General features: G+C 61.5%; 59 protein-coding genes and 1 pseudogene (1 of these 60 running past the window's edge). 20 read left to right on the forward strand and 40 right to left on the reverse strand.

Annotated elements, in window-relative coordinates; all coding sequences use genetic code 11:
- From I6E52_RS08200 to I6E52_RS08265, 14 genes are all read right to left on the reverse strand, one after another.
- Positions 1-1,235, reverse strand: partial view of a sugar transferase gene (locus I6E52_RS08200; RefSeq protein WP_307842449.1) — the 5' portion only. It extends 229 nt beyond the left edge of the window; the window shows 1,235 of its 1,464 coding nt (coding positions 1-1,235); the start codon lies at positions 1,233-1,235; its stop codon lies beyond the left edge, outside the window.
- Positions 1,236-1,771: 536 nt separating this feature from the next.
- Positions 1,772-3,088: an L-fuconate dehydratase gene (locus tag I6E52_RS08205; protein WP_197156238.1), complete on the reverse strand. Its 1,317-nt coding sequence runs from the start codon at positions 3,086-3,088 to the stop codon at positions 1,772-1,774.
- A gap of 102 nt (positions 3,089-3,190) precedes the next feature.
- On the reverse strand, positions 3,191-3,514 hold the full coding sequence (locus I6E52_RS08210; RefSeq protein WP_197122571.1) for an L-rhamnose mutarotase: 324 nt from the start codon (positions 3,512-3,514) through the stop codon (positions 3,191-3,193).
- A gap of 2 nt (positions 3,515-3,516) precedes the next feature.
- Positions 3,517-4,446 (reverse strand): carbohydrate ABC transporter permease, encoded by a 930-nt coding sequence (locus I6E52_RS08215; protein WP_197109214.1) that lies wholly within the window; start codon positions 4,444-4,446, stop codon positions 3,517-3,519.
- Positions 4,443-5,423, reverse strand: a complete 981-nt coding sequence (locus tag I6E52_RS08220; protein WP_197109213.1) for a carbohydrate ABC transporter permease — start codon at positions 5,421-5,423, stop codon at positions 4,443-4,445. Before I6E52_RS08220 ends, I6E52_RS08215 begins: the two co-directional genes overlap by 4 nt.
- Before the next feature lie 92 nt (positions 5,424-5,515).
- Positions 5,516-6,841, reverse strand: coding sequence for an ABC transporter substrate-binding protein (locus I6E52_RS08225; protein WP_197156240.1), 1,326 nt, complete (start codon positions 6,839-6,841; stop codon positions 5,516-5,518).
- Positions 6,842-7,003: 162 nt separating this feature from the next.
- Positions 7,004-7,870 carry an amidohydrolase gene (locus tag I6E52_RS08230; RefSeq protein ID WP_197156242.1) on the reverse strand — a complete coding sequence of 289 codons (867 nt, stop codon included), beginning with the start codon at positions 7,868-7,870 and terminating at the stop codon, positions 7,004-7,006.
- A 27-nt stretch (positions 7,871-7,897) separates the two neighbouring features.
- The gene (locus I6E52_RS08235) at positions 7,898-8,632 is read right to left on the reverse strand and encodes an RraA family protein (RefSeq protein ID WP_231601799.1); all 735 of its coding nucleotides are present in this window, start codon (positions 8,630-8,632) and stop codon (positions 7,898-7,900) included.
- Entirely contained in the window at positions 8,619-9,788 is a 1,170-nt protein-coding gene (locus I6E52_RS08240) for a mandelate racemase/muconate lactonizing enzyme family protein (RefSeq protein ID WP_197156244.1), read from the reverse strand. The genes I6E52_RS08235 and I6E52_RS08240 overlap by 14 nt, the downstream gene beginning before the upstream one ends.
- A gap of 111 nt (positions 9,789-9,899) precedes the next feature.
- The gene (locus tag I6E52_RS08245; RefSeq protein ID WP_197156246.1) at positions 9,900-10,871 is read right to left on the reverse strand and encodes an aldo/keto reductase; all 972 of its coding nucleotides are present in this window, start codon (positions 10,869-10,871) and stop codon (positions 9,900-9,902) included.
- Between the two features lie 21 nt (positions 10,872-10,892).
- On the reverse strand, positions 10,893-11,906 hold the full coding sequence (locus I6E52_RS08250) for a LacI family DNA-binding transcriptional regulator (protein ID WP_197156248.1): 1,014 nt from the start codon (positions 11,904-11,906) through the stop codon (positions 10,893-10,895).
- Positions 11,907-11,928: 22 nt separating this feature from the next.
- Complete coding sequence (locus I6E52_RS08255) at positions 11,929-12,384, reverse strand: MaoC/PaaZ C-terminal domain-containing protein (RefSeq protein ID WP_231601800.1); 456 nt, start codon at positions 12,382-12,384, stop codon at positions 11,929-11,931.
- The gene (locus tag I6E52_RS08260) at positions 12,384-13,517 is read right to left on the reverse strand and encodes an extracellular solute-binding protein (protein ID WP_197156260.1); all 1,134 of its coding nucleotides are present in this window, start codon (positions 13,515-13,517) and stop codon (positions 12,384-12,386) included. The genes I6E52_RS08255 and I6E52_RS08260 overlap by 1 nt, the downstream gene beginning before the upstream one ends.
- On the reverse strand, positions 13,514-14,761 hold the full coding sequence (locus I6E52_RS08265) for a CaiB/BaiF CoA-transferase family protein (RefSeq protein ID WP_197156262.1): 1,248 nt from the start codon (positions 14,759-14,761) through the stop codon (positions 13,514-13,516). Before I6E52_RS08265 ends, I6E52_RS08260 begins: the two co-directional genes overlap by 4 nt.
- A 160-nt stretch (positions 14,762-14,921) precedes the next feature.
- Here I6E52_RS08265 and I6E52_RS08270 point away from each other — a divergent pair, with 160 nt between their 5' ends.
- Positions 14,922-15,944: a zinc-binding dehydrogenase gene (locus I6E52_RS08270; protein WP_197156264.1), complete on the forward strand. Its 1,023-nt coding sequence runs from the start codon at positions 14,922-14,924 to the stop codon at positions 15,942-15,944.
- 47 nt (positions 15,945-15,991) lie between these two features.
- Positions 15,992-16,741: an SDR family oxidoreductase gene (locus tag I6E52_RS08275; RefSeq protein ID WP_374059102.1), complete on the forward strand. Its 750-nt coding sequence runs from the start codon at positions 15,992-15,994 to the stop codon at positions 16,739-16,741.
- On the opposite strand, the pseudogene I6E52_RS14615 reads toward I6E52_RS08275, so the two are convergent.
- From I6E52_RS14615 to I6E52_RS08290, 3 genes and pseudogenes are all read right to left on the reverse strand, one after another.
- Positions 16,738-17,148 (reverse strand): annotated as a pseudogene (locus tag I6E52_RS14615) (recombinase family protein); the annotation flags it as partial. The gene I6E52_RS08275 and the pseudogene I6E52_RS14615 overlap by 4 nt on opposite strands.
- 25 nt (positions 17,149-17,173) lie before the next feature.
- The gene (locus tag I6E52_RS14620; protein ID WP_374059103.1) at positions 17,174-17,365 is read right to left on the reverse strand and encodes a recombinase family protein; all 192 of its coding nucleotides are present in this window, start codon (positions 17,363-17,365) and stop codon (positions 17,174-17,176) included.
- Positions 17,366-17,423: 58 nt separating this feature from the next.
- Positions 17,424-18,581, reverse strand: a complete 1,158-nt coding sequence (locus tag I6E52_RS08290; RefSeq protein ID WP_197156268.1) for a pentapeptide repeat-containing protein — start codon at positions 18,579-18,581, stop codon at positions 17,424-17,426.
- 183 nt (positions 18,582-18,764) lie between these two features.
- Between I6E52_RS08290 and I6E52_RS08295 the strand changes: the two genes are divergently transcribed.
- Both I6E52_RS08295 and I6E52_RS08300 read left to right on the forward strand, forming a co-directional pair.
- Entirely contained in the window at positions 18,765-19,124 is a 360-nt protein-coding gene (locus I6E52_RS08295; protein ID WP_197156270.1) for a hypothetical protein, read from the forward strand.
- A gap of 491 nt (positions 19,125-19,615) precedes the next feature.
- On the forward strand, positions 19,616-19,810 hold the full coding sequence (locus tag I6E52_RS08300; RefSeq protein WP_374059096.1) for an SDR family oxidoreductase: 195 nt from the start codon (positions 19,616-19,618) through the stop codon (positions 19,808-19,810).
- Positions 19,811-19,886: 76 nt separating this feature from the next.
- Here the strand turns inward: I6E52_RS08300 and I6E52_RS08305 are convergent, their stop codons facing one another.
- Complete coding sequence (locus I6E52_RS08305) at positions 19,887-21,869, reverse strand: heavy metal translocating P-type ATPase (RefSeq protein WP_197156272.1); 1,983 nt, start codon at positions 21,867-21,869, stop codon at positions 19,887-19,889.
- A 71-nt stretch (positions 21,870-21,940) separates the two neighbouring features.
- Between I6E52_RS08305 and I6E52_RS08310 the strand changes: the two genes are divergently transcribed.
- Entirely contained in the window at positions 21,941-22,240 is a 300-nt protein-coding gene (locus tag I6E52_RS08310) for a DUF2470 domain-containing protein (RefSeq protein WP_197106821.1), read from the forward strand.
- A 55-nt stretch (positions 22,241-22,295) separates the two neighbouring features.
- Here I6E52_RS08310 and I6E52_RS08315 read toward each other — a convergent pair whose 3' ends face one another.
- Together I6E52_RS08315 and I6E52_RS08320 are read right to left on the reverse strand one after the other, a co-directional pair.
- Positions 22,296-23,057, reverse strand: a complete 762-nt coding sequence (locus tag I6E52_RS08315; protein WP_197156274.1) for a FadR/GntR family transcriptional regulator — start codon at positions 23,055-23,057, stop codon at positions 22,296-22,298.
- A 65-nt stretch (positions 23,058-23,122) separates the two neighbouring features.
- Positions 23,123-24,265, reverse strand: a complete 1,143-nt coding sequence (locus I6E52_RS08320; RefSeq protein ID WP_197156276.1) for a mandelate racemase/muconate lactonizing enzyme family protein — start codon at positions 24,263-24,265, stop codon at positions 23,123-23,125.
- 186 nt (positions 24,266-24,451) lie between these two features.
- Between I6E52_RS08320 and I6E52_RS08325 the strand changes: the two genes are divergently transcribed.
- The 3 genes from I6E52_RS08325 (at position 24,452) to I6E52_RS08335 (ending at position 26,206) form a co-directional block, all read left to right on the forward strand.
- Entirely contained in the window at positions 24,452-24,859 is a 408-nt protein-coding gene (locus tag I6E52_RS08325; protein WP_197156278.1) for a DUF4383 domain-containing protein, read from the forward strand.
- A gap of 52 nt (positions 24,860-24,911) precedes the next feature.
- Positions 24,912-25,445, forward strand: coding sequence for a hypothetical protein (locus I6E52_RS08330; protein ID WP_197156280.1), 534 nt, complete (start codon positions 24,912-24,914; stop codon positions 25,443-25,445).
- A gap of 113 nt (positions 25,446-25,558) precedes the next feature.
- Positions 25,559-26,206 (forward strand): heme oxygenase (biliverdin-producing), encoded by a 648-nt coding sequence (locus I6E52_RS08335; RefSeq protein WP_197156282.1) that lies wholly within the window; start codon positions 25,559-25,561, stop codon positions 26,204-26,206.
- 79 nt (positions 26,207-26,285) lie between these two features.
- Here the strand turns inward: I6E52_RS08335 and I6E52_RS08340 are convergent, their stop codons facing one another.
- Together I6E52_RS08340 and I6E52_RS08345 are read right to left on the reverse strand one after the other, a co-directional pair.
- A complete protein-coding gene (locus I6E52_RS08340; RefSeq protein ID WP_197156284.1) occupies positions 26,286-27,299 on the reverse strand; it encodes a Gfo/Idh/MocA family protein in 1,014 nt (337 codons plus the stop codon).
- Positions 27,296-27,889, reverse strand: coding sequence for an N-acetyltransferase (locus I6E52_RS08345; RefSeq protein ID WP_197156286.1), 594 nt, complete (start codon positions 27,887-27,889; stop codon positions 27,296-27,298). Before I6E52_RS08345 ends, I6E52_RS08340 begins: the two co-directional genes overlap by 4 nt.
- 209 nt (positions 27,890-28,098) lie before the next feature.
- Between I6E52_RS08345 and I6E52_RS08350 the strand changes: the two genes are divergently transcribed.
- From I6E52_RS08350 to I6E52_RS08380, 7 genes are all read left to right on the forward strand, one after another.
- Complete coding sequence (locus tag I6E52_RS08350; protein WP_307842452.1) at positions 28,099-28,839, forward strand: GntR family transcriptional regulator; 741 nt, start codon at positions 28,099-28,101, stop codon at positions 28,837-28,839.
- On the forward strand, positions 28,839-29,762 hold the full coding sequence (locus tag I6E52_RS08355) for an N-acetylglucosamine kinase (protein WP_197156288.1): 924 nt from the start codon (positions 28,839-28,841) through the stop codon (positions 29,760-29,762). The genes I6E52_RS08350 and I6E52_RS08355 overlap by 1 nt, the downstream gene beginning before the upstream one ends.
- On the forward strand, positions 29,759-30,517 hold the full coding sequence (locus I6E52_RS08360) for a sugar isomerase domain-containing protein (RefSeq protein WP_197156290.1): 759 nt from the start codon (positions 29,759-29,761) through the stop codon (positions 30,515-30,517). Before I6E52_RS08355 ends, I6E52_RS08360 begins: the two co-directional genes overlap by 4 nt.
- Positions 30,514-31,926, forward strand: a complete 1,413-nt coding sequence (locus I6E52_RS08365) for a protein O-GlcNAcase (RefSeq protein ID WP_197156292.1) — start codon at positions 30,514-30,516, stop codon at positions 31,924-31,926. The genes I6E52_RS08360 and I6E52_RS08365 overlap by 4 nt, the downstream gene beginning before the upstream one ends.
- A 2-nt stretch (positions 31,927-31,928) precedes the next feature.
- Positions 31,929-33,197 (forward strand): ABC transporter substrate-binding protein, encoded by a 1,269-nt coding sequence (locus tag I6E52_RS08370; protein WP_197156302.1) that lies wholly within the window; start codon positions 31,929-31,931, stop codon positions 33,195-33,197.
- Positions 33,198-33,281: 84 nt separating this feature from the next.
- Positions 33,282-34,163 carry a carbohydrate ABC transporter permease gene (locus I6E52_RS08375; RefSeq protein WP_197156304.1) on the forward strand — a complete coding sequence of 294 codons (882 nt, stop codon included), beginning with the start codon at positions 33,282-33,284 and terminating at the stop codon, positions 34,161-34,163.
- Complete coding sequence (locus tag I6E52_RS08380; RefSeq protein ID WP_231601801.1) at positions 34,160-35,056, forward strand: carbohydrate ABC transporter permease; 897 nt, start codon at positions 34,160-34,162, stop codon at positions 35,054-35,056. The genes I6E52_RS08375 and I6E52_RS08380 overlap by 4 nt, the downstream gene beginning before the upstream one ends.
- Positions 35,057-35,085: 29 nt before the next feature.
- Here I6E52_RS08380 and I6E52_RS08385 read toward each other — a convergent pair whose 3' ends face one another.
- Positions 35,086-36,384, reverse strand: coding sequence for an ATP-dependent RecD-like DNA helicase (locus I6E52_RS08385; protein WP_197106838.1), 1,299 nt, complete (start codon positions 36,382-36,384; stop codon positions 35,086-35,088).
- Between the two features lie 95 nt (positions 36,385-36,479).
- On the opposite strand from I6E52_RS08385, the gene I6E52_RS08390 reads away from it, so the two are divergent.
- Both I6E52_RS08390 and thrC read left to right on the forward strand, forming a co-directional pair.
- Positions 36,480-37,520, forward strand: coding sequence for a hypothetical protein (locus tag I6E52_RS08390; RefSeq protein ID WP_197156306.1), 1,041 nt, complete (start codon positions 36,480-36,482; stop codon positions 37,518-37,520).
- Between the two features lie 51 nt (positions 37,521-37,571).
- Positions 37,572-39,005: a threonine synthase gene (gene thrC, locus I6E52_RS08395; protein WP_197156308.1), complete on the forward strand. Its 1,434-nt coding sequence runs from the start codon at positions 37,572-37,574 to the stop codon at positions 39,003-39,005.
- 50 nt (positions 39,006-39,055) lie between these two features.
- Here the strand turns inward: thrC and I6E52_RS08400 are convergent, their stop codons facing one another.
- The 10 genes from I6E52_RS08400 to I6E52_RS08445 all read right to left on the reverse strand — a co-directional run bounded on the left by I6E52_RS08400 (position 39,056) and on the right by I6E52_RS08445 (position 46,285).
- Positions 39,056-41,017, reverse strand: a complete 1,962-nt coding sequence (locus I6E52_RS08400; protein ID WP_307842453.1) for a cytochrome c oxidase assembly protein — start codon at positions 41,015-41,017, stop codon at positions 39,056-39,058.
- Positions 41,018-41,162: 145 nt separating this feature from the next.
- Complete coding sequence (locus I6E52_RS08405; protein WP_100387826.1) at positions 41,163-41,453, reverse strand: HU family DNA-binding protein; 291 nt, start codon at positions 41,451-41,453, stop codon at positions 41,163-41,165.
- 72 nt (positions 41,454-41,525) lie between these two features.
- Positions 41,526-41,831, reverse strand: coding sequence for a 30S ribosomal protein S14 (rpsN, locus tag I6E52_RS08410; protein WP_197106841.1), 306 nt, complete (start codon positions 41,829-41,831; stop codon positions 41,526-41,528).
- 2 nt (positions 41,832-41,833) lie between these two features.
- Positions 41,834-42,001, reverse strand: a complete 168-nt coding sequence (gene rpmG / locus I6E52_RS08415) for a 50S ribosomal protein L33 (protein ID WP_009773536.1) — start codon at positions 41,999-42,001, stop codon at positions 41,834-41,836.
- Positions 42,001-42,237, reverse strand: a complete 237-nt coding sequence (gene rpmB / locus I6E52_RS08420; protein WP_129072582.1) for a 50S ribosomal protein L28 — start codon at positions 42,235-42,237, stop codon at positions 42,001-42,003. The genes rpmG and rpmB overlap by 1 nt, the downstream gene beginning before the upstream one ends.
- Before the next feature lie 161 nt (positions 42,238-42,398).
- On the reverse strand, positions 42,399-42,782 hold the full coding sequence (locus I6E52_RS08425) for a Fur family transcriptional regulator (RefSeq protein ID WP_197156310.1): 384 nt from the start codon (positions 42,780-42,782) through the stop codon (positions 42,399-42,401).
- Between the two features lie 14 nt (positions 42,783-42,796).
- Entirely contained in the window at positions 42,797-43,705 is a 909-nt protein-coding gene (locus tag I6E52_RS08430; RefSeq protein ID WP_197156312.1) for a metal ABC transporter permease, read from the reverse strand.
- Positions 43,702-44,580 (reverse strand): metal ABC transporter ATP-binding protein, encoded by an 879-nt coding sequence (locus I6E52_RS08435; protein ID WP_197156314.1) that lies wholly within the window; start codon positions 44,578-44,580, stop codon positions 43,702-43,704. Before I6E52_RS08435 ends, I6E52_RS08430 begins: the two co-directional genes overlap by 4 nt.
- Positions 44,552-45,529, reverse strand: a complete 978-nt coding sequence (locus tag I6E52_RS08440; RefSeq protein ID WP_197156322.1) for a metal ABC transporter solute-binding protein, Zn/Mn family — start codon at positions 45,527-45,529, stop codon at positions 44,552-44,554. The genes I6E52_RS08435 and I6E52_RS08440 overlap by 29 nt, the downstream gene beginning before the upstream one ends.
- A 99-nt stretch (positions 45,530-45,628) precedes the next feature.
- Complete coding sequence (locus I6E52_RS08445) at positions 45,629-46,285, reverse strand: TetR/AcrR family transcriptional regulator (protein ID WP_197156324.1); 657 nt, start codon at positions 46,283-46,285, stop codon at positions 45,629-45,631.
- A gap of 82 nt (positions 46,286-46,367) precedes the next feature.
- Here I6E52_RS08445 and I6E52_RS08450 point away from each other — a divergent pair, with 82 nt between their 5' ends.
- Both I6E52_RS08450 and I6E52_RS08455 read left to right on the forward strand, forming a co-directional pair.
- The gene (locus tag I6E52_RS08450; protein WP_197156326.1) at positions 46,368-46,784 is read left to right on the forward strand and encodes a DUF6326 family protein; all 417 of its coding nucleotides are present in this window, start codon (positions 46,368-46,370) and stop codon (positions 46,782-46,784) included.
- 49 nt (positions 46,785-46,833) lie between these two features.
- On the forward strand, positions 46,834-48,090 hold the full coding sequence (locus I6E52_RS08455) for an FAD-binding protein (RefSeq protein ID WP_197156328.1): 1,257 nt from the start codon (positions 46,834-46,836) through the stop codon (positions 48,088-48,090).
- 17 nt (positions 48,091-48,107) lie between these two features.
- On the opposite strand, the gene I6E52_RS08460 is transcribed toward I6E52_RS08455, so the two are convergent.
- The 5 genes from I6E52_RS08460 to I6E52_RS08480 are packed head-to-tail and all read right to left on the reverse strand — an operon-like array spanning position 48,108 to position 53,871.
- Positions 48,108-49,235: an AI-2E family transporter gene (locus I6E52_RS08460; RefSeq protein WP_197156330.1), complete on the reverse strand. Its 1,128-nt coding sequence runs from the start codon at positions 49,233-49,235 to the stop codon at positions 48,108-48,110.
- A gap of 48 nt (positions 49,236-49,283) precedes the next feature.
- On the reverse strand, positions 49,284-50,669 hold the full coding sequence (locus tag I6E52_RS08465) for a dihydrolipoamide acetyltransferase family protein (protein ID WP_197156332.1): 1,386 nt from the start codon (positions 50,667-50,669) through the stop codon (positions 49,284-49,286).
- Between the two features lie 14 nt (positions 50,670-50,683).
- A complete protein-coding gene (locus tag I6E52_RS08470; RefSeq protein ID WP_197156334.1) occupies positions 50,684-51,661 on the reverse strand; it encodes an alpha-ketoacid dehydrogenase subunit beta in 978 nt (325 codons plus the stop codon).
- A complete protein-coding gene (locus I6E52_RS08475) occupies positions 51,661-52,776 on the reverse strand; it encodes a thiamine pyrophosphate-dependent dehydrogenase E1 component subunit alpha (RefSeq protein ID WP_197156336.1) in 1,116 nt (371 codons plus the stop codon). Before I6E52_RS08475 ends, I6E52_RS08470 begins: the two co-directional genes overlap by 1 nt.
- A gap of 24 nt (positions 52,777-52,800) precedes the next feature.
- A complete protein-coding gene (locus I6E52_RS08480; RefSeq protein WP_197156338.1) occupies positions 52,801-53,871 on the reverse strand; it encodes a histidinol-phosphate transaminase in 1,071 nt (356 codons plus the stop codon).
- 138 nt (positions 53,872-54,009) lie between these two features.
- Here I6E52_RS08480 and I6E52_RS08485 point away from each other — a divergent pair, with 138 nt between their 5' ends.
- Complete coding sequence (locus I6E52_RS08485) at positions 54,010-54,405, forward strand: phage holin family protein (protein ID WP_197122349.1); 396 nt, start codon at positions 54,010-54,012, stop codon at positions 54,403-54,405.
- Here the strand turns inward: I6E52_RS08485 and I6E52_RS08490 are convergent.
- Positions 54,402-55,829, reverse strand: coding sequence for a hypothetical protein (locus I6E52_RS08490; protein ID WP_197156340.1), 1,428 nt, complete (start codon positions 55,827-55,829; stop codon positions 54,402-54,404). The two genes, I6E52_RS08485 and I6E52_RS08490, sit on opposite strands and share 4 nt — an antisense overlap.
- Positions 55,819-56,079 (reverse strand): hypothetical protein, encoded by a 261-nt coding sequence (locus I6E52_RS08495; RefSeq protein WP_197156342.1) that lies wholly within the window; start codon positions 56,077-56,079, stop codon positions 55,819-55,821. Before I6E52_RS08495 ends, I6E52_RS08490 begins: the two co-directional genes overlap by 11 nt.
- Between the last annotated feature and the right edge of the window lie 100 nt (positions 56,080-56,179).

A 56,179-nucleotide genomic window follows, 5' to 3' on the forward strand; every position in this document is an offset into this window, starting at 1 on the left:
CGGGGACCTACGAGGCTCATGTCGCCCTTGAGTACGTTCCAGATCTGCGGCAGTTCGTCGAGAGAATATTTGCGGATGAAGCGTCCGACTCTGGTTACTCGGGGGTCGTTCTTCAGCTTGAAGAGCACACCGGAGCCTTCGTTTTCCGTTTGCAGTTCAGCCAACTTGGCGTCGGCATCCGAGACCATAGAACGGAACTTGAACATGCGGAACGTTTCGAGATCTCGACCCACCCGCACTTGGCTGTAAAACGCACCACCGGGGCTTTCGGCACGGATGACGAGCGCCAAGAGTAGAAACAGCGGCGCCAGCACCAGAAGGGCAATGCTGGAGACCACGATGTCGAGCCCCCGCTTCACGACATGCTTGCCGCCCTCGAACTGCGGAATCTCAACGTGAATGAGCGGCAGGCCCTCCACTGGTCGAAAGTGGATGCGGGGTCCAGCCACATTGGCAAGGCATGACGCCAAAATCAGCTCAGCAGCGGTGCCCTCTAGCCTCCAGGCGAGGTTGCGGATGAAGTCGTTGCCAAAGCCGTGATCGCCGGCGACGATGACCGCATCAGCCCCGAGATCCGCTGCGGCCTCCACCACCTCTTCGGGAGTAAAGCTATAGGGGTGCGGAGTGCCTGCGGTTTTGGGGGCGTTGACTTCGGGGTCGGTGAGCACGCCGACGAGCTTGAAGGCCGTGCTCAGGTTTCCCTTGATGCGGGACACCACGTAGTCGATCTCCGAACGAGTGCCGACAACGACAACGCGGGAGAGCGCATGCCCGTAACGACGTTGCGTCGTAAGCCACCGACGCCACGACCACCTACTGACGAGAAGGCCAACGACGCCCAACGCCATCGTGACCACAGTTGCTTTTCCGGGAAAGCCAACCTCGACGATGAGCACTGTGACAGACAGCAGCCCAAAGGCAGTCATGCACGCGGTGATGACACGCTTGTATTCGTTGGGCCCGGAACCAATGATGCGCCAGTCGCGGGTATGGAAGGCCTCGAGCACCAGAATCCACACGAGCGCGATAGCGCCCAAACCCAGCCACACAATTGGCGGCAACTCTGACATGACGCCGGGGGTGCTATCGACGGCCGCCCGCATGAAGACCGCGGCAATCATCGTGACGACGATAATGGCGGCATCCGAAATGAGCAGTCGTGTTTGGTAGGCACGGGCCCAAGCCACCCCGGAGTCGGGGTGCGGAGTGCTCGGAGCGTGGGGCTCAAATTCCACACCATCAACTAATCGAAGGTGTGCTCGTTCTCTATCGTTGGGCTCTGATCCAGGAAGTTTTCGGAGCTGACTCATCGGTCAACTTCCGCACTGGCACGCCTGAACATGCGGGCGTTGCACAGGCGTGTGGTGCAGCTGCTGAGCGGAGGACAGGGGAGATTCGGTTATAGCCTGCATCGGGATCACGACATTTCGGGTGTCGACATTGGGGACGCTAATAGGAGCGCTGCGGGGGCGCGCTCGGAGGTGGCGCGCTGATCGGCACGCACTGCGGGGCGGGTTGGTTAAACTGCTCTGGTACTGCTGACCCCCCAAAGGGGGTAGTGGAGAACATACTCCCCTCACACCGCGACTCGTACCCCCATTTTGGGGGTCACTCGGCGTGTCGGTTTGACGAAACCCGAGGTTGATTACACCTAAGTCCCGCGCAACTACTGGGGTGCGGGGCTCAATAAGCGAGCATTAATCGCCATGAGGGAGCGCGTGCAACTTACACAACTGGTCTACCGCGAAGCGCCCCAAAGGCTTCGAGAACGCTACGACGCGACAGACGCAGCGACACCCGCCCAGTAGCTTCCTGCGGGGAACGAGAACTCGGCGACCGACGACTCGTGCATCTGCGCCGAGTAGCCCGGAGCCATCGGAACCCGGTAGGCGCCGTTCTCGACGATGCAGGGGTCAACGAAGTGTTCGTGCAGGTGGTCGACGAACTCGGTTACCCGGTTCTCGAGCGTGCCCGATACGGCGACGTAGTCGAAAATCGAGAGGTGCTGCACGAGCTCGCAGAGGCCAACGCCACCAGCGTGCGGGCACACCGGAACGCCAAACTTCTTGGCCATCAAGTACACGGCAATGATCTCGTTCGGGCCGGCGAGGCGGGCCGAGTCGAGCTGGCAGAAGTCGATCGCTTCGGCTTGGAACATCTGCTTGAAGAGCACACGGTTCATGCCGTGCTCTCCCGTGGCGACACCGATCGGGGCAACAGCCTTACGAATCGTGGCGTGACCGAGCACGTCATCCGGGCTCGTCGGCTCTTCGATCCAGAGCGGGTTGAACTCGGCGAGCGCCTTCACCCAGACAATCGCCTCATTGACATCCCACACCTGGTTGGCGTCGATCATGAGCTTCGCGTCGGCACCGATCACGTCGCGAGCGATACCGCAGCGACGGATGTCCTCCTCTAAATTCGCTCCAACCTTCAGTTTGATGTGGCGGTAGCCGGCATCCACGGCCTCCTGGCAGAGACGGCGAAGCTTCTCGTCGGAGTAACCCAACCAGCCGGCACTCGTCGTGTAGCAGGGGTAGCCCGACTCGGTGAGCTCGGCAATGCGCTGCTCCTTGGTGGGAGCGAGTTCGTGCAGCATCGCGATCGCTTCCTCTTTAGTGAGGGCGTCGGTGAGGTACTGAAAGTCAGCCGTGTCGACGAGTTGCTCGGGAGTCATGTCGGCGAGCAAACGCCAGAGTGGTTTGTTGGCGCGACGCGCAGCGAGGTCCCACACGGCATTCATCACGGCGGCCATCGCCAAGTGCTCGACACCCTTTTCTGGCCCAAGCCAGCGCAGTTGCGAGTCAGACTTCAGCTCGCGGTAAATGCCACCGAGGTCGCCCACGATCTCGTCGACATCCCGGCCCACGAGAGGTGCGGCCCGCTGTTCAGCAGTGAGCGCACAGATGTCATTGCCTCGACCAATAGTGAAGGTGAAGCCGTAGCCCGCGACGCCCTCTTCGTCGGTGCGGAGTACAACGTAGGCGGCCGAGTAGTCGCCATCTTTGTTCATGGCGTCTGAGCCGTCGGCGGTGAGCGACGTCGGAAAACGCACGTCGTAGACGTCAACGCTGGTGATAGTAGTCATGCTGAAGAGTTCTCCTTGCTCAGAACCAATAAGAGGTATGTCTGCGCGGGTGAGGCGCGTCTGGTGCGCTGCAGTGCGCGGTATAGCTAGGTGGCTGGTCAGCTAGTCAACGTGGAAGACCTCGGGCAGCTCTTTCCACCACTCGCCTTCGGCACGATCATCCAGAGGCTGCTGCAGCGGTTCTTGAAGAGCCCACCACCGCTTCGTCTCGGGGTCCGCGGCAATCGCTGCCTGATCGGCTTCGTAGTCGTCCCCCGTGTATTCGAAGTACGAGAACAGCAGGTCGCCGTGACGATAGATCGAATAGTTGTGGATGTTGCTGGCCGCGAGTCGTTCGAGAATCGTTGGCCACACGGCGGCGTGGTATCGCTCGTACTCGTCTCGGTTCTCGGGTGGGAGGCCGATGACCTGGGCTACTCGTTTCATTGTTATCCCTTCACCGCACCAACGGTTTGTCCACGCATCAGGAAACGCTGGGCCGTGAGGAACACGATCAGCAGCGGGATCATGGAGATGAACGTGGCGAGCGCGAGCTGGGGCATATAGAGCTTCACGTCGAGGCCGGCCGCCACTGTTGCGTTGAACAGTGGGCTGGCGCCGATGAGCTCTTGGATGCCGATTGAAATCGTCTTGTTTTCCTGGTTCGAGGTTAGTAGAGCCAGCGGCAGGAAGAAGTTCGTCCAGTTGGCCACGAAGGAGAAGAACGCGACGAGCGCGACGACTTGCTTCGAGATGGGCAGTGCCACGTAGAAGAAGGTGGAGATCTCGCTGAGGCCATCGATGCGGGCTGCTTCTACTAGCTCTTGCGGCATCGTCGTCATGAAGTGGATATAGACGAGGTAGGTGCCGAAGGGGAAGAAGCCCATGATGACAGCGACCGGCCAGAGCTGGCCGACAGCTCCGATCGCGTTCACTTCGAGGAACAGCGGGATGACGAGAACAGTGTTCGGCATCACCATGGCGAGCAGGGTGGCGAAGAGCAGCACCTTGCGGCCACGGAATCGCAGTCGCGCTAGCGCATACCCCGCCGGAAGCGCCGCGATAAGGGCGAGCACCCCACCAACGATGGCAATCACGAGGGAGTTTCCTACCCAGCGGGTGAAGAGGCCACCGTCACCGGGGCCGAAGCCGTTGATCTGGCTCCAACTGAACACAACGTTGTCCCATGAGACACCGCCGAGACCAAGGAATCCGTCGGTGCCGGCAAGGACACCCTCTTGGCTGCGGAAGGCCATCGCAATGAAGCCAATGATGGGAAGGATGAAGGCGGCAGCAACGATCACCATGACGGTGATGCGGGCAATTCGGCCGACGGTCCAGTGTTTGGCGCCGACGACGCCGGGAGCGCTGTTACTCATCGCTTCTTCTCCTTTTCGTCGCCGAAGAGTCCACTCTTCATCACGATGACGACTCCAATGCTGAGGGTGATTACGAGCAGAATGATGGAGAGTGCTGCTGCGGCCGGGAAGTTTCGGTTAGTGAAAGCGAAGGCGTAACCCAATTGGGTTGGTGCCCATTCGCCGGCGATCGCGCCAGACGAAATCTGTCGCAGCAGGTAGGGCTCCAAGAAGAGCTGGAATCCATAGGCAAGGTTCATGAGGGCGGCATAGCCAATCCAGGGGCGGATGAGCGGAAGCTTGATGTGCCAGGCCAGATCCCAGGCGCTCGCGCCGTCGATCTTGGCGGCTTCAAAGATTTCGTCGGGGATGCCGTTGAGACCACCGTTGACGACGATGATCCAGGTTCCGACACCTTGGAAGAACAACATTCCGGTGAGGATCATCGGCATGTTGCCGTCGGTCACGATCTCTTTCAGCGACCCGAACCCGACTTCTTGCCAGAGTGGCGCGAGCGGTGACTGGGTGGGGTGAAGGAGGTAAACCCAGAGCACGAAGTTCGCGATTCCGCTCAACGCTCCGGGGATGAAGTAGAAGAACCGCATTGTGTCGCCGAAGCGGCCGGGGCTGGCATGAACTAGCAGGGCCAAGCCGACGATGCCGACCATCATGAGCGGCAACCACACGATCATGACGGAGAAGATATTGATGAACGTTCCGGAGAACCGATAGTCGGTGATTACCGTGATGAACGAGTCAAAGCCGCCGAATCCGCTGGAGGGATCGACGAGGGTTGGTGCTTTTTGCAGGGCGATCCAGAAGGCATAGCCAATGGGGATCGCTGCGGCAACAAGAAGCAGCGCGAGGTAGGGGGCAAGCAGAATCCAGGCGCCGCGTGATTCCGCGTGGCGTGTACGGTGACGCCGGGGTGTGGTGGATGCACGGGGGCCGGTGGCCGGTGGCTCCGTGCCTTTCGTGGCTAGCGTTGAGCTGCTCATGTAGTCCTCGCCTATGAGTTCGGGAGTGGAACAGAGCGTGGGGGCCTCAAGGATCTGAAACCCCCACACCTGCTGTGCCTAGCTGGTTACTTCTATTCGGCGGTGACCGTGTAGCCGACCGAGTTGGCGCGGTTCACGAGTTCAGTACCGAAGGTGCTGAGTGCGTCGCTGATGGATCCGTCGGCGATCAGCGTGGGGCTGACCGTTTCGGTCCAGGCAGCACCGGTGTCGTAGAGCATGTACGAGTACGGAGCTACTGCGCCGGCGGCATCCTTGAATGCCTGCTGCACGGAGTCAACATCGGCGAAGTAGCCGTCTTCTGCGAGCTTCTCGAGCCAAGCATCCTGGATCGGGCCGTAACCGGGGAGACCGGTTGAGAGCTCAACCTGCCATGCCGGGTCGGTCGCGACGAAGGTTGCGAAGGTCAGCGTGTTTTCGAGCTGCGTTCCGGTGATGTGCGAGGAGACGCCCCAGAGGCCGCCACCTTCGTTACCAGCGGTCGGGCTTGATTCGCCTTCCCAGGTCAACGGTGCGCTTGCACTCATCTCGCCGGCAGGAATCTTCCACGTGTCGCGGAAGAGGTAGTTGCCCCACCAAACAGCACCGGGGCTCATGACGAGGTTGACTCCAGCTGCTGCGGCGTCACCGTCGAAGATGCCCTGTGTGGTGAGTGCTCCACCGTCATACATCTGGGTGAGCAGTTCGTTGGCGCGAACACAGTTCGGGTCATCAAGGTTGATGTGAACTTCCGACTCGGAGAGACGGTCGTTCGTGGGGCAGTCCGCAGCCTGAAGGTAACGGTTGACGGCGTAAGCGTCGCCCAAGAATCCACTGATCTTGTCGGGGTGGTCTGCTGCAATCTCCACAGCCAGGTCGCCGTAGCCTTCCCACGTGGTGGGCAGCGTGTAGCCGTTTTCGTCGAAGAAGGCCTTGTTGTACCAGAACACGTCGGGCGCAGCGTCGTTGCGGAGGCAGCGAATCTGACCATCGATGTCGCAGAACGAAAGCACTGCGGGGTCGTAACCATCGATGACATCGGGAAGCAGATCGGTGAGGTCGGCAGCGTAGTTGCTGGCAGCACCAGTTGCCCACGCGATGTCGTCGTTGGAGGGGAAGAAGATGGCGTCAGGCCATCCTGATCCGGCAGAGTCGAAGTTGGCGAAGGCCTGCTTCACGGTCTGGCCACCAACGGTTCCATCGATCTGGACGACGTCGATTTCGATCTCAGGGTGTGCTTCCTGGAAAGCTTCTGCGGCGGGAACACGGGGCGGGTCAACCCACACCGTGATTTTTCCACCCGAGTCAGTCTGCTCGGGGGCGGTGGCGCCTCCGTCAGCTGAACAGCCGGATAGAACGAGTGCAGCGGCGGAAATAATGGCCACTCCTGCACTGGCGGAAAGGAACCTCTTCGTCTTCATTGACACTCCTTGGTGGGGTTACTACTGCTTCGTAGTGGAGAGAAACAAGACGCTGGAACGGCTCGAATTCTCCGGTGCTCAAACGTTATACCAAGCGCGGAAGTTGTGCAAACGTTTGATCAAAGGTTTTTCAACTGTTATTTAGCGTGCGCGTTCGTTGCCCTATCGGCCAATACGTGCGGGATCGATGCCATAAAACTCCGCAGCCGTACGGCCAAGCAGCCGCTCGCGGTCCACGGGATCCACGCTGTCGAAGAGGGGCTGGAGGCCCTGCCACACGCGCGTGTAGCCGCCGGCAAGCACCGAAATAGGCCAGTCGCCGCCATACATCAGCCGCGATGGGCCAAACACCTCGAGGGCGCGATCGAAGAACGGGCGCACATATTCGGTCGTCCACTGCTGCGGATCTCCCGCTGCCGAATAAAGCCCGCTGATTTTCGCGTACACATTCGGGTTCTCAGCGGCCTCAGCAATTGCGGACCACCAGGGTTCATGGTCGGCAAGCCCGATGGGCGGCTTAGCCAAATGATCGATAACCATGCGAAGTTCCGGATGCCGCCGCGACAGCTCCGGAATGATCGCCAAGTGTTCCGGGAGCACTGCGACCACGTCGAAGGTGAGCCCGGCGCGTTCCAGCACCGTGAGCCCCTCGTCAACGTTCGGGCGCAGCAGCCACTCCGGATCGTCCTGATTGTGGATGAGAGTGCGCACCCCGACCATGCGGGTGTCGCCTTCCCATGACTCCACCGTGCGGGCCGCCTGCTCGGGGCGATCGATGGGCGCGTAGCCCACGATCGCCGCGACTTCATGATTGGCGGCCGCGCACTCGGTCATCAAGCGAGTGTCATCGAAGTTGTCGGCCGACTGCACTTGAACCGTGTAGTCGACACCGGCAGCCCGTAACTCGGGCAGGAGGTCGTCAAGCGTCATCACCCGATTGATCGGGGCGAGGGATTCATCGAGCCAGTCATAGTGAGCCCGATTGGGGTTCCAAATGTGCTGATGGGCATCAATTATGGGAAAAGTCACGATAACTACCTCTCACTTGTGGCCAGTTTAGAGAATCCCGTGCCGTTCCCATACGGTGCGCAAAGAATCTCCGGCAAGCAGTTCAGCCAGAACCGTTGATTCGTTGGCGGCCCGCGTACGAGCACGAGTGAGAACTTCCTCTTCGTGCGCCCGCGGGATCACCACAGCACCATCGTCATCGGCCATCACAAGATCGCCAGGAGCAATGAGCACTCCGGCCAACTCGACGACAACATCCGACGCGATTACCCGCATGCGCGCACGGAAATCGATCGGGCGGCGCGAGCGCGAGAACGACGGAAAGCCGAGTTTGGCGATCTTGTCGGTGTCGCGCAGGTTGCCATCAGTGATGACGCCGGATGCTTTCGCTCCCAGTGCTGCCGCGCTGAACAGTTCGCCCCAGAACCCCGAGTCGTTGCTGTTGTCGGTAGCGATCACAATCATCTGGCCAGCACCGATGCCGTCAATGAAGTCGATCGACTCCTTGTACGGGTCATCGAGATCTGATTCGAGAGCCGGCGCAAAACGCACCGTGCGTGCGCGACCGAACGCGCGCGAGCCGGGAGTGATTGGCGCGAAACGTTGGTTGAGCACTTGATTGCGCAGGCCGGATTCGTCGCACGAATCGCTAAGAATCGCGGTCGTGAGGCGCTCGTCGCCGGGCAACGGCGTGAAACCTGCGTTGCCGGCTTCGGGCGTGGGCGCTGCGGCTCCGGATGCTTCGGGCGCGGCGTTAGCGGATGCTGCGTTAGCGGATGACATGGCCGCCTCCCGGGCTGAACGGGAACTGCGCTTCGATTTCGGGAGTGAGCTGGATGCCGAGGCCGGGAGCCTTCGGAGCGACGATTCCGCCATCCTTGAATTCGACCTCTTCCACTCGCATCGCTTCGCGCAGCGGGTTGGGCAGGGTGCAGTACTCGAAGAGCTCAACGTAAGGGTTGGCGAGCACGGTGTGCAGGTTCGCGGCGAAGGTGACGCCACTGCCCCACACGTGGGGAACGGTCTTCACGCCGGTGGCGTGAGCGAGCTCAGCGACCTGCGCGAAAGCCTTGGGGCCTCCCACGAAAGTGACGTCGGGCTGGGCAACATCGAGCGCGTTCGCATCGAGCAGTTGGGCGAAATCCCGCACGGTTCCGTTGGATTCGACACCGGAAATCGGCACGTCGACGGCGGCACGCACGGCGGCGTAGCCAGCCACGTCATCCGCTTGGCAGGGCTCTTCGTACCAGCGGGCGCCGAGCTCAGCGGCCTTCTTGCCGACGCGAATTGCTTCGTCGACGGGCCACGGGTCAGAGGCACAGGCCTGCACGGCGTCGATGACGAACTGCACGCCCTCGGGCAGCAGCGCCGTCACATGGTCGAGCAGTTTGATGGTGGTGTCGGGGTCGGTCATGGCGCGGAACTTCACGGTGCCGAAGCCGGCCTCGATCTGCGCGGCGGCCCAATCGGAAACCTCGCCGAACGTGGTGCCGAGTCCGCCACTGGCGTACGACTCGATCCAGTCGCGCTTGAGGCCACCGAGTACTTCGTAGGCGGGCACGCCAAGGCGCTTGCCGACGGCATCCACTGCAGCGGTTTCGATTGCTCCGGCAACGCCGTTGAGCATTCCGCCTCGCGCCCAGAAAGCGGTGTAGGCGCGGAGGTGGTCAGCGACTTCGAGCGGGTGAGCAAATTCGTGGTCAAGAACGTAGGGGCGGAAAGCGTCGACGATTCCGGGCACGGCGGCGGCGGCCATAATGCCGGCTCCGGCTTCTCCAACTCCGGTGGTTCCGTCAGAGAGGGTTACTTCGACGAGGGCGGCATCCCATGACCAAATGGTGCCTCCTACCCACGTGAGTTCTTCTCCGGGCTGGTACCGGTGCGAAAGCAACACTGCGCGCACGGCGGTAATGGTTAGGGCTGTGTCAGTGGGTCCCATGGAAGGGCGCCTCGTTTCTACTAGCGAGCGATAGTGGTTACGGTATCTGATCAATCGTTTGATCACAAGCATGTAAGACCGCATCCGCGAAAGAGCGGTCGTTAAAGGCAGCTACAGCGCAGCAACCAGCCCGGCAGCTTCGAGGTCGCTCCAGAGACCGTCGGGCATCGTGGCGGCGTACCGCTCGATGTTCGACCGCACTTGGTCTCCGCCGCGAGCGCCGACGACCACCGAGACGACCGCCGGATGCCGCAGCACGTAGGCGATAGCGGCTTCGGGAAGCGTGACGCCGTGGGCTTCACACGCGTCGGCCACACGATTGGCCTGCTCAAGAATGGCCGGTGGGACAGGCCCGTAGTCGAAGGTGGCGTCGGGGCTGGGGCGGCTACGGCTCAGCAAGCCCGAGTTGTAGACGCCAGCGATGACGATGCCGACGTTGCGTTCGACGGCAAGGGGCAACAAGTCGGCGAGCGCCGTGTCGTCGATGAGAGTGAAACGCCCCGCGCACATCACGAGGTCGACATCGGCGCGGCGGATGAGTTCCGCAAGCGGTTCCGCCGCGTTCATTCCGGCGCCGACGGCCTTCACCACGCCCTGTTCGCGCAGCTCGATGAGAGCCGCGATGCCCTCGGTCGACGCCTGCTCGAAGTGGTCATCGGGGTCGTGCATGTAGAGCACATCGAAGTGGTCGAGGCCGGCGCGGGCGAGAGATTCTTCGACTGAGCGAAAGATGCCGTCGCGGCTGAAATCCCATTGACGTTTGGTGACGGCGGGCACGGCGAAGCCCTGGTCATCCATCCGGTCTTCTCCACCGGGGTTGGGCACGAGGAGCTTGCCCACCTTGCTCGAGATCACGTATTCGTCGCGCGGGTGAGCGCGCAACTGTTCACCGAGGCGACGTTCGGAAAGGCCAAGACCATAGTGCGGTGCGGTGTCGAAATATCGAACCCCGGCGTCCCAGGCTGCAGCGACTCCCTCTTCAACTTCAGCGTCGGTGGTTTCGCGGTACAGGTTGCCGAGCTGGGCGGCACCGAGGCCGATCTCTGTCAGTTCAAGTCCACGCTGAGTTGATCTGGTCTTCACTGTTGGCTTCTCCAGGGAGGGTTAGCGCGCCGGGGGCGCAGTAGATTCGCGCACGATCAGCTCCGGTGCTGGATCGGCGATAACGCGGTCTTCGGCAATGCCGGAGTTGATGTTGTCCCACAGGCTCGCCATGGCGGCGCGACCCAGTTCGTACAGCGGCAAGCGCACGCAAGTGAGCGGCGGCCACGCAATTTCGGCCGTCCACGTGTCGTGCATGGCGACGATCGACATGTCTTCAGGAACGCGGATGCCCAACCGTCGTGCCTCAGAGAGCACACCGTGAGCGGCGTTGATGTTGGCCACCACAACCGCTGTGGGAGGGGTCGAGAGCTCGGCCATGGCATCCAGAGCCTGAGCGCCCTGCTTGGGGTAGTACCCAAAGTCAGTGACAAGTTCGGGTTCGACCGTGAGCTTCGCCGCAGCCATCGCCTCGAGGAATCCAGCAAGTCGACGTTGGCCCGACTCCGAGGTGGGCACACCGCCGGCGTAGCCGATGCGGGTGTGACCGAGTTCGATGAGGTGCTCGGTCGCGAGGCGCATCCCGGCCTCATCTTCAAGACGAACAGAGCCGCCGCTGCCGGGGTTGATCGTGTTGATCGAGATCACGGGCAGGCCGCTGTCGGTCACGGTGCGCAGGTCGTCGCCACTCAAGTGGTCGCCGAACTGCACGAGCACGCCGTCGACGCGCCCCTCACCCATGAGGCGCGGGATCGACTCTTCGCCCTCGGGCAACCGTTCGGTGCTAGCGATCAGCACCATGTAGTCCTTCGTTCTGGCTTCTTCTTCGACGCCGCGCATCAGCTCGGCGAAGATGGCGTTCGTGACACCGGGCACGACAAGACCAACGGCATGAGTGCGCGACGACTTGAGCGCCCGCGCCGTGAAGTTGGGGCGATAGTTGAGTTCTTTCGCAGCGTCGTGAATACGTTGCCGCGTTGCTACGCTCACGCGCACACCGGGTTTTTCACTCAGCACACGCGAAACCGCCGACACCGAAACTCCGGCGCGGGTCGCAACATCACTCAAAGTAGCCATGAGAGCCAGTGTATTCGGGCAACTACTCGCTGGTACGTCGATTGACCAAATACAGGTGCGTGAGCACCATCACGGTATCGCCGTGTTGGTTGACCACCGTCACCAGCTCGTGCAGGTAGCCCGCCTCATCCGGTCGCTTGGCATGCAACGACATTTCGTTGATCTCCGCCGTCACGCGAATGGTGTCCCCAATGAAGACGGGGCGGATGAAGCGGATGCGGTCATAGCCATAACTCATGGCCTGCGGGTTGATGTCCCCTGCCGTCATTCCCACCGCGACGGAGAGGATGAGCGTGCCGTGGGCGATGCGCTGACCGGCGGGCTGCGTTGCCATCCATTCGGCATCCATGTGGTGCGGAAAGAAGTCGCCGGTTTGGCCAGCGTGCAGCACGATGTCGGCTTCGGTGATGGTGCGGCCGACGGTTTCGCGGCGCTCCCCCACCTCGTGGTCGTCGTACCAGCGGTCTTTCGTGAGCATCAGCGCACCAGCCATTCTGCGACGCCCGCATCGAGGCGTTCGCGTAGTTCAGCGATTGTGATCTCGCCGAGCAGGGCCGAGGTCACGAGCGGGGAGACCGCATTTTGGAGTTCGATATAGGTCGCGAACCGGGGGCGCATGTAGGCGCCTTCGAGGGTCGCGCGCGTACCGGTGAAGAAGTCGAGACTGTCGGCATTGGTGCGCGCGCTTTCCCACGCGACCGCGTTGCCGGGCTGGCCACCGCCGTCGTAGTACGACCCCTCTTGCACGGGGCCGGACGCGAGCCAGAAAGCGTGGGCGATCGCAACATCCATCACCTGACTGCGTGACGACACTGCGATACCGGCACCACCGAGGAGTGAACCGGCAACACCACGAGTCGAGCTCGGGATGTCGATGTACTGCACGCGGTTCGGGCGATAGCCGACACGCGAATAGTTGGTGTATCCGAAGAGCAGGGGCGAGTAGGCGAAGGTGTCGCTCTCAGCCAGCACATCGGCAACCTGAATCGGGTTGAAGCCAGCGTTGTCGGCGGGCACCAAGCGGGCCAAGCGCGTGAGCAACCCCATCGCGCGGGTCAAAGTCTCCTCCGACAAAAACCTGCCGGGCGTTGCCATCGGATCTTCGCCGAGTCCGGCCGCGATTGTGATGAGACTTGAGTACGAGTCGACGGGCTTGAACGGCCACAGCACGCGACCCTCCTCGGCGAGCGCCATCACCTCATCCCAGTTGCGGGGCGGTTCGTCGAGAAGGTCGGGGCGGTACGCGGCAACTTGCGCTGCAGCATCGAGCGCGAGGCCCCACTGCTGCCCGAGGTGCTGGTACGACTCGTGGGAGCGTCCGACCGACTGCGTGGCCAAGGTCTCGAGTTCTGCATCGAAGCCGCACCCGTTCAGGGGCGTGAAGAGTTTGTCTTCTGCCGCAATCGGAATGTGCGGATGATCGATCACAAGCAGGTCGTATTGCTCGACCAGACTCTCCAGATCTTGGTCGGCAAAAGCCTGCAGTGAGCGGTACTCCCACTGCACCTCAACATCGGGAGCAACCGAGCGATACGCTTCGGCGGCCTTCACGACGCTGCCGTAGCCGCGCTCGTGTTCCCAGGTCATTCCGCGAACGATCGTCGGGCTCACGCGGAGGCCTCCTGGGTCGCGGCGGCGCTGGCGGGTGCGGCACCGGCGGCGCTTGCAGCAGCACGCGACGGGAACTCTGCCCGGATCCGGTCGTTATCTTCGCCGAGAGTGGGCGCCGCTTTAGTGCTCGTGAGAATCTGGCCGTCAACGCGGATGGGGCTGCGAGTGGTGAGCAGTTCGTTGCCTCCGCGGTTCACGGGCTGCGTCATCCGAATCGCTTCGAATCCGCCCGAGTTCAACAGCTCGTCGAGCGTGAGCACGGGAGCGCACCACACGTCGCCGGCATCAAGAATGTCGAGCCACTGTTGGGTGGTGCCGGTCGCGAACCGCGCCGCGAGAATCTCTTCGACGTACTCTTGACGATCCCACGCCAGTTGCGGGTCGTGCATCGCACTCAGTTCGGGCATGCCGAGCAGGTCGCCCAGTTTCGGCAGCGCGTTCATCGCCATTGCGATGTAACCATCAGTGGTGGGATACGTTCCGTAGGGCGCCGCCAAGAAGGCGTGGGCCGAGTGTTCGCCGTGGCGCTGCACCGTGATGGTGTCGTCGTTGAGCTTGGTGCTCAGCAGTTCGAACTGCAGATCGAGCATCGCTTCGAGCAGGCTGGTCTGCACGAGCCCGCCCTTGCCGGTGCGGAACTTGCGCACGAGAAGTGCCGTCACGCCCTGGGCAATGTGGCAGCTCATCAGGTGGTCGGCGATCGAGAGCCCGACCGGCACGGGGCCGTCAGCCTTCGAGCCGTTGAGCCACGGGATGCCCGACATCGACTGAGCGAGCAGGTCTTGCCCGGGACGATCCTTCCACGGACCCTCTTCGCCGTAGCCGGTCGCGCTGGCGTAGACGATGCCGGGGTTGATGGCGCGCACCGATTCGAAGTCGAGCCCGATGCGTTCCATCACGCCGGGGCGGAAGTTCTGGATGATCACGTCGGCACGCTCGACGAGCTCTTTCACGTAGGCGAGGTCGTCAGCGACCTTGAGGTCAGCGGTGATCGACTCTTTGTTGCGGTTCATCGCGTGGAAGGAAACGGTGTCGCCGTCGAACTCTCGACCGGCGAAAGCGAGGGTGCGACCGATGTCGCCCGTGCCGGGTCGTTCAACCTTGATGACGCGGGCGCCGAGGTCTGCGAGACGCATCGCGGCTACTGGTCCGGCCAAGAATTGGCTGAAGTCCAGAACCAGAATGCCCTCGAGGGGGCGGTCCATTGGCGCAGACTCCGTTGGTGCGCCGTTGTCGTCAGTCATTGCTGTTCAGCCTTCTGTTGATACTCGTGAACAATCGTTTGATCATGCTAGTATGACGCAGAAATACACGCAAGGGAACCAGGCCGCGACATCCGGTGCCGAGCACCGTCGTTGCCCCGCATCCACCCTTCGTGTCCACTAATCGCAAAGGAGCGCACCAGTGCTGAGCGTGAGTTACGTAGGCGAGCAACGCCTTGAGGTCAAAGAGTACGAACCGAAGCCTCCGGCCGCCGGTGAGGTTCAAATCGCCGTCGCTTACAACGGACTGTGCGGCACCGATATGCACATCCTGCACGGCAACATGGATGCCCGCGTGCAGCTGCCTTTGACCTTCGGTCACGAAATGAGCGGCACCATTTCCGCTCTCGGCAACGGCGTTGAGGGGTGGAACGTGGGCGACCACGTCACCGTCATGCCGCTCTGGTGGGACAACACGTGCCCCGCCTGCCTCGCCGGCAACCAGCACATCTGCCAGAACCTCGACTTCATCGGCATCGACTCCCCCGGCGCCCTGCAGGGCAAGTGGAATGTGCCCGCCGAGACGCTCGTTGCCCTCCCGCCCGAGTTGCGCCTCGATCACGCCGCGCTCGTTGAACCTGCCGCGGTTGCGGTGCACGATGTACGCCGTTCGGAGTTGGTGCCCGGAGACAAGGCCGTGATCATCGGTGGTGGTCCTATTGGTGTTCTCATCGCATCCGTCGCCCGCGAATTTGGCGCTGAGGTCGCGGTCATCGAGATCGACGCCGGTCGTCGAGCTCAGATCGAAGCACTCGGCTTCACGACCATCAGCCCTCTCGAGGTCGACCAGGTTGCCTGGGTCAACGAGTGGACTGCGGATGCCGGTGCCGATGTGGTCTTCGAAGTCTCGGGTGCTGCGGCTGCCGTGCTCGGCGCCACCGACCTTGCGAAGGTTCGCGGAACTCTCGTGGTCGTCGCTATTCACCCCACGCCCCGCGAAATCAACCTGCAGCGCGTCTTCTGGCGCGAGCTCACCATTATGGGAGCGCGCGTTTACCAGCGCACCGACTTTGAAAAGGCCATCGAGCTGATCGATAGCGGCGTCATCCCGGCCGAGCTGTTGATCACGCGCATTGTGCCGCTGTCGCAAACCAGCGAGGCTTTTGCTGATCTTGCTGCGGGCAAAGCGATGAAGATTCTCGTGGATGTCGCGGGCCAGAAGTGAGCACGACAGAGACGATCACGTCAGAGAAGGGCAACCCCATGAACGGCATGTTTGACCTCACCGGATCCACCGCGGTCGTCACGGGCGCACGTCGTGGAATCGGCTTCGCCATGGCCGAGGCACTCGCCGCTGCCGGCGCCAACATCATCGGCGTGAGCGCCACCATCGAGGCCTCGGGCAGCGACATCGAAAAGGCTGTCACCTCGTATGGCCGCACCTTTGAGGGCATCGCGTGCGACTTTGCCGACCCGGATGCCGTAGCCGCGCTGGGCGAGACACTCTCGACCCGCAACGTGGACATCCTCGTCAACAACGCCGGAACCATCGAGCGCGCCCCCGCCGCCGAGCACCCCACCGAACTGTGGGATCGCGTGCTCCAGGTGAACCTGTCGAGCCAGTTCACGCTCACCCAGGCCATCGCTCGCTCGATGATCGAGCGTGGCCGTGGCAAGATCATCTTCACCGCGTCGCTACTGAGCTTCCAGGGCGGCATCAACGTGCCCGGTTACACGGCAGCGAAGTCCGGCATCGCCGGGCTCACCAAGGCACTCTCGAACGAGTGGGCTGGCAAGGGCATCACCGTGAACGCGATCGCCCCCGGCTACATCGCGACCGACAACACCCAGGCGTTGCAAGACGACCCCGACCGCTCGAAGGCGATCCTTGACCGCATCCCGGCCGGCCGCTGGGGAGTCGGCAGCGACCTCGCGGGCGCCACCGTGTTCCTCGCGTCGCGCTCCTCCGACTACGTCTCGGGCGCCATCCTCAATGTGGATGGCGGCTGGCTCGGCCGCTAGACCTCACACGCAGACGCTGTTGGCATCCATCCTCGTCGGTGGGTGCCAACAGTTGTTTCTGGTTGTGCGCGTAGAAGTCGGATCACGTCAGTGGATGTCAAATAGCCATCTGAAGCTGTGAGACACGCTACAACAGAAGCGAATGCGGGGCTCGACCGAGAGAGATTGAAGCTCATTGCAATGTCCTCGATGGGCTCGCTGCCTTGTTCGTATTGTTTCAGGTCGGCGGCATCTTGGCGAGGGCTGAGCTTAGGCGGCTTCCCGCTCAATCGACCGCGAGCTTTGGCGACAGCGATTCCCGCTTTCGTTCGCTGGCTAGTGAGATCAGCCTCGAACTCCGCCATCATGCCGATAACGTTGAACATGAGCTTGCCAATGGGGGTGCGTGAACCATAAACCACTCCCCCAACGTTGAGCTGAGCCCCCTTGTCTTCAACCTGACGGGCGACGTCGCGGAGATCTACAAGCGATCACCCCCAGGCGATCGAGCTTGGAGAAAGCAAGAGCGGCGCCTTCGTGGCAGGCCGCCAGCGCTCCACGAAGTCTCGGACGTTCGCGTTTTCGGCCGCTCAGTCCCTGGTCGACATAGATCCGGCGAGGATCAACTCCGAGCTTTGGCTGCATGTCTTGCTCATTGGTGGACACGCGAGCGTATTTTTCCCTAGAGCGAGTTTCTCGCAGTTCAGGAATCCGTAGAAGCCTCTTGATCCGTTCGTAGCGCAAACGTCGACGCCTCCTTTAACAGGTATTTCGAATCATGCCCGCCAACCTTCACTGCCGTGATATCCACATCGTTGCCGAATGTCGCTTGGTCGAAATATGGAGGAGAGCCAAATCTTGCTTTAGGGAAAGCCGCTCCGTCCCCAAACGTCGCCTTGCTGAAAGATATTGAACGCCCGAACGTTGATTGCGTGAAATTGGCGTCGTCCCCAAATATCGCGGCTCGGAAAGACGTTAGGTTTCCAACCGCCGCCTCTGAGAAGGTCGCTCCGTCCCCAAACGTCGCTTCAGCGAACGATGCTCCGCCCTCAAACGTTGCCTTCGAGAAATCTGCATCCTCCCCAAACTTCGCATCGAAGAAGGACACTCGATTCGCGAAAAAAGCCTTGGAAAAGTTCACGTCGTTGCTGAACCTAGACCCAGAAAATTCCGCACCCGCTTTGAAAACAGCATTGTGGAAATCCGCACGATCAAAGGTCGCGCCTTCGAAGTCGAAGTCGCTGGTCGACCAGCTAACGCCAGCACCTCTAACGATACGATTCGCGATAACCGCAACTATGGTTTGTCTGACTTCACGGTCGTTGAGGCGATAGACGAAGTTTTCTTCCACTCGATCGGAGCCCTCGGAAACCGAAGTCTTGCTATAACCAATTTGATTGTCCAAGTTAAGTGCCGGGCTATAGGGCAGACGTAAATATGCGCAAAGCACATCGATACATTGCTGGCGCTTGGCAGAGTTGCTCTCGTCAGCCACTCCGGCCATTGCGTACACGCCAGCCAAACGTATCGCAGGATCAGAATTACCCAGCTGAGCTGCGGCCGCACCGAAGCGTTCAACGAACCGACCCTGTTCAAGATCATCCTGCCTGCGGTAGGCGACGACGAGAGCTACGAACCCGCCAACACCGGCGGCGATGTAGAGCGACAACCTAAGGAGGTCGCCCGTGGCGAGCTGGCCAGGGTCGCGCCCTAGAAGCCGCTCTAGAAGAATCCACGCAACGAACGCAACTGCCGCACCAACCGACAAAGCCACGACAACGGCGACGAGCAGCGGAAGCCGCCGACGGCGCCTAACTCTCTTAAAAAAAGAACTCCAACGCTCTTTCCCGCTTTTTTCCACGAGCAACCTCGGCTTCCGCGACGAGCACTTCACCCGCCAATCTCTTGCGATTTTAGAGGGCCGCTACACCGACTTCGGGCTATCAGCCAAAGCCCCATGTTCTGGTTCCGTTTATGAAACGGTGTACGGGATGCTCTTTGGGGGGGGGGGGGCTAAGTAACGCTAACCCAATAGAGTTTCACAATGAGCAAATCTCCCTTAAGCGCAAAAAAAACGAAAATATACGCAAAAAAAACGAAGACCAGTCCAGAGGAAAGCGACCTCAACGCAATCATCCTCGCAGCGATCGCGTTTGGGGTCATCGTGATACTCATCGTGGTACTCCTCTTTTTCACAGATCAGCCCAACTTTGCTCTCTGGACAGGCGGCGCAACTTTCTTATGCATTCTCGTGAAGGCAGCAGCCACCACTTTCGCTCGAGATATCAACTTCAGCGAGGCCTCGAGAAAATGGCTTGAGGACGCGAGTTCAGTGGCGTCGCTCTTCATGGTGGTGTTTGGAGCCCCCGCCACATTGGTGACGCTGAACGTGTTGCTCAAATAACTGGGACAGCCTGGCCGACCGTCACCCTATAAGAAACACCCCAACACACCCACTCTGTGATTTGATTCGTGCCGGGGATCCTTTATTAGTTTCCGGCCGTCATACGAAATGCCTCTATAGGAGCAGCGCGAATGTCGCCGCGGTGTGCGTGGATCTCTCTCACGTCTCGATCGCTTTTCGCAGGTTCTTTTGTTCGGAACTGACCGGCTCGGGGCCGAATTTTTCCAGCGCGTCCATTGGGTTGCTTTCCGCAGTCGCTTAGCGGGCGATGTGGGTGATGGCCAGGAAGTCAGTTCGTCGTGCTTGTCCGGTGATCCAGCGCGCGACTTCTGCGGGTCGAGCGTCGAGGTGAAGTCCTGACGCGATTGTGGTGGTGCCGCCGGCGATGTCGAAGTACCGCTGGAGAGCTTGCCGTCCCAGGGGTCGGTCGAGGCGGTGTCGCGGGGGTCGTCCACGTTTCCGCGGGTGCCGATGTCGATGTGGAGGGCGACGTGGAGGGCGAACGTTCCGCCCATGTCTGCCGCGAGCGCCACACCGAATGGCAGGCGATCCTCGACCGCATCCCCGCCGGTCGCTGGGGCGTCGGTAGCGATCTCGCAGGTGCCACCGTGTTCCTCGCGTCGCGCTCCTCCGACTACGTCTCGGGCGCCATCCTCAACGTGGATGGCGGCTGGCTCGGCCGTTAAACCTCACGCGCACACTGTTGGCATCCATCCTCGTCGGTGGGTACCAACAGTTGTTTCTGGAGTTCGGCCGCCTAGCTCAGGCCTTGCGCGCGATCACCGATTCGGGCCGCAGGTCGAGGCGACGCAAGAGTTGCGCGTTCGCCGCGACGACGACGGTCGAGGCTGACATGAGCAGCGCACCGACGGAGATCGGCAGCACGAAGCCGATGGGGGCAAGCACGCCAGCAGCGAGGGGCACCGAGATGAGGTTGTAGCCGGCAGCCCACCACAGGTTTTGGCGCATCTTGGCGTAGCTGCGGCGCGAGAGTTCGAACACGGCGAGCACCGAGCGTGGGTCGTCGCTGGCGAGCACAACACCGGCCGAGGCGATGGCTACGTCAGTTCCGGCACCGATCGCGATTCCGACATCCGCCTGGGCGAGCGCTGGCGCATCGTTCACGCCGTCGCCGACCATTGCGACGGTGCCGCCCGCCTTTTGCAGTTCGGCAACCTTGCCGGCTTTGTCTTCTGGATGCACTCCCGAGAACACCCGGTCGATGCCGAGCTCTGCGGCTACCGACTGTGCCACAGCATCCGCATCTCCCGTGATCATGACCACGGTGACGCCCTGCGCGTGCAGTGCATCGATCGCCTGGCGCGAGTCTTCGCGCACCTCATCCGCGAGGCCGATCGCGCCGATCACGTGACCGCCAGAGAGCACGTGCAGAATGATCGAGCCGTCTGCCGCCCACTCGGTCGTTACATCGATGGGCTGCTGATCGTGCTGGCGCAACATGCTCGGCCCGCCAACGCTGATCGTCGCACCATCGACAGAAGCTTCGACGCCAACTCCGCTCGATGAGCTGAAGTTCGAGGCTCCGACTCGTTCGAGTTCGCGCTCCTTCGCGGCGGTCACAATCGCCTTGGCCAGCGGATGCTCACTGTCGTTTTCCGCTGCCGCTGCGAGTCGAAGAACCTCGTCTTCACTCGCATCCCCGACCGCCGCGACGTGAGTGACGGCGGGCTCGCCCTTCGTGAGGGTTCCCGTCTTGTCGAAGAGAACGGTGTCGACCTTGCGCATTGTTTCGAGGGCAAGGCGGTCTTTCACGAGCACTCCGGCGCGAGCCGCGCGCTCAGTAGAGATCGAGACAACGAGCGGGATGGCAAGGCCAAGAGCGTGCGGGCACGCAATGACAAGCACCGTGATGGTGCGCACGATCGCGTCATCCGGACTGCCTGCGAGGGTCCACACAGTGGCGGTGATCGCTGCGGCACCGAGCGCGAACCAGAACAACCAGCCGGCGGCGGTGTCGGCAATGCGCTGGGCGGGCGACGAGGAGTTTTGCGCCGTTTCAACGAGCTTGGTGATGCCCGCGAGCGCCGTATCATCGCCAATCGCGGTGACCTTCACTCGGATCGAGTTATCGGTAGCCACGGTTCCCGCCACAACGCGGTCGCCCTCGCCGCGCGAAACCGGCTGCGACTCTCCCGTGATCATCGACTCATCAACCTCGGCTGAACCGTCAATCACTTCGCCGTCGGCGGGTACTCGTCCGCCGGGGCGCACGATGACGACATCGCCCACAACGAGAGCAGACGGCGGCACGGTGACGAAGTCGTCCCCCTCAACCTTCTCCGCTTCATCCGGAAGCAAAGCGGCAAGAGAATCGAGTGCGCTTGAGGTCTGAGCCAGTGACCGCATTTCGACCCAGTGGCCGAGCAACATGACGACGAGCAGAAGCGCGAGCTCCCACCAGAACTCAAGGGCTTGGTCGATGAGGCCAAGAGTGGATGCGAGCGAGGCGACATACGCGACCGTAATGCCCAGTGAGATCAGCAGCATCATTCCGGGCTTGCGCGACTTCAGCTCAGAGTAGCCGCCCGTGAGGAAGGGTTTTCCGCCCCAGAAATACATGACCGTGCCGAGCACTGGCGAGATCCAGTGGAACACCGCGACATCCGGGATCGTGTAGCCGATGATCTCGGAGAACATCATACTGAAACCCGTCACGGGCACCGCGATCACCAGCATGATCCAGAACAGGCGGCGGAACTGGGCAACGTGATGCGAGTGGTCCATGGGCGCCACGCTATACCCCTCTAGGGTATGGAACAACCCCAAACCCAACGACTCCCAGCTACCGTAGACCCGTGACTACTTTCAGTGAAGAAATTGTGTCCGCAGTACTCGCCCACATGAACAGCGACCACAACGATGACAACCTGCTCATTGTGCGTGCCTTCGCGGAATCCTCCGCCATTTCTGCGGCCATGGTGTCGCTCGATGGCACCGAGGGAACCTGGCAATATTCGGATGTCGACGGCATCGAACATCACGTGACCGTGCCCTGGAGCACGGAGATCACCGAGCGCGCGGAGATCCGCCACGAGATCGTGAAGCTCTACGATGCCGCGTGCGAAAAGCTCGGCGTGCCGGCTCGCCCCCACTAGCCAGCCCTCGCGATTGGTGATCTGCCCGCAAGGTGGGACTCACAGCGACCGAAAGTCAGGATGCGGTGGGGCGGCGACGCAGCCACGCTCGCGAGATGTGGGTAGCCATCGCTTCAGACGCGGCTGTGCTGTCTCCACTCTCGATGGCATCCAAGACGGCGACGTGCTCAGCGAGCGTGACGCGTAGTGAACCTTCATCGGCGCGCTCACCCACAAATCGGTTGCTCGAGAGCGCGCGGTCGAAAAGGATTCCCGTGATGTTTGCTGCCAAGCGGATGCCCGACTGCTCCATCACGAGGCGATGAAATTCTGCGTCTGCCTGGTTGTTCTCTTCGGCGTCGCTGAGGGTGGCTTCCATCCGCTCCACAAGGGCACGAAGGGCAGCAAGGTCGTCGTCAGTGCGGCGCGTGGCAGCAGCACCGGCCATTGATGATTCAAGGCTTCCGCGCACTACCGCGAGTTCGTCGAGCACTCCAAGAGTGTCGTCATTGTCGACGAGCGACGACAGCACGACCGGGTCAAGCATGTTCCACGCACTTGCCGGGTTGACGGTGGTTCCGCGACCCTGTGCGACGGTCACCAGACCTTTTTCTTCAACCCGCTTTACAGACTCGCGAATAACCGTGCGGCTCACGCCGAAGTGTGAACTCAGGGTGCCTTCGGGAGGCAGGGTGGTGCCCGAGGGAACCTTCTCGGTGACGATCGAATCTACGAGCTCACGAACGACGGCAACTCCCAGGCGAGCAGCCGGCGCACGGCCGACCTCACCACTGGCTAGCCACTTGGGCGCAGCGTCATCGGCACTCACAGGATCCATTCACCCAGCATAGGGGAGCGTATCTTCGCTCCGGGCTGTGGCACACCGCCCGGCATTGCGCCGGACTACTCGCCAACGAGCCGCAGTCCTGCTCGCTCGGAACGCACGTGGGGGCCGCCGGGCGCCAACCATCCAGCATGGGTTGTTGCCTGCGAAGCAATGGCCTCTTCGTCGATGGAGACTCCGACGCCAGGAGTGTCCCCCACGACAATTCCGCCATCGATGAACTCTTGATCGATCGTGACACCGAAGGGCGCGTTCACATCTTGCACTTCAGCGGTGAGGTGGTTGGGCACGGCTGCGGCCGCGGCTGCCAACGCGGGGTTCAGGGTCAGCCCTACCGGGCTAACCGGAAGGTTGCGGCTGTGTGCGGCGTGCGCGACGCGGAGGAAGTGAGTGATGCCCCACACGCTGCCCACCTGCACGACGTCGATTCCGCCCTGGTCGAAGAGTGGTGAGTACTGTTCAAGCCCCGTGAGGTTCTCGCCGGTGGCAACAGCGGCGCGAATGGAGCGACTCAAGCGGGCGTGACCCGCGGCATCCCAGCGGCGCAACGGTTCTTCGATCCACGCAAGATCAAGTTCGTTCTCGATCTTGGCCATGAATCGTTCCGCCTGCTTGAGGTTCCACGATTCATTCGCATCAAGCATGAGGCCGGGTTTGCGGGCGTTGACACTCAGCGCGTCTTCGACAAGCTTCAGGCGACGGATGTCGTCCTCGTGGTCTCGGCCGCCCTTCAGTTTTCCCGCGGTGTAGCCTCGCTCGGCCATCATTGAGTAGAAGCCAGAAAGAGCATCATCGTCGAGCGCAATGTCGAGCCCCGAGGCGTAGCCGGGCACGAATTTGTCGCGCGCTCCGAGCAATCGCCAGAGTGGTTCGCCGAGGGCTTTGGCTTTGATGTCCCAGAGCGCCATGTCGAAGGTGCCGATGCCGCCGAATGTGGCTCCACCGTGACCTGATTTGAAGACTTGGGCGAGCATCCGGTCGTACAAGGCCGATACCGCGCGAGGGTCTTGGCCTTCAATGGCGGGAAAGATCTGGGCGAGGTCGCGGTGCGAACCGGTGCCGACACCGGTGATGCCGACGTCGGTTTCGAGCAAGACGATCGGAAACTCGGTGACTCCCGAGGCGACGAAGCCGTTCACGTCGCCGACTGGCCGCCCCCAGTTGTGGACGCTGCTGAGGCAGCGGTAGCCGGTAATCTTCATCTTCGCCTTTGATGATCGCTGTGTGCGCAGTGAACCACTGCATCTAAACAGCATACATCATATGTTCTAGCGGGGCTGGAGAGAAAATTCACCTGCCCCTCCCCCTAGCGCGGGTTGCTCGTAGCGACTACGAATAGAGAGCACACGATGCGCACTCACCTAGTGTGCGCACGAGGGGGAACAATCATGACTCGATCACCCAACCGCATGCTCGGAGCAATCGTCGGAGCATTCTTCGTACTCATCGGCCTGCTCGGCTTTGTCGTCACCGGTGGGGTCGAATTCTTTGCCACCGAAGGGGGATTGCTCGCCGACGTCTTCAGCGTGAATGGCTTCCACAACGTTGTTCACATCATCATCGGCACCGTCCTCCTGCTGGCAGCACTCGCTAACCGCGCAGCCGCCCGGGCTCTCAACTCCACCATCGGCTTCGCCTTTCTGGTGCTCGGGTTTGTTGGCCTGATGCTCGTGGGTTCCGAATTCAACGTGCTCGCGCTCAACGCCGCCGACAATGCCCTGCACTTTGCGGCAGCCGTAATCCTGCTCTTGGTCGGCATCGGTGCCGACAAACGCGCTACCGGGGTCAGCGCCTAAACTGCCGGCGGAAGCGTGACCCGCAACGGCTCACGCGCTGGAAAGGTATCGCGTGTCTGCCATTGTTCGCAGTTGGCTCGCCTTCGCCGCTATCGGCGTCGGCGTTATTCACTGTGCGCTCATCATTGGCGCCCCCGTCGAGCTCGCATTGCCCCTCGGAATCCTCGGTGTGATTGAACTCGGGTGGGGCTTGCTTGCCTTCACTCGCGACCAGTTGCCCGCGCCGCGCGCCGCGATCGTCGTTGCGCTGGCACCGCTCCTGGCGTGGGGTGCTTTGGTGGCAGCAGCATCCACTTTTCACAGTGCGGCGCTCGGTTCGGTGTTGGATGTCGCCCCCTGGGGCATCGCGGCAGTGCTCCAGTTGTTCGTGGCGGGGTCGCTTGCGCGGCACTTCCGTCGCGTGAGTGATGGCACCGACGCCGCTGCCTCCACCCCCAGCGTTGGACGCTACGTCACCGCCCTCGTGGTGGGTGCTCTCGTGGTCTCCGCCCTCACACTCACTGCCCTCGGCACCATAAACGGGCCTAGTACGGGTGGCGATGACGTGGATGACCTCTTCGACATCCCGGGCCACGTCGGCCACTAGGCGGTCCCCCGCGCTTCGCGCTTTCCCGACTGATTAACCAACTTTTGGAGGATGCCCGGTCACGAGGCATCCCACTAGAGTGAGGGTCACCTAACCCCCTTCTAGGAGACCCCGTGGCTGTAATTCCTTTCTCGCAAGCACTTCGTGAGCGCACCTGGTCGAGCCACGGAGACAGCGAAGGTGCTGACTTCATGAAAGATCTCATGACAGGCAAAGGAACCCGCGAGGACTACATCGCGCTAGTGGCACAGCACTACTTCATCTACGAAGCCATCGAGGCAGCCGCCGACCATTTTGCCAGCAACCCTGTTGCCGCGCCCTTCATCACCTCGCAGCTCACGCGCCTGCCCGCGATCGAAGCAGACCTCGAGTTTCTGATCGGTGCCGACTGGCGCGACCAGATCGCTCCGCTCCCCACTGCCGCCGCCTATGCGGCCCGCGTGCGCGAAGTTGCTGCCCAAGACTGGGCTGGCGGGTTCATCGCCCACCACTACACGCGCTACCTCGGCGACCTCTCGGGTGGACAAGTCATCCGCACGCTCATGCAGCGCCAGTTCGGGTTCGAAACCAACGGTGTTGGCTTCTACCTTTTCGACCAGATCGCCAAGCCCAAAGAGTTCAAAATCACGTATCGCGACCAGCTCGACGCTGTCGAGTGGGATGACGCCGAGCGTGACCGCGTCATCGACGAAGTGCTCGCCGCCTACAAGTTCAACACAGACTTGTTCGTCGACCTGTCGCGCGCAAAAGCGGCCGCCTAGCCCCGCCGCGTGGGCCGTGTCGCCGAACCGGCATGGCCCGCTTGGGGTTTTCAGCCCCCGCACGCTCCCTGGGAGCCCGCTAGCCCGCCTCGATCTGGGCGCGCATCGTGTCGAGCGTTTCCAGAATCTCTAGTGAGACATCCAGCGGATGCTCGGGAGCTTCGGTGCGCCCATCCGCAATGTGTTGGGCAATCGCCGTCGTCTGGAACGACAGCCCTTCGCGGCCGCGGAGTCCGGTGCCGTCGGTGAACTCGGTGCGTTCGTCGTCGCGCACCACCGCGAACCCGTTCGGCGCATAAAACGGCGTGCGCACCTCAACGCGAGCACGGGTGCCGTTGATGCGGGCCTCCGTGGGTGTGTCGGACTGCATGGTCGTGTGCAACACGGCCTGGGCACCGGTGGCGTGGTCGAGGATCATGGCCGCCTGCCCGTCAACACCCGTGGCGAGCATCCGTCCCCGAGCGAACGCGGCAGTCGGGGTTCCGAGGGCGAAGCGAGAGAACCAGACGGGATAGATGCCGATGTCGCGCAACGAGCCACCGCCCATGGCCGGGTCGAACACGGGCTGGCCGGCGGGTGCGCCAAAGTTGGCCCCGAAGTCGGCGGTGACAACCTTCAGATCGCCGAGCTCACCTTCGGCGAGGAGCTGCGCAATGATCGTGGTCTGCGGCAAGAAGCGCGTCCACATGGCTTCCATGGCGAACACGCCAGCGGCGCGGGCGGCATCCACAATCACGCGAGCATCCGCCGCATCAATGCCGAGCGGCTTTTCGATGAGCACGTGCTTGCCTGCTGAGATCGCAAGCAACGCCAGCGGTCGGTGAAAAACGTTCGGCGCGGCAACGTAGATGATGTCGACCTCGGGGTCGGCCACTAGCTGTTCATAGCTGCCATAGCTGCGCCCGATGCCGTGCTTCCTAGCGAACTCAGCGGCACGGTCAGCAGAACGCGACGCGACGGCCACCACTCGCTGATCGGTGTTGGCATGCATGGCGGCAACCCAGTCCGTGGCAATCCCGCCCGGAGCAAGAACGCCCCAGCGCAACATTGGCCCACCACGAAGCGGGGTCGCAGTCGATTCAGGCAGAATCACGACAGTTCCATTCCCATGTAAATCGAGTCAGCGCCCCGAGCAAGCTCTGTGAAACCCAGGTGGCGGTAGAACGCGATGGCGTTGTGGTTGTCTTCGCCCACATCGAGATGGATGCCGCCCACACCGCGAGCGCGCAGCGCCTCGAACAGTGTCTCGAGCATCGTTCGCCCGAGGCCTTGCCCCTGAGCGCGCGGCAGAAGATCGATGTGCAGGTGGGCCGGATAGTCGGCCACAACAGCCTCGGGCGCCGTGACCGGAGTGTGAAGGTGCGAGATGAGTTCGTCGTCGAGCGAATCACCCGCCGTCGACGGGTACTGGTCGCGCAATATCGGCCACCACTCACGCTCTTGCCACGCCTCAAACTGGCGCGTGTCTGCGGCGCCAAGAACATAGCCAGCGACTCCGAGTTCGTCCGCGATCACGAACGCGAGATCGGGCGCACCGACCAGATACGGGCCAACGTAGATGTGGCCGAGGAGGTCGGGATTCTCGTAGAGCGCGCTCCCATCAGCCCCGGCATCCGCTGTCTGAAGACAGACTCGGTAGGTGCCGGGGAGGTCATAGAGACCCGCAGGCCGAATGTGACTCATGGATTCACCATATCGCCCGCGTCAACTGGTCTAGTTCCGCGGTCTCGCGTTGGCAACGGAGTGGTCTAGACAGAGCAGCGTTGACCGCGAACTTTGGGGCGCAATTCGCTCATTTGCTTGTATGTTTCGAGCATATTTCGGGCAAATGTACCCCGGAGTGGTCTAATTGGCTCTTTACCAGGGTGGCGAAAATGGGCTCTAATGAGAGCGTGACCGTTGTCGAGGAAACCACCAGACACACCCTGAGAGCACGCTTGCGAGAACTCGTAGCGTCGACAGAGGTGGGCAAGAGCCTGCCAAGCGAACGCGATCTCAGTGCCCGCTGGGGTGTCGCACGCATGACCATTCGTCGCGCCGTCGACGCTCTCGTCGCCGAAGGCCTCGTTGAACGACGCCACGGTTCCGGCACCTACGTGACCCCGCAACCCTTCGTGCGCCTGCTCGGGCTCACCTCGTTCTCGCAAGATATGCGCGACCGTGGCCTCGAACCGGGCGCCCGCCTCCTTGCTTACCGGGTGGCTCCCGCGGATGCCGCGATCTCCACTCAATTGCAGATCTCTGCCGGCGATCCTGTCGTCAGCTTCACGCGCCTGCGTTTAGGCAGTGGCGAAGCCATGGCGGTTGAGACTGTCTGGATTCCCCAAGCCCTCGTTCCCGGCATCAACGGTAGCGACCTCGGCGGCTCCCTCTACGAACTGCTGAGCAGCCGCTACCGCATCTCCCCCGGTGCCGCCAATGTTTCGATCGAGCCTGTGTTGCCCGACGAGCGCGTGCGCGAGCTGCTCACCATCTCCGAGAATCAGGCCTGCCTGCGCATCCGAATGGTCGACTCTGATGCCCGTGGAAACATCATCATGATCGCCAATTGCTTCTATCGCGGCGACAAGTACCAGCTCACAGCTCAGGTCTCAGGCGGTGCGTTCTCGGCCGAACAATCCCGGAACAGCTAATGCTTCGGGTTCTCGCTGTCGATGGCGGACAGTCCGGAATTCGCCTCAAAAGCAGCGCACAGCCTGGCACTGTTGAAGTCGATGGGGTGAGCCGCCTTGAAGGCGACACGATGCGCACGGTTGCGGCCGCAGTCGCGAGCGCCTGGGCACACGGCAAGTTCGAGCCGGTTGATCGTGTCGTGATGGGTCTCACTACGTCCCCCGCGGATGTTGCATCGTCCACCCGTCTCGCTGAACTTGTCGCGGCAACGACCGGGGCCAGCGAGGTCTGGATCGCAGATGACACCGTCACCTCCCACGCCGGAGCACTCTCCATCGAATCCGGCGTCTCGCTCATCACCGGCACCGGCGTTGCCTGTCTCGCTGTGCGCCCCACAGGAGAATCCCATGCGGTCGACGGCGATGGCTATCTCTTGGGGGATGCCGGCGGCGGGTTCTGGATCGGCAGTCGCGGCATCTCTGCTGTGCTCAAAGAACGTGACGGGCGCGGACCAAGCACCGCCCTGACGGCGCGAGCGGCAGAACACTTCGATGGTCTCACTAATCTTGCCGCACGCCTCCATAGTGCGCACCGCCCGGTCAACCGCATCGCCCAGTTCGCGCGTGCCGTGCTCGCTTCGGCCGCTGAGGGGGATGCCGCCGCCGACGCCATTGTGATCGAAGCGGCCTACGAACTCTTCCTCACCGCTCGTGTCGGAGTTCGGTGGGTGGGCGATGATGCCCCGTTGGCTCTTGGCGGCAAACTGCTAGGACCGAACACTCTCCTCTTCGCCCGCCTCGTTGAACATCTCGCCAGCGAAGGCATGTCGTTCCGCCCCGCGGATGCGTCAGCTCTCGAAGGTTCGCTCCTGCTCGGCGCTGGCGACACCGACAATCTCTATCGCGATCTCATCCACGTGTGGAAAAAAGGAACACCCGCATGACACTCACGAGCCCCCCGATTCTCGATGTGCAGTCACCCGCTGCGCGCTACTTGGCGCGCGCGACGCAGCTCATCGAGCGACTGACCACCGATGAAGGTCCGAACATTGTGGCGGCATCCCGCCTCGTTGCTGACGTGCTCATCAACCGCCGCACGGTTCACATTTTTGGCACCGGCCACTCCCACATGCTCGCCGAAGAGCTCTACTACCGAGCCGGCGGCCTCGTCAACGTTCAGCCGCTGCTCTTTGAGGGCCTCATGTTGCACACGAGTGCGCCGCTCAGCACCTCCCTCGAACGACTGCCCGGGCTCGCCGCGGCGCTGCTGCGCGATCACCCCATCGCCGCGAATGACGTGCTGATCGTGGCATCCAACTCCGGCAGCAACGCCGTCACGTCTGAACTCGTGCAGCAGGTGGTGGCCAATGGCACCCCCGTCATTGCCCTCACGAGCCTGACGCACGCCACCTCCCCCGAGGCCCGAGCGACTACGCTCCCGCGACTGCACGAACTCGCCACCGTCGTGATCGATAACGGTGGCGCGGTCGGCGACGCGGCCGTTGACATCGCCGGGCTGAGCAGCCGGGTGTCTGCCACCTCTACTGTGGTGGGAGCGGCCATTCTCAATGCCGTCATGGCCGAAGCTATCCAGCTCTCTGTTAGTGCCGGAGTCACTCCCGACATTTATGAGAGCAGCAACACCACCAGCGGCGATGCCAGCAACCTCAAATTCACCACCCCGATAACCACACCATGACTCCACGCTCCCGAGCCATCTCCGACTCCTCAGCTTTCGCCATTCGCGGCGTCATCGAGGGGTTCTACGGCGCGCCCTGGAGCCACGAACAACGCCTCGACCTCATCAGCTTCCTCGGCAACCGCGGCATGAACACCTTCGTGTACTCGCCCAAAGATGACCCGCTCGTTCGTCACGAATGGCGCACCCCCTACGCTGGCACCGAGCTCGCCCGCATGGCCGAACTCATCACACGCTGTGACGACAACGACCTGACGTTCATGTACTGCCTCTCCCCCGGGCTCACCATGAAGTACTCGAGCAACGACGACATCGAGATGCTGCTCGCGAAGTTCAGCGCCGTGCGCGAATTGGGCGTCACCAACTTTGGACTGCTACTGGATGACATCCCGGCCCGACTCCAGCATCCGGCCGACGTGGCAGCATTTCCCGATCTCGTCACCGCCCACCAATCGCTCATTGGGAATGTCTTTTCGCAGTTCGACGCCGACACCCACCTCACGGTGTGTCCCACGCAGTACTGGGGCTACGGCGACGAGGACTACATCACTCGCCTTGGGCGCGGCATTGATCCGCGCATCGACCTCTTCTGGACCGGCCGCGCCATTTGCTCCGCCACTCTCGATCTTGCCGACGCTGCCGTCTTTGCCCGGTCAACCGGCCGCCCCGCGACCTACTGGGATAACTATCCGGTGAACGATGTCGCGATGGGCCACGAGCTCCACATCGGCCCCTACCAAGGTCGCGATCCGCAATTGCACCGCTTTTCGACGGGCATCATCGCTAATGGCATGGAGCTCTTCGAATCATCCAAGATTCCCTTCGCCACTATCGCCGACTACCTGCGCGACCCCGAGAACTACGACCCCGAGGCCAGCTGGAAACAAGCGCTACTGGATGTCGTTGGCCAAGATAACCTCGACGACTTCAGTCTGTTTGCTGACACGGTTCGTTCCTCGTGCCTCTCGGCTGACGATGCGCCGGTACTAGGCGAGGCCCTCGAGCGCTTCACTTTTGAGTCGGAATACGGTGATGCCGCCACCGCTGCCGCCAACCTGCTCGCAGTTGCCCACACCATGCTCGGTGCCGCAGACCGGTTGCTCGACGGCCCCGTGGCAAACCCGCAGCTCATTGCCGAAGTGCGGCCGTGGCTTGAATCGTTCCGCGTGGGCGCGCGCGCACTCGTGGAAGTCGCAGAGCTCGCCGCCGCCGGTCGCCTCTCCACCGCTGGCCCCAGCCGGCTTCTCCCCTATCTCGATACCCTTCGCGCAGCCCGCCGTCGCGTCTTTGGCGACCTGCTCGATATGACTTTGGCAGAACTCGTTTCCGCCGGGGGCTCACCACCCGCAACACCTGCATCACCCCGCACTGCATCACCCGACACTGCATCACCTACAGCAAAGGAATGATCATGCCCGTCACGAGAAAGAAGACTCTCGCTGCTGTCGCTGCCCTCAGCGCCACAGCACTGATCCTTACCGGTTGTTCAGCCGACGGCGGAAGCTCCGACGACAACGTGCTCCGCATCGCCATGGGTTCCCCTGGTGAAGCTCAGATCCGCGTCTGGGACGACGTAGCGGCACAGTACGAAGCCGCCAACCCCGACGTCACTGTCGAAATGAACTACCAAGACGACGATCTGTACCAAACCATCGGGCTTCCCAACCTGCTCAACGGCCGCAACGCTCCAGACATCTACTTTGAATGGGCGGGAGCGCGACTGGAACAGCGTGCCGCTGACGGATTTGCTGCCGATCTCACGGAAGCCGTGACATCCGGTCCCATTGCTGGTCTCTTCGATGACGAAGTCTTCACCTCGCTCACCGTCGATGGCGCCGTCGTGATGGTGCCTCACTCCGCCGATGTCACCAACGTGCTCTGGTACAACGAAGACATCTTTGCGGATGCCGGACTCACGCCTCCCACCACCTGGGCGGAACTGCTCGACACCTGTGACGCGCTCAACGCCGAGGGAATCATCCCGATCGCCTCGGGCAACAAGGACCTGTGGGCTGCGGGTAACTGGCTCGCCCACCTGACCTCCCGCGTTGTGGGCGAAGAGGCTTATAGCTCGGCGCTTGCGGGTGACACCGACTTCAACACTCCCGAGTGGATTGAAGCCTTCGGCTATGTTGAAGAGCTTGCCGACCACAACTGCGTCAACGAGAGCGTCAACGCCGTCGATGACAACGAGGGTGCTCAACTCTTCTTCCAGGGCAAGGCCGCAATGCACGCGATTGGTTCGTGGCTCGTGAGCTGGGCGATCGATGAGGCGCCTGACCTTAACTTCGACTACGTGAACCTCCCGGCTATGCCCGGCGAAGGCAACCAAGAGAGCGTCATCGGTGTTGTCACCGGGTACGTCGTCAACGCCAAGAGCACCAAGCAGGATGAGGCCGCCGAGTTCTTGGCCCTGCTCAACAGCGACGAGAACGTTCAGCAGTTCATCGGTGCCGAGCTCACTCCGATGACCCTGTCGGCCGCGTCGGGTGAAGACATCGATTCGCGCACCGCATCGCTCACGTCTCTGCTTGAGACCGCTCCCGCGATCGTGCTGCCGCCCGACAACGGCTACGACCTCGAGACCGCCAATGCGCTCTACGCGGCTCTCGCTGAGGTTTTGGGTGGCCAGAGTTCGCCCGCGGATGCCGTTGCCGGCATCGATCAAAAGCTTGGCTAACACCCTCCCCGTTAGCTAGCCGACCGCGCTGGTCGTCCGCCACCCGAAGGCGGACGACCAGCGCTCCTTTCGAAGGATCGCTCCATGAAGCCGAACCGTACGGTCACCCCGTATCTGTTCTTGGTGCCCGCCATGGCGGTTTTCGGCTTCGCCGTGCTGTTCCCGGTCATCATGACTTTTGCCTACAGCTTCACGGAGTGGAACGGCTACGGCGCCATGGTTTTTGTCGGCATCGACAATTACGTCAAGGCCGCCCAGGATGTTCTGTTTCGCGATTCTTTCGTGCACGTTCTCATCTACATCGCGATCACGATCGTGCTTGAGGTTGTCGTCGGCCTGGTGCTCGCGGGTCTCGTGAGCGTACGCCGCCGCGGCTCTCTTTGGTTTCGGGTCGCTATCTTCACCCCGGTGATGCTCCCGATGGTCGTCGTGGCGGTGCTGTGGGCATTCGTCTACAACAACGACTTCGGTCTCCTCAATGCCGCCCTGCAGACCTTGGGCCTAGAAGACCTCCAACGGGTGTGGCTCGGCGACACCTCCACCGCGCTGATCGCGGTGAGCGTGGTCTCCGGCTGGGTATATGCCGGTTTCTACATGACCATCTTCTATGCGGCTTTCAATCAAGTGCCCACCGAAGTCATTGAGGCAGCCCGCCTCGATGGTGCTGGCGAATGGCAGCTGTTTCGCCGCATCAAGGTTCCGATGATCCGCAACGCGATCACAGTCGCGCTCTTGCTCTGCATCACCGGTGGCTTCCAAGGCTTCGACCTCTTCTATGTCATGACCAATGGTGGGCCCTACGGTGCCACCGAGATCCCCACCACCTATCTCGTAAAGTCTGTATTCACTTTCCAGAATGTTGGTTACGGATCCGCGATGGCTGTCGTGCTCACCGTGGTCGTAGTAGGGCTCGGGCTGATCTTCACGAGAGTTAATCGCGAGAAGCCTGAGGAGGTGCGCTCATGAGTATCGACGCCAGCAACAAGCAATTCGATTCAGCCCGTACGCACACCGCGAAGCATCACGCCGGCCGGCGCACTCCCTTGCGGATCGCCGATGTGCTCTTCACCGCGGCGCTCATCGTCATCGCCGTCGTGTTCTTCTTTCCGATGCTCTGGATGGTGTTCTCGAGCTTCAAGACCAACTCGGCGATTTTTGCAACGCCCTTCGCTCTCCCGACCGAGATCGACTTCGGCCGCTGGGTGGAAGCGTTCGAGGTCGGCCACATCGGCCAGTACGCCCTGAACAGCGTGATCGTCACCGGAGCGTCGGTGCTCGCCATCCTTCTGCTCGGCGCTGCCGCTGCTTTCTCGTTCAGCCGCTACCGTTTTCGCGGTCGTAACCTGTTTATGGGGTTACTGGCTTTGGGCCTTCTGCTTCCGCTGCAGTCCTACTTCATCGCACAGTCCACGATGTTCACTCAGCTGGCCATCACCGACACCCGCTGGGCCTTGATCATCCCGTATACCGCGATGGGGCTGCCCCTGGCGGTCTACCTGCTCAAGGTCTATTTGGATGCCGTGCCCGACGAACTCTTCGAGGCCGCCCGCATCGATGGCGCCAGCGACCTGCGCATCTTCGGCTCGATCGCGCTGCCGCTGCTGCGGCCCGGACTCGCTACCGTCGCAATCTTCTCCGCGCTCTCGAGCTGGAACGAGTTCTTGCTCGCCCTGCTCTACATTCAGGATGATGCGCTCAAGACCATCCCCACCGGACTCCTTGCATTCTCCAGCCGGTATGTAACTGACTACGGCCTGCTGTTTTCAGCGCTCTCGATCGTGACGCTGCCCATGATCGTGATCTACATCGTCTTCAACAAGCAGATCGTGGAAGGCATCACGGCCGGTAGCGTGAAGTAGCTCCAGCAGCTCACGCGAGCCCGGGGGAGTCAGGCCTGAATAGCTGGGATGGGCTGGGCCCGCGACATGAACCGCACGACGTTTTCATCAACGATGATGTCACTCGGGCGCAGAGGCCGAGTCAGGTAGAGCCCTTCAAGCCTGCTGATGCGACTGAGGGCAACGTAGGTCTGGCCGGGAGCGAAAGAGCGTGGCCCGAGATCCACTATCGCGCTGTCGTAGGTCTTGCCCTGTGATTTGTGAATCGTGACCGCCCAGGCGAGCCGCAGCGGAAACTGCGTGAACTCGGCCACGACATCTTTGCGAAGCGCTTTCGTGCGCGCCGAGTACGAGTATTTGAACTTCTCCCACGCGACGGGCTTCACTTCGTAATCGCGCCCGTCGATCTCGACCCACACGGTGTCAGCAATCTTGACGACAGTGCCGACGCTGCCATTGACCCAGCGCTGAGTGCCGCCCTCTTGAGTGTCGTTGCGCAAAAACATCACTTGTGCGCCCACCTTGAGCTCAAGGGATTCATCGGCGGGGTAGGCGCGACCGCCGAACTCTCCCGAAATTTCGGCTTTCGCCGTCAGCACTCGACCGGGGAGTCGCGCGAGCGCTGTCGCGTTGATGCGCGTGACGGTGCTGTTCGTGGTTGCGAGCGTAATCGTGCCGTCGTTGGGTGCGGGGCGCGCGCCCACCGCATTGAGGCGTCCTGCGATTTCAGCAGTGACGCCGTTGTGACGCACGGCATTGAGCATGTATTTGAACTCATCCTCATGCTGGCGATGGATGCTCGTGAGTTCGTAAATCGTGAGGTCAGTCTGTTGCCACACGAGAGCGTCAAAGAACCAGATCGACTCGTAACGGTCTTCGAAGTAGGCCCGCTCATCCGGGTCGCCCGGAACCGGGGCCAGTTGATACGGATCACCGAACAAGACGACCTGCACCCCGCCGAAGGGCTCTTTCTTGCGCTGACGAGCCTGCCGCAGACTGCGATCGATCGCGTCGAGAAGGTCAGCATTGACCATCGACACTTCATCAATCACGAGGGTCTCGATGGTGTTGAGCAGCTTGCGGAGTTGATCAGTCTGTTCGAGCTCGTGGTCGGCAATGACACCGATGGGCAATCGGAACAGCGAATGGATGGTCTGCCCACCCACATTGAGCGCCGCAACTCCGGTGGGCGCACAGATCACAATTTGCTTCGATGTGTTGTGCGCGAGGTGATTGAGCAGCGTGGATTTACCCGTGCCGGCCCGCCCCGTAACGAAGAGGTTCTCCCGGGTCGTCTCGATGGCAGCAAAGACCGCTGCTTGCTCGGGCGACAGGGTAATTTCGGACACCCAATCACCCTAATGCCGCACCTTGCTGGTCTCGTGCCCGCGCGCCACAATCTGTGGTTCATCTCCGGCGCACCTCAGCGGTTTAGGATGTGTGAATGCGTCGCGAGCTTGTTACCTGGTCAATCGTGTTTGGGCTGATTGTTGTCGCCTTCGTCACGACTGTCCTGATTGTGAACGCGACCCTGTTTAGCGCGAGCGGCTTTGTACGCAGTTATCTTGGCGCCCTCTCTCGCCATGACATGGCATCCGCCCTGCAGATTGCGGACATTGAACTGGCCGAAGATCACGGTGCGTCGTCCGACGATGGCTCGGGCGCGACGCCCATTGACACGACCGGTGCTGGGTCGATGCTGCTTGCTGGCTCGCACGATCTGTTGCGGCCCTCCGCGCTCAGCACGATTGAAGATGTTGCGCTCGTCTCGCGGGAGATCAACGACGATGGCTCCGAAACCGTCACCTTCGTGTTCGAACTCGACGGCGAAACCTCTCACACCACGTTTACGGTGGAGCGCGATGGCACTCGTTTCGGCGTGTTCGCCGATTGGAAGTTCGTCACCGCGCCGCTCACTATCGTGCGGCTCACGGTCTCGAATACTCAAGAGTTCACCGCCAATGGCTCCGAATTTGTCACGCCCGCCCAAGACACTCCCGCGCCCTACGTGGTGTTGGCTCCCAGCAGTTTCGAGATCAGCCACTCCTCCACGTTCCTCACCGCCGAGCCAATAACCGTGGCTGCCACCGAACCCGGCGGCACTATCCGTGCGCGGCTTGAGCCCGTCGCGAACCAAACCATGGTTTCCCAGGTGCAACGCCAAGTAAACGACTACCTCGATGGATGCGCCACTCAGGTTGTGCTGCTGCCGACCGGCTGTCCGTTTGGCCAGCCCATGGCCAACCGCATCGTCACCACTCCGGAGTGGAGCATGGCGAGCTATCCCGAGGTTTCGCTCGTGCCTGGTTCTGAGACAGGAAGCTGGCTTATGCCAGAGACGGATGCCGCAGCGCACCTCAAGGTCGATGTCCGTTCCATTTTCGATGGCTCCGTTTCGAGCTTCGATGAAGACGTAGATTTCACCGCGAGTTACCTCGTTACGTTCTTGCCGGACGACCAGTTGCTCATCACCCCGCAGTACTAGTCTTCCCCAGCCGATAAACTGGTGCCTCAGCGTCACGAAAGGTAGGACCGATTGCAGTACACCTCTACGCGAGGCCACGCCCTCGGCTCGTACACCGATGTCATCCTCGAAGGTCTTGCGAGCGACGGCGGGTTGGCGGTCCCCGGGCCACTCCCGCAGGTCGATTCAGCCCTGCTCGAGTCGTGGCGCGATCTGAACTTTGCCGAACTCGCGACGGCGGTCATCTCACTGTTCGCGAACGACATTGCAGAAGACGACCTCGCGCGCATTTGCCGCGCCGCGTACGACCCGGCCAAGTTTTCTACGAGCGAGATTGTTCCTGTCAGCGATCTCGGCAACGGTCTGACGCTTGTCGGTTTGTCCGAAGGCCCGACACTCGCCTTCAAAGACATCGCCATGCAGTTTCTTGGCGAAGCGCTGGATTTCGCTCTCGAAAAATCTAACGGCGTCCTCAACATTCTGGGCGCTACCTCCGGTGACACCGGTTCCGCCGCCGAGTACGCGATCCGCGGCAGAGAACGACTCAGCGCCTTCATGCTGTCGCCCCGCGGCCGCATGAGCGAGTTTCAACGAGCGCAGATGTATTCGCTGCAGGAGCCGAACATCCACAACCTCGTGGTCGACGGTGTTTTTGACGATTGCCAAGAGCTCGTCAAGGAGCTCTCGAGCGATGCTGCCTTCAAGCAGGCGCACAATTTGGGCGCTATGAACTCCATCAACTTTGGGCGAATCTCTGCGCAGATCGTCTACTACTTCTGGTCATGGCTGCGCGTGACCGATGCCGTAGACGCGCACGACCGGGCCGACTTTGAGGTCTCTTTTTCAGTACCGTCCGGCAATTTCGGCAACGTGCTTTCGGGTCACTACGCGCGAACGATGGGCCTGCCCATTCGAAAGCTCGTCGTAGCGACAAACGAAAACAATGTCCTCGACGAGTTCTTCAGGACTGGTATCTACCGCCCTCGTAACGCAGCAAATACGCTCGCCACGTCCAGCCCGTCTATGGATGTTTCTAAAGCATCCAACCTCGAGCGTTTTCTCTTCGACCTGCTCGGCAGCGATGCGGAACGCCTTCGTGGCCTCTGGCAGCAACTCGGCGCCGACGGTTTCGTAGACCTCACCACAGAGCAGCCACGCTTCCTAGAAGAGTTCGGAATCGTCAGCGGCACGAGCACTCACCAGGATCGTGTCAACACGATCCGGTCAGTCTTCGAGAGCACGCAGGTGCTGCTCGATCCGCACACCGCCGACGGTGTCACTGTCGCCCATGCCCACATTGAGCCCGGTATTCCGATGCTGGTCTTGGAAACGGCAAAGCCGGCAAAGTTCCCCGACGTCATCGCTGAGGCGCTCGGCCGCATTCCCACCACCGACGAGGCCTACCGCGAGATGCTCGAGCTTCCGCAGCACCAGATTGATATGCCCGCGGATCCGAACGAATTGCGCGCCTACATCGCGGAGCACGCCCTCCACGCACGCTCCTAGTCGGCAAGCCTCGCGCTGCCGCGCAAGCATGCGCCCGAAGCGCTTAGCGCTTAGCGCTTAGCGAGCATCTCGTTGTAGGCGTCGAGCTCGGCATCTCCGTCGCGGTCGGCCTTGCGGTCGTAGCGCACGGATGCCCGTCGATCGCTGCGTGACCACATGATGGCCACGGCGATGGCGAGCGCGATGGTCGGGATCTCGCCAACACTCCACGCGATGCCACCACCGATGCGTTGGTCTTCGAGCGCTGTCACGCCGTTATCCCAGCCCATGGCGCCGTACCAGTCAGCCAGCAGCAGACCGGTTCCCGTCATGAGGCCCAAGCCAAAGAAGGCGTGGAACGCCATAGTGGCGAGCAAGATGAGTAGCCGGATGGGGTATGCCGTGCGGTGCGGCGACGGGTCGATTCCGATAAGCGACTGCACGAACAGGTAGCCGGAGGCCAAGAAGTGGATGATCATCCATTCGTGCCCGACGTGGTCGGTGGAAGCCCACCGGAACAGCGGCGTGTAGTAGAAGACCCAGAGCGAAACAACGAAGATGATCGCCGCAACAACCGGATGCCCGATCACGGCCAGATACCGTGAGTGCACGATCCGCAGAATCCACTCACGGGCTCCGCGGCTGCCGTCAGTGCGTTTGGCGATCGCGCGCATCGCGAGCGTCACGGGCGCACCGGGCACGAGCAGCACCGGGATCATCATGCCGAGGGTCATGTGCCCGAGCATGTGCATCGAGAACAGGTAGCCCTCGTACACGTTCACGCCACCGTTGGTGATGTAGAACAGCAGCAGCATCCCGAGCACCCAGAACACGGTGCGGTAGATCGGCCAGGAGTCGCCGCGCTTGTGGAGGCGCCAGACGCCGGCGAGGTAGAAGAAGATCGCGAACGCGCAGATCAGCACCCAGATGAGGTCGAAGCTCCACAGGGTGAACAGGTTGCTTGCGGTCACGGTGGGGGGCAGCGGTGAACCGGTGAGGTAGGCAGCGGGGGAGGAGTCGGGCAAATCAGCGGCCACGATCTCGGGAACAGGCGTGGGCGTCGTCGCCAGGGCGGCAGCTGCGCCCGATGCGAGACCCATGAAGGCCAACTCAGCACTGACAATCCACCAGAACCATCCGCGCTGCTTGCGAGGGCTGGCTTCGAGGCGCCCGATTGCGTAGTTGCGGTACACGGCGCCGAAGAGACCCAAGACAATGAGGGCAAAGACTTTGACGAGCACGAGGATGCCGTAGGGCGAGAGCAGGTTCGCCAAGTTCTCGACGCGAATTTCTGCGCTCACATAGCCGGAGGCTGCCACCACGATGAAGCTCACGAGCGCGATGGTCGAGTAGCGGCGCAGCACGATACTCAGTCGGTCTTTAGTGAGGGCAGGGCGGGCGATGGCGATCGCGAGCAACCCGCCGAGCCAGAGGGCGGCAAAGACGAGGTGGAGAAATATGGCGCTGGTGGCGGCATCGTGGTCGGCGGTTCCGCCGCTGTGGCCTTGAAGCGCCATCGGTATGAGCCCTGCAACGGAGAGCACCAACACAAAGACGAGGGCGGTCATATTGCGCACGGCGAAGCAGAGAACGGTCACAACGGCCGCTATAAGCACTGTGGCAAGCCAGGCTTGACCTAGTTCGGTCGAGGTCAGAAAGCTTGCGAGAACGTCACCAAAGGCGCTGGAGAGGTCGATGGGCTGGTTGCGCACCGCCAGAAAGGTGAAAAACCCCGTGATGGCGGATGCCACAGCCCACACTGCGGCGCCTGCGGCCGCAAAGTCGAGAGTGATGTTGAATTCGTCGCGCTTCGGACTCATCGCGAAGACAGCGATCATGAGCCCGCCGATGGTCGCCGCAAGCCCAAGGTTCACGAAGAGCTTCGCGATGGGCAGTCCCCAGCGCACGACAGCGCCCGGGTCAAGAAGAATCGGAACCGCAGCACCGCCACCGAACTGGAGGCCAGCAACAACCGCAATGGCTGCAACAAGGATCAGCAGGGCGGGTCCGGCGATCCGGCTGATTCTTAGCACCCCTCAAGAGTACTCGCGCTTATTCGGGAGTTCGCCCGGTCCAGCCGCCCGCGCCAGCGGCCGCAGCTCCGGAAGCGAGGGGAATCGCACCCAGAAAACAAAAAGGGCGACATCCCGGAGGATGTCGCCCTTTCAAAGTTGCTACTTAGCCCTTGGCTGCTGCCTTGAGCTTGCTGCCTGCGCTGAGCTTTACGCCGTGGCTGGCCTTGATCTCGATAGCTTCACCCGTCTGCGGGTTACGGCCGGTGCGAGCCTCGCGGAAGGTACGCTCTGCAGCCATCCATCCGGGGATCGAAACCTTGGTTCCTTCGCCGACCGACTTCGAGAGTACGGAGAAGAATGCGTCAACGACGCCGGAAACGGCAGCCTGGCTCTGGCCAGACTCTGCGGCAACCGCCGCTACGAATTCAGTACGGTTTAGCGACTTGTCAGCCATAAGGTGGTCCTCCTCGGACGTAGTGCAGTTAGTTGTTCCGAAACGTTAGAAAACGTCGGAACCGCTTGGAATCTACCAGCTTGACTTGGTAATTCCGGGCAACTCGCCCCGGTGAGCCATTTCACGGAAGCGAACACGGGAAACACCGAACTGCTTGAGGTATCCACGGGGACGTCCGTCAATGGCGTCGCGACCGCGTACGCGGATCGGCGAAGCATCGCGGGGGAGCTTCTGAAGTCCGAGGCGTGCAGCCTCGCGTGACTCGTCAGTTCCGGCGGGGTCGACGAGAGCCTTCTTCAGCTCGAGACGACGCTCGGCGTAACGCGCAACGATAACTTTGCGCTGTTCGTTCTTTGCAATCTTGCTCTTCTTAGCCATGTTTAGCGCTCCTCGCGGAATTCAACGTGCTTGCGAACCACCGGGTCGTACTTCTTGAGTACGAGGCGGTCGGGGTTGTTGCGACGGTTCTTGCGCGTCACATAGGTGTAGCCCGTTCCAGCAGTTGAACGGAGCTTGATGATCGGACGTACGTCCTGTGCCTTTGCCATTAGATTTTCTCCCCACGTGCAAGGAGGTCCTTGACAACGGATTCGATGCCACGAGCGTCAATTACCTTGATGCCCTTTGCGGACAGCTGAAGAGTTACGTTGCGGCGAAGCGACGGTACGTAGTACGTCTTCTTCTGGATGTTCGGGTCGAAACGACGCTTGGTGCGACGGTGCGAGTGCGAGATTGCGTGTCCGAAGCCGGGAATGGCGCCGGTCACTTGGCAGGTTGCTGCCATGGTGATACTCCTGTTCTAGTTACCGTAAGGACAAAGCCTTACCCAAGATCACTTGTCGGCACACACACTGCATTCTTCTCAAACCCGCGTTTTGGCACGAATTCAATCAGGGTGGGATGTGTCTGCGAGAGCGGAAGATACCGCTCGATCAACGGTATATGTTACGTGCTAGAGCACGCTGGGCACAACCCGAAAACGTCAACAATGTGGTGCGGGTCAGTAAAGCCGTGTTCTGCGGCCACATTCTTGGCCCACTGTTCGACGGCATCCGCCTTGATTTCCACAGTTGTTCCGCACTCGCGGCAGATCAAATGGTGGTGGTGCGAGTCGGGAGTGCAGGCCCGAAATAGGCTCTCGCCGTCTTGCTGCAGCGAATCAGCGTCGCCAGCTCCCGCGAGGTCCGCCAGTGCCCGATAGACAGTGGCGAGGCCAATCGAGCTGCCGGCGTCGCGCAGCGCACCGTGGAGCGATTGGGCGCTCACGAAACCCTCTGACTGAGTCAGAGCATCCCGCACTGCTTCTCGCTGCCAGGTGTTGCGCTTCATAGTCACCACTCTAACTATTTCCCCGCCGGGGTAGCTGTGATCAGTTCAGCTCCGGATGCGCGGCCCACACTGCGGCGACCCCCACGCGCGCGGCGCGCGCCTATCACCCGGCAGACTAGGTAAATCAGGAACGAAATCGTCGTGATGTACGGGCTGATGGGCAGCGAGCCGCCGATTGCCAAGAGGACACCACCGGTGGCCGAGACGAAGCCGAAGATCATGCTGAGCACCGGAACCAGGCGTGGCGATGACGAAACCTGCATCGCGGCTGCCGCCGGCGTCACGAGCAACGCCATCACGAGTAGTGCGCCGATGATTTGTACCGCTACGGCAACCATGAGTCCCAGGAGCACCATGAAGCCGAGCGAGAGCATCCGAGAAGGAACGCCGCGGGCGGCAGCCACTTCCGGGTCGAGGCTGTCGAAGGTGAGCGGGCGCCACACAACAAACAGGGCCGCGAGCACAACGACGCTGATCACGATCAGCAGGCCGAGTTGCTCGCTGTCGACCGAAATAATCTGGCCGGTGAGGAGCCCGAACTTGTTTGCACTGCGTCCGGTGTAGAGCGCCAGAAACAGGATGCCCAAACCCATACCAAACGGCATGAGCACGCCAATGATCGAGTTTCGATCGCGAGCCTTCGCCCCGAGCATCCCGATCAGAATCGCCGCAACGAGCGAGCCGACGATCGAACCGGCCACCACATTGGCGCCAAAAAGAAGTGCAGCCGCAGCACCGGCAAAAGAGAGCTCACTGATGCCGTGCACGGCAAACGCCATGTCGCGCTGCATCACAAAGACGCCAATGAGCCCGCCTGCGATGCCAAGAACTGCTGCTGCGATGAGCGAAAAACGCACGAGGTTGAGCAGTGCGCCATAGTCGCTGAAATTGACGACTTGGGCCCAGAAATCTGCGAATGTCACGCGATCTCCTCCTCGTGGTGGTGATCGCCCTGAGGTATGCCGGCCACGATTACGCGGCCGGCCACACGCACAACTTCGACGGGAGTGCCGTAGAGCTCCGTGAGAACTTCGCTGCGCAGCACCTCATCTGGCGTACCAATCATGAATTTTCCGCCAGCCAAATACAGGATGCGGTCGACCATGCCCAGCACCGGGTTCACGTCGTGGGTCACAAAAATGACCGCGGTGTTGTGCTCGCGGCGACGACGGTCGATCAGCTCAGAGACACCACGCTGGTGCTGCAGGTCAAGGCTGAGCAGCGGCTCATCGCAGAGAAGCAAAACCGGGTCGGCCGCGAGTGATTGGGCAACGCGCAACCGTTGCTGCTCGCCGCCAGACAACGAACCGAGGGGTTGGCCCGCATAGTCGGTCGCACCGACGTCCGCGATCAGTTCGTCGACGCGAACACGCACGCTGTGGGGGAGCGTTGGCACCCCAAAGCGGTGGCCGTTCACCCCGAGCGTCACGAGATCGCGACCACGCAGAGGAGTGCCAGGGGCTGCCAGCTTCTGCTGCGGGATGTAGCCAATGCAGCGATCTCCGCGGCGGACCGGATGCCCGTTCACCGAAATTGTGCCCGAGTCCAGCTTCTGCTGCCCCAGAATCGTCTTCAGCAAACTCGACTTACCGGAGCCATTCGAGCCAAGCACCGCCACAAATTCGCCGGGCGCAACATCGAGATTGAGACCCGACCAGAGAATGCGCGACCCAAAGCCGAGCACCCCATCACGGATGCTCAGCACGGGTGTTGCAGGCGCAGTGCCGCTTATGGGCTCTGCTGTGGCGCCCGTCACGCGGTCACCCTGCTCATGAAGCAAGGGCCTCCGCGAGAGCATCGAGGTTTGACGTCATCCATTCGACATAGTCTGACCCCTCGGGCAGCGTCTCGGTGAACGACACCACCGGAAGTCCCGCCTCAACGGCGGCTTCACGCACACGTTCCGTTTCGGGGCTCGAGGTCTGATCGTTGTAGGCCAAGAGTGCGACGTGGTCATCTTCTACCAGTGCAAGCACCTCGAGCAGCGCCGACGGGGGCACGTCGGTACCCTCCTCAATCGCCTCGGTGAAGTCACTCGGAGTGTCGTTGTGCAGGCCAACCGCTTGAAGCAGGTAGACGGCGACGGGTTCAGTAATAGCTACACCCCGGCCCTCCGCAGTTTCAGCGATCGTGTCAGCCTGGGCTTCAAGATCCGCAAGGTCAGAGAGGTAACCGGCAAGGTTGGTGTCAAACATGTCGGCGTCGTCGGGGCTGAGCGAAGTCAGCTCCTCAGTGATGTGCTCGGCGATGTGCTCCATGGCGTGGAAGCTGTACCACACGTGCTCGTTGAAGCCCTCGATGTGATCGTGGCCGTCATCCGTGCTGTGGTCGTCGTCGGTTTCTTCGTCGGCGTGGTCTTCGTCATCGAGAAGGCCTGACTCGTCAACGGCGGTTACAAGAATGGCGCCCGCTCCGGCGGCTTCGTAGAGCGCTTCGGCGAAGGGGTCGTAGCCGCCGCCGTTCACGATCACGAGTTCTGCCTCAGAGACGGCGAGCTGGTCGCGCGCTGAGGCTTCATAGCTGTGGGGGTCTTGCGCTGCGCTGTCGATGAGGCTCGTGACCGTCACGGCGTCGCCGCCGAGGGTAGAGACAAGATCGCCGTAAACGATGGTGGAGGCGACGACGGCGATCGTGCCATCCTCCTCAACCGGGGCGTCCGCCGTGCACCCGGCAAGGGCGAGGGCAGAAACAGCGAGAACGGCGCCTGCGGTGAGGGCGCGGGGTTGAAAAGTGGTGAAGCGAGACATCAAGGTGTCCTTCTAAGGCCGAAGCCAGTCGTGGTAATGAGATTCGTTATCAATAGAGTACATGAGGAACGTGATCGTCACCACTCGGCGGCGAGCCGCCTAGAGCGCCGCGCCACCAGCGAGCTGCAACTGGAGACCATCCAGGATGAGATTGAGTCCATGAGTGAACTCACTCTCGAACGCATAGCCGCTGTCACCGAACAATTCCGCGAGCGCTCGCGTGAGGTACGGATACTCCTCGGGTGAGGGCGCAACGTCGGAGGCGAACTCCTCCTCAGCCCCGTCTCCCGCGGCGAACGGAAGGCCAGCTTCGGTCAGCACGAAGCCGTACACGAAGGCGTCGATTGTCGAGAAGGCGTGGGTAGCGAGCGCTGCCGAAAAGCCGTGGGTCAGGAGGCAACCCATCACCCGATCGTGGTGACGCAGCAATGCTGGCCCCGGGATCGGTCGAGATTCGAGCATCCCCAGAGCCCACGGATGCGCTCGAAGAACGCGTCGGGCGGACTCGGCCCTCAGCACCATTTGCTCTCGCCATGGAGCTTCGATCGTGGGGAGTTCGATTTGAGAAAACGCCCATTCTGCAAGCTCGTCGAGCAGAGTCTCCTTGTTCGCAACGTGGTGGTACAGCGACATCGCTTGCACGCGCAGTTCCGCCCCGACGGTTCGCATGCTCACTCCTGCGAGACCGTCCCGATCCGCTACCGCGGCCGCGGCGGCGACAATTCGCTCCTTGCTCAACGTTCCTCGTGCGCTCATCACCCTATTGTTGCGCCCCTTACAGGCGTAAGGCTATGCTCGCTTTCATCACCACACCAACGAATCCCGAAAGGTTCCCGCCATGAGCACAGCCGCAGCACCCCTCCCACCACTCGACACCCGCATCCGGCTCGCCGCTCTCTGGACCGCAACAATGGTGCTTGTGGCCTTTGTCGACATCTTCGGCTTCTACCGCCCCGACTATCGCGAACAGGTTGAGGCCGGGCGGGTTTTCGTATTCGACATCGGCCAACCCTTCATGCTGGGCATCGTGATTTACGTGATGATCCCGACACTGATGATCGCGCTGAGCGTACTGCTACCCCACCGCTCAAACCGCCTCACTAACCTCATCGTGGCACCCGTCTTTGCCCTGACAATCGTCGGGGCTGCTATCGGCGAGTGGGGATACTATGTGCTTGCAAGCGGGGTCGAGCTGGCCCTTCTCGCCACCATCGTGACGCTTTCGGTGAAGTGGGCAGTGCCGAAACGAAGCTAACGCTGCCCTGCGGCTGGGGAGCTCCGGCCGCCGAAAGGACTGGACTGCCATGTCAACCACCACCACCACAAACTGGGCGGGCAACTTCACCTACGGAGCAGAGACAATCCTGCACCCGACCACGGTTGCTGAAGTCCAAGAGCGTGTAGCCAAGTGGCCCCGCGTGCGCGCACTCGGCACCAGACATTCCTTCACCGACATTGCGGATACCCCCGGCGCGCTGATATCGCTCGCCGAACTTGATCCGGCTATCCAGATCGACCCGGCAACCATGACCGTCAGCGTCGCCGGCGGCACCAGCTTCGGCATCCTGATCAACGAACTCGAAAAGCACGGTTTCGCTCTCCATAACACCGGCTCGCTGCCGCACATTTCGGTAGCGGGCGCCACCGCCACCGGCACTCACGGTTCCGGCGATCACAACGGCATCCTCTCCACCGCCATCGCGGCCGTGGAGTTAGTCACCGCGGATGGCTCCCTCGTGCACGTTGACCGCTCCAGCGAGCACCTGCCTGCCATCGCCGTCGGGCTCGGCGCTTTCGGAATCATCACCCGCGTGACCCTCGACATCGAGCCGAGCTATCAAGTACGCCAAGACGTCTACCGTTTCGCGCGCTGGGAAACCGTGCTCGAGCAACTCGACGAGGTGATGGCCAGCGCCTACAGCGTGAGTCTTCTCGCCGACTTCGCGAGCCCCACCGTCATGCAGATTTGGCTGAAAACCCGTCTGGCCGACGGGATGGAACCTGAAGTGGCATCCACCCTGTTCGGTGGTGTCTGGTACGACGACTCCGAAGAGCTTGCGCCCGAAAACGTGAACCAGCGCGCAAGCGTTCCCGGCCCGTGGTCAGAGCGGATGCCGCACTTTCGGCTCGACGGACAACCTTCGAATGGCGGCGATGAGCTCCAAAGCGAGTACTACGTTGCTCGGGAACATGGAGTCGCCGCCCTAGAAGTGCTTCGAACCTTGGGCGACCAAATTTCACCCCACCTGCTGATCTCCGAAATCCGCACCGCCGCCGCTGACTCACTGTGGATGAGCCCCGCCTACGAGCGCGATGTTCTCTGCATCGGCTTCACCTGGGCCAAACATCCGGCAGAAGTCGAGGCGCTGCTCCCCGTGATCGAGGAAGCTCTCGCACCCTACGCTCCGCGGCAACACTGGGGAAAGCTCTTCCACTTTGGCGCCGAAGTTGTGCACGAGCGCTTTCCGCGCGTCGACGATTTTCGCGCCCTTCAGCGCGAGTATGACCCCGAGGGAAAGTTCTGGAACACGTTCCTCGAACAGAAACTGGGATCCCGCTAGCTCAGAGCTCGCAGTTTTTACTTCAGCTTCTTGCCAGCAGGAGCTGGCTTCTCTCCGTTTTCGTTCCACGTCTTGAGAATTGACCAGCCGACCGCAGCGATCGGTACAGCGAGTACCGCTCCCACGATGCCGCCGAGGATCGTTCCGGCGGTCAAGGCCACCAAAATGACGAGCGGGTGGATGCTCAAGGACTGCGCCATCACGACGGGCTGAAGGAAGTTGCCCTCCAACTGGTTCACGAGCACAACGATTCCCAGAACAATCAACGCAACGACCCAGCCATTCGTGACCAGAGCGACAACGGCGGCCAAGATGCCCGCGACGGTGGCTCCCACGAGCGGGATGAAGGCACCAAGAAAGACGATCACAGCGAGTGGCAGCGCGAGCGGCACCTGCAAAATCAGCAGTCCGATGCCGATACCAAACGCGTCAACAGCAGCGACCGTCGCGGTTCCGCGAACGTAACCACCGAGCGTACGAACCGCTGTGTGGCCGATGCGGTGCCCACGATCACGACGCTCGCCGGTCATCGGGCGAAGGAAGAACTCCCAAATCTGGTCGCCGTCCTTGAGGAAGAAGAACAGGATCACCGCACCAAGCAGGATTCCGGTCACGACTTGAGCTGCTGCCGATACTCCCTGGATCGCACCAAGGCCGAAGGTCGCACTCGTGACGAAATCGACAACCGCGTTCCACGCCTCATCGAGGGCGTCCTGATCAATCGGGAACGGTCCGTCGAGCGCGAAGCTCTTGAGTTGCTCGAACCCCTCAACGGCCGAGTCAGACAAGTCGGACCACTGATCCTGAACAGCGAACACGATCGCGGTGATTAATCCGCCAAGCACGATGATGCCGCCGAGCAAGGCGATCCACGCCGACAGCGCACGACCGACACCGTGGCGGCGCATCCACACCACCAGCGGGCTAGCCGCCGCGGCAAGAATCAACGCGATAAGAACCGGAATGACCACAAGCTTGAGCTGCGTGAGCGCGAAAACCGTCACCGAGATCAGCGTCAGCAGCAACAACACCTGCAGAGACCGGATCGACCAAGAACCCAAGCGGTCGGTCCATAATTCGCGCAGTCCCAGACGCTGGGAACTGGATACCGCTTGAGCGGCAGACGATTTCTTCTTCAAGGCCATGCGGCCACATTACCTACCGTTGAACCGAAATCGGTAGAGCCGCACGAACTAGTCAAGCAGAAGCGCAGGCTCTTCGAGCACACTCGCGAGGTCGGCCACGAAACGGCTCGCAACATCCCCGTCAACAATGCGGTGGTCGAAGCTTGCACTGACCGTCGTAACGTAGCGGGCCCGCACTTCGCCGTCGACAACCCACGGCTTCTGCTTGATCGAACCCAGAGCCACAATGGCGGCCTCGCCCGGGTTGATGATGGGCGTGCCGGTGTCCATGCCATACGAACCGATGTTGGTGATCGTGATCGTGCCGTTCGACATTTCAGCGGGCTGCGTCTTGCCATCACGCGCGGTGATGGTGAGCTGTTCGAGGGATTTCGCGAGCTCGAGCAGGCTCAATTCTTGAACGTCTTTAACGTTCGGAACGATGAGTCCGCGAGGCGTTGCTGCTGCGATGCCCAAGTTCACGTAGTGGTGAACGATGATCTCTTTGTCGGTCCAGCTTGAGTTCACCGTCGGGTTGCGGCGCACAGCCCAGCTCACGGCCTTGGCCATGATCAGCAGCGGGCTCACGCGCACACCAGCAAAGTCGGTGGAGTTCTTGAGTCGCTTTACGAACTCCATGGTTCGCGTGGCATCCACGTCGGTGAAGACGCTCACGTGCGGCGCCGTGAACGCGCTGTGCACCATGGCCTTGGCGATGGCCTTACGCACGCCCTTCACGGGAATGCGCTCTTCGCGCTCGTCGCCCCACTCGGGAGTCTCGATGTTGCGGAAGACGCTCGCCTGCGAAGCATGACGAATCACGTCTTCGCGCGTGGTTTCTCCGGCCAACCCTGTCGCGACGACCTCGGCGAGTTCAACACCCAAGTCTTTGGCTAGCTTGCGAATCGGCGGCTTCGCGATGATTGGGCTGGCGAATGACGCGGGCACGGATGCGGGGCGAGGCTTCGCTGCGGCGGCGGCGCCATCCTTCGCCGGCTGCCCACCCTTGCGACGACGCGAGCTCACGTGACCGGCAGTGCCGTAGCCCACGAGCACAGCCCCGGGCTTGTCATCGTCGTTCGCGATGGTGGATGCCGTGTCAGCGACAGCAGCGGCAGTGTCATCCGCTGCACTGCTTTCTGCACCAACGTCGGACATCATCCCGTGGCTTTCGTCTTCACCGGAACCGGGTGCGGTCAACTCAACTGAGCCGCCAACGGACTGCACGCTGATGATCGGAGTGCCAACCTCAACAGTCGAACCCTCCTCGACCAGCAGCTTCTGCACGGTGCCGGCAAAAGGCGAGGGGAGTTCGACGAGCGACTTAGCCGTCTCGATCTCCACCAGAACCTGGTTCACGACGATTTCGTCGCCAGGCGCAACCTTCCAGGAGACGATCTCGGCTTCAGTTAGCCCCTCGCCCACATCGGGGAGAGGAAATTCAGATACGGCCACGGGGGCCTCCTTCGTCAGTAGGCCAATGCCCGGTCGACAGCATCCAAGATGCGGTCAACACTAGGCAAGTACACGGATTCCAGCTTGGCAGGAGGGAATGGGGCGTCGTAACCGCTCACGCGCAGCACAGGTGCTTCGAGTGAGTAGAACGCACGCTCTGCCACGGTAGCCGCAACCTCCGAGCCCACGCTCACATTCCCGGGTGCCTCTTGAACAACAACAACGCGGCCCGTTTTTTGGGCGGATGCCACAATCGGGCCGTAGTCGATAGGGGAGAGCGATCGAAGGTCAACGACTTCAACACTCGTGCCTTCTTCAGCGGCGAGCTCTGCTGCTTGCAGCAGCATCGACACGATCGCTCCGTGACCAACAAGGGTCACTTCGGTGCCATCACGCACGACTCGGCTGGAGTGAGCGGCGATGCCGGCCGACTCGCGGTCAACCTCACCCTTCTGCCAGTAGCGAGACTTGGGCTCGAAGAACATCACGGGGTCGTTGCTCGTGATGGCTTCTTGAATCATCCAATAGGCGTCGTGCGGCGTAGCGGGGCTGAGCAGACGCAACCCGGCAGTGTGCGCGAAGTAAGCTTCTGGGCTCTCCTGGTGATGCTCGACCGCACCAATGTGTCCGCCGTAGGGAACACGAATCACGACGGGCATCTGAAGCGTGCCTTCGTGGCGCGCGGTCAGCTTTGCCAATTGGGAAGTGATTTGGTCAAAGCCGGGAAAAATGAAACCGTCGAACTGGATTTCGCACACGGGGCGGAATCCGCTCATGGCAAGCCCGATCGCGGTACCCACGATTCCGGACTCCGCGAGAGGAGTGTCAAGAACGCGATTCTCGCCGAACTCAGCTTGCAGTCCTTCGGTTACCCGAAAAACTCCGCCGAGCGGCCCAATGTCTTCGCCCATCAACAGGACTTTGCCGTCAGCAGCCATCGCGGCACGCATGCCCTCGTTGAGAGCCTTAGCCATCGTCATCGTTTCAGTCATTAGTTGCCCTCCTCAAACGATGCCTCGAAGTCGGCGAGCGCTGTGCGCTGTTCATCCATCAGCGGATGCGGGTCTGAGTAGACATTGTCAAACATCGTCGAGCTGGCCGGCACCGGCAACTCGGTGATGCGCTTGCGGATGTCGGCAGCGAGGTCGTCACCCTCAGCCGCGATTTCGTCGAAGAAGGCTTGGCTCGCGCCGCGGCCCCGCAGGTAGGTATCGAAGCGGGTGATGGGGTCACGCTGAGCCCAGAACTCGAGTTCGCTGTTGTCGCGGTATTTCGAGGGATCGTCGCTCGTGGTGTGGGCACCCATGCGATAGGTGAGGGCCTCGATAAAGCGGGGGCCTTCGCCGGCGCGGGCGGCTTCCAGGTTGGCTTTGCTCACGGCGAAGCTTGCGAGAACGTCGTTGCCGTCGATTTGAACGCTCGGGATGCCGAACCCTTCGCCGCGCAAGTAGAGCGGCGTGCGCGACTGGCGTGAGACGGGAACCGAGATAGCCCAGTGATTGTTTTGCAAGAAGAAGACCTGCGGAGTTTGGTAGCTGGCGGCGAAGACCATTGCTTCGCTGACGTCACCCTGGCTCGTTGAGCCGTCGCCGAAGTAGACCATGACGGCCGCATCGGTGTCGGGGTTGCCGGTGCCAGCACGACCTTCGAGGTTCATGCCCATGGCATAACCGGTGGCGTGCAGGGTCTGCGAACCAATCACGAGCGTGTAGAGGTGGAAGTTGTCGTGCTCTTGAGGATCCCAGCCACCGTGGCTGAGTCCGCGGAACATCGACAGGATCGTGATCGGGTCAACGCCGCGCATGAGCGCAATGACGTGTTCCCGGTAAGACGGGAACAGGTGGTCTTGGGGTTTGGCGGCGAGCGCCGAACCGACCTGAGCGGCCTCTTGGCCGTGGCTCGGAACCCAGAGGGCAAGCTGCCCCTGTCGCTGCAGGTTCGCTGCCTCAATATCGAAGCGGCGCATCACCACCATGTGGCGGTGGAACTCCTGAAGAGCGTCATCACTGAGCTTGTCGATATAGGGGAGGTACTGTTCGCTGGCATCGCTGTGAACGAGCGTGCCCTCGGGAGAGAGCAGCTGAACCGTCGCGGCGGTATAAGACATTCGACTAATCTAACGCGGCCAGCGTTAGATCGTTTCCCTTGAAGCGACAACCTCTTGGGCTGCTCTTAGGAGTTTCTCCACAGATTCCTCTTCGCCAACACTCACCCGAAGGCCTTCACCGAGTGCCCGAACGACGATCCCATGCGACCGGAATACCTCTGCAGCCCAGTCGGTTGCTGACCCGGTCGGCAACCAGACAAAGTTGCCGTTGGGGGCGGGTACGTCCCAGCCTTGCTCGCTGAGGCCGGCAACGATTCTGTCGCGCACCGTATTAATGCGGGTCACCCGCTCCAACAATTCATCTTCATGTTCGAGGGATGCGATCGCTGCTTTCTGCGCAATCTCCGTGACCGAGAGTGGAATGGCCACCGCTCGCGCCGCATCCATCACGTATTCGGGGCCGACCGCGTAGCCGATGCGGAGGCCTGCAAGGCCGTACGCCTTGGAGAATGTGCGCAGCAACACGAGGTTCGGGTACGTGCCGACGAGCGTCTCTCCGCGCACAGCATCGGCGTCGGTAACGAACTCGCGGTAGGCCTCATCGAGAACGACAAGAACGTTCTCGGGAACTGTTGCCATGAAGTCGCGGAATTCAGCATCCGTGACAACCGTGCTGGTGGGGTTGTTGGGGCTGCAGACGATCACGACACGAGTGGACGCCGTGATGGCGTCGCTCATAGCCGCGAGGTCGTGCCGGTGGTCGCCTTGATTCGCGATCTGCACGCTCGTGGCTCCGGCTGCCGAGACCAACAGTGGGTAGGCCTCGAAACTACGCCAGGCGTAGATGACTTCGTCGCCAGCGGCAGCGGCGGCGCTCACGAGTTGGGCGAGCACGGCGACCGAACCTGCCCCGACCTGCACGCTGTCGGGCGTAACACCGAAGCGTTCAGCAATCTGCGCACGCAATGCAGCGGCGGATGCGTCGGGGTAGCGGTTGATCGAGTGCGTCGACAATTGCGCCAGCACCGAGGGCAACGGCTCGTAGGGGTTTTCGTTGGAGGACAGCTTGAAGGCATCCGCGGCGGCGGGCGCACCCTGGCGGTAGGGCACGATGGCGGCGATTTCGGGCCGAAGCTGTACTCGTTTACTGGTCACATCACCAGCCTAGGGGCGCGAGTGGATGCATTCGTTTCGCGCCGGTGACAATGTGCGAGGCGATTCGCGCGCCTCGTTGTGCCGCCGTTCAGCGGATAGTCGTTGCGGCAGCACAAACACGTGCTGCATAGTTGAGGTATGAGAATCATCGTGCGCTTGCTGATCAACGCTCTTGCTTTGTGGCTGACTACGGTGGTTGTTGCCGGGGTCGAGATCATTCCTTTTGCTCCCGGGGGAACCCTTGAGGTCGTTCTGACCTTCTTGCTGGTCGCTGCGGTCTTCGGAATTGTGAACGGCGTGCTCGGCAATCTGATCCGCATTGTTGCTTTCCCGCTGTACGTTCTGACACTGGGCCTTCTTGCTCTCGTGGTGAATGGTCTGCTGCTGTTGCTCACGAGCTGGATCTCAGGTCTCTTCGGTTTCGGCCTCGTTGTTGACGGATTCTGGTGGGGAGTGCTTGGTGCGCTCGTCTTGGGTCTCATCAGCTGGTTCATCGGCATCCTGGTTCGGCCGGTCGTAGGCCGCAAGCGCTAAGGCTGCACCCGCTCGTACTCGTAACTGGTGACGGTGGTTACAGCATCCTTGTGAACGGTCGGCACTAGGTTCGACACAGCGTCGCGAAGAAATTCACTGTCTGTGCCGTCTATTCGGCGCGCGGTTTCTCGATACTCGTCCAGTTGATGGGCTGGCGCCATAACACCGTCGGGTAGCGGACGGCCAGCAAAGACCTCTCGCTCCACGATCACCGCGTGCTGATTTGATTGAATCCCCCCAGCAGCCGGAACGATGTCATCGCTGTGCTCGAAGAGGAGCGTGGGAACCGTTGGTGGGATCTTGATCTGACCCGTGTTGCCTCCGAATCCGACTAAACCGGTGACGTTGTAGTCTTCCGATTCGGCGAGCCGCGCGATGATCGCTGCCCCCTGAGAATGCCCGGTCAAAGCGACCGCGCTTTCGGCGGTAATACCCGCTTCTGCCATCGCTGCAACCACAGCGCTGTACGCCGCTGCTTCCTGATCTGCAGCAAGGCTGAGATTGCTCGTGCCATCGAACGGTTGCTCGGAGTCAGAAAAAGCGAAATCAACGGTTCCGGAAACGTACACCTCGAATGAGTCGTCCTCTCCGGGAAATGATGTCTTTTCTATGCGGATCTGAAACGGAGAATCTGAGGTGGGTTGGGGAATTCGTTCGGCGCGTTCCTCGACAGAGTGGGCGGGCTCCACGCGAGTGGTGTCACTCTTGCTGACCAGTTGCACCGGCGTTTCTTTCAGCACCCCGGCGATACCTCCCAGCCGCTGGATCGCCCCGGCTGCGGTGGGAAGCCCCAGAACACCCGCGGCGCTCAAGACGCTCACTAGTGATGGCGGTAACCCTGCGGCTCCCGCCAAGAACTCGTCAGCATTCATTACGCCGAAGCGAACGGCGAGCACATATGCCGGATCGCTAATGAGTTCATTGAGTTCAGCGGTGAATTTTTCACTGACGAACACTTCTGCTAGATCGCGGCCCGTCACGAGAGCGGCTGCTGTAATCCCCAACAGAATCGGCACCGCGGTCACAGACAATGCCAACACTGCGGCGTGCGTCGGGAACAAGAAACCGAGCCATGCCGCGGCATCGGCGGTGATCTTGCGAGAAACCCCCTCAGCGAAGGCCTCGGCCAACCCGTAACTGTCGGCAGCGAATCGCACGAGGTTACTCAGGTGCTCGGCACGATGAGCGACTCTCTGAAGCTCGGAGAAAGCGAAGTCGAGGTCATCCTCGGCCAGCGCGGCAGCCGTGGGGATGCCGAGCGTCTCCAATTGGCTGATGGTGAGCCGGGCATCCACCATCTGAATGGCACCAGCGATGTCCCGCGTCATTTCGGCTGCCCGCTGGAGTGTGCTGACAGCGATGAGCATTTCCTCCGTCGAGACCGAAACGCTTCCACCACCGGAGATGATGAGTTCATCCGACATAGGAGCCCATCTGCTGAAGTGCCAACGTCGTTCGATGTTCTGCCGTCTCGATCAAGGTCCGTGCTCGCGTTAGGTCGCGGTGCAGCTCAAGCACCCCGGCATCGAACAGCTCTTGGGCCGGGCCGCGCCAGTCGATGCCAGCGCGGGGGAGTAGCTCCCGCACAGAGCTGAGCCGTTCAATGATCATGCGGAGCTGTTGGGCTTGAAATTCAAGCGCGACGCGGGCAGTCGCATCCAGGGGTGTAGTCAATGGTCGCCTTTCGCTGTCACAACTCTCGCCAAACACCGCCCCACGCAGTGGCTACCAACACGTATCGGGGAAGGGAATACGTAGACCAGCGCTGTTGGGG

The organism is Salinibacterium sp. NG253 (genome assembly GCF_015864945.1).
Taxonomy (GTDB): domain Bacteria; phylum Actinomycetota; class Actinomycetes; order Actinomycetales; family Microbacteriaceae; genus Rhodoglobus.

Excerpts from the sequence above, each read along its gene's own strand:
- I6E52_RS08250 (WP_197156248.1), bottom strand. The coding sequence starts at position 11,906 with ATGGCTACTTTGAGTGATGTTGCGACCCGCGCCGGAGTTTCGGTGTCG.
- I6E52_RS08275 (WP_374059102.1), top strand. The coding sequence starts at position 15,992 with ATGTTTGACCTCACCGGATCCACCGCGGTCGTCACGGGCGCACGTCGT.
- I6E52_RS08475 (WP_197156336.1), bottom strand. The coding sequence starts at position 52,776 with ATGTCTTATACCGCCGCGACGGTTCAGCTGCTCTCTCCCGAGGGCACG.
- I6E52_RS08445 (WP_197156324.1), bottom strand. The coding sequence starts at position 46,285 with ATGAGCGCACGAGGAACGTTGAGCAAGGAGCGAATTGTCGCCGCCGCG.
- I6E52_RS08210 (WP_197122571.1), bottom strand. The coding sequence starts at position 3,514 with ATGAAACGAGTAGCCCAGGTCATCGGCCTCCCACCCGAGAACCGAGAC.
- I6E52_RS08450 (WP_197156326.1), top strand. The coding sequence starts at position 46,368 with ATGAGCACAGCCGCAGCACCCCTCCCACCACTCGACACCCGCATCCGG.
- I6E52_RS08320 (WP_197156276.1), bottom strand. The coding sequence starts at position 24,265 with ATGAAGATTACCGGCTACCGCTGCCTCAGCAGCGTCCACAACTGGGGG.
- I6E52_RS08380 (WP_231601801.1), top strand. The coding sequence starts at position 34,160 with ATGAGTATCGACGCCAGCAACAAGCAATTCGATTCAGCCCGTACGCAC.
- rpmB (WP_129072582.1), bottom strand. The coding sequence starts at position 42,237 with ATGGCAGCAACCTGCCAAGTGACCGGCGCCATTCCCGGCTTCGGACAC.
- I6E52_RS08265 (WP_197156262.1), bottom strand. The coding sequence starts at position 14,761 with ATGACTGACGACAACGGCGCACCAACGGAGTCTGCGCCAATGGACCGC.
- I6E52_RS08240 (WP_197156244.1), bottom strand. The coding sequence starts at position 9,788 with ATGGGACCCACTGACACAGCCCTAACCATTACCGCCGTGCGCGCAGTG.
- I6E52_RS08305 (WP_197156272.1), bottom strand. The coding sequence starts at position 21,869 with ATGGACCACTCGCATCACGTTGCCCAGTTCCGCCGCCTGTTCTGGATC.
- I6E52_RS08390 (WP_197156306.1), top strand. The coding sequence starts at position 36,480 with ATGCGTCGCGAGCTTGTTACCTGGTCAATCGTGTTTGGGCTGATTGTT.
- I6E52_RS08365 (WP_197156292.1), top strand. The coding sequence starts at position 30,514 with ATGACTCCACGCTCCCGAGCCATCTCCGACTCCTCAGCTTTCGCCATT.
- I6E52_RS08360 (WP_197156290.1), top strand. The coding sequence starts at position 29,759 with ATGACACTCACGAGCCCCCCGATTCTCGATGTGCAGTCACCCGCTGCG.
- I6E52_RS08355 (WP_197156288.1), top strand. The coding sequence starts at position 28,839 with ATGCTTCGGGTTCTCGCTGTCGATGGCGGACAGTCCGGAATTCGCCTC.
- I6E52_RS08255 (WP_231601800.1), bottom strand. The coding sequence starts at position 12,384 with ATGCTCACGAAAGACCGCTGGTACGACGACCACGAGGTGGGGGAGCGC.
- I6E52_RS08455 (WP_197156328.1), top strand. The coding sequence starts at position 46,834 with ATGTCAACCACCACCACCACAAACTGGGCGGGCAACTTCACCTACGGA.
- I6E52_RS08375 (WP_197156304.1), top strand. The coding sequence starts at position 33,282 with ATGAAGCCGAACCGTACGGTCACCCCGTATCTGTTCTTGGTGCCCGCC.
- rpmG (WP_009773536.1), bottom strand. The coding sequence starts at position 42,001 with ATGGCAAAGGCACAGGACGTACGTCCGATCATCAAGCTCCGTTCAACT.
- I6E52_RS08345 (WP_197156286.1), bottom strand. The coding sequence starts at position 27,889 with ATGAGTCACATTCGGCCTGCGGGTCTCTATGACCTCCCCGGCACCTAC.
- I6E52_RS08485 (WP_197122349.1), top strand. The coding sequence starts at position 54,010 with ATGAGAATCATCGTGCGCTTGCTGATCAACGCTCTTGCTTTGTGGCTG.
- I6E52_RS08215 (WP_197109214.1), bottom strand. The coding sequence starts at position 4,446 with ATGAGTAACAGCGCTCCCGGCGTCGTCGGCGCCAAACACTGGACCGTC.
- I6E52_RS08405 (WP_100387826.1), bottom strand. The coding sequence starts at position 41,453 with ATGGCTGACAAGTCGCTAAACCGTACTGAATTCGTAGCGGCGGTTGCC.
- I6E52_RS08435 (WP_197156314.1), bottom strand. The coding sequence starts at position 44,580 with ATGCTCTCGCGGAGGCCCTTGCTTCATGAGCAGGGTGACCGCGTGACG.
- I6E52_RS08325 (WP_197156278.1), top strand. The coding sequence starts at position 24,452 with ATGACTCGATCACCCAACCGCATGCTCGGAGCAATCGTCGGAGCATTC.
- I6E52_RS08315 (WP_197156274.1), bottom strand. The coding sequence starts at position 23,057 with ATGGATCCTGTGAGTGCCGATGACGCTGCGCCCAAGTGGCTAGCCAGT.
- I6E52_RS08440 (WP_197156322.1), bottom strand. The coding sequence starts at position 45,529 with ATGTCTCGCTTCACCACTTTTCAACCCCGCGCCCTCACCGCAGGCGCC.
- I6E52_RS08370 (WP_197156302.1), top strand. The coding sequence starts at position 31,929 with ATGCCCGTCACGAGAAAGAAGACTCTCGCTGCTGTCGCTGCCCTCAGC.
- I6E52_RS08225 (WP_197156240.1), bottom strand. The coding sequence starts at position 6,841 with ATGAAGACGAAGAGGTTCCTTTCCGCCAGTGCAGGAGTGGCCATTATT.
- I6E52_RS08470 (WP_197156334.1), bottom strand. The coding sequence starts at position 51,661 with ATGACTGAAACGATGACGATGGCTAAGGCTCTCAACGAGGGCATGCGT.
- I6E52_RS08205 (WP_197156238.1), bottom strand. The coding sequence starts at position 3,088 with ATGACTACTATCACCAGCGTTGACGTCTACGACGTGCGTTTTCCGACG.
- I6E52_RS08220 (WP_197109213.1), bottom strand. The coding sequence starts at position 5,423 with ATGAGCAGCTCAACGCTAGCCACGAAAGGCACGGAGCCACCGGCCACC.
- I6E52_RS14620 (WP_374059103.1), bottom strand. The coding sequence starts at position 17,365 with ATGCAGCCAAAGCTCGGAGTTGATCCTCGCCGGATCTATGTCGACCAG.
- I6E52_RS08460 (WP_197156330.1), bottom strand. The coding sequence starts at position 49,235 with ATGGCCTTGAAGAAGAAATCGTCTGCCGCTCAAGCGGTATCCAGTTCC.
- I6E52_RS08235 (WP_231601799.1), bottom strand. The coding sequence starts at position 8,632 with ATGTCATCCGCTAACGCAGCATCCGCTAACGCCGCGCCCGAAGCATCC.
- I6E52_RS08425 (WP_197156310.1), bottom strand. The coding sequence starts at position 42,782 with ATGAAGCGCAACACCTGGCAGCGAGAAGCAGTGCGGGATGCTCTGACT.
- I6E52_RS08490 (WP_197156340.1), bottom strand. The coding sequence starts at position 55,829 with ATGTCGGATGAACTCATCATCTCCGGTGGTGGAAGCGTTTCGGTCTCG.
- I6E52_RS08295 (WP_197156270.1), top strand. The coding sequence starts at position 18,765 with ATGAGCAAATCTCCCTTAAGCGCAAAAAAAACGAAAATATACGCAAAA.
- rpsN (WP_197106841.1), bottom strand. The coding sequence starts at position 41,831 with ATGGCTAAGAAGAGCAAGATTGCAAAGAACGAACAGCGCAAAGTTATC.